The organism is Paraburkholderia lacunae, from assembly GCF_003353175.1.
Classification (GTDB): Bacteria; Pseudomonadota; Gammaproteobacteria; order Burkholderiales; family Burkholderiaceae; genus Paraburkholderia; species Paraburkholderia lacunae.
Window position 1 is genome coordinate 1 of the sequence record NZ_QHKS01000008.1, and the last position, 57,407, is coordinate 57,407.

The window sequence follows — 57,407 nt, forward strand, 5'->3', positions numbered from 1 at the left end:
CATTCGTCTGGCCGCGAGAGCCGAGCGCCAACGAATCAGCGCCTTGTGAATTAGCCTGGTAGCCAATCGCGACACCATTGTCGGCGTAGTTGGAAGTCGTCGCGCCGGATCCAATGACTGTCGCGTTCAAAGCCAGAGCTCCTGCTCTGGTGCCGACGGCAGTAGAGCCGGCACGCGCCGTAGCAGCACCGGCACCGACGGCCAGCGAGCCTTCGCCCAGTGCAGTCGTCGTAGGACCAATCGCCATCGCGTCTAGCGCGTTATCCGTAGACGTCGTAGTACCCACGGTGACATTTGAACTTACCGCGATGTAGCTGGTAACCGGCGTTGCTGCGCGAACCAGCAGCGACTTCACACCGGTCGACCGCTGCGCCACCTGCTGCGTGAGGGTATTCTGCAGTTCGGTCAGCTGAGCCAACGTCACAACGTCGCTGGGCGCGACGCCGTTAGCCACGTTCACGATGCGGCGTTCGGAGCCTTTCGATCCAACCGAAACCGTGTTCATCTGGGTAGTCGACGAGTTCGAGCCAATCGCCACCGAATTGGCGAACTGTGAGCGAGCGCCCGATCCCAAGGCCAACGAACCCGCCCCACTCGCATACGCTCCGCCACCGATCGCCACCGCTTCGCCGCTGGTCGCAAGCGCCGCGGCCGACGCCGACACCACCTTGATGTACTTGGTGGTATCGGTGATCGAGTTGTTGATCGTGCTGACCGAACTGTCTATGCCGGCAAGCGCCGCGCCGACATCGGCATACGTCCCGCTGCTTAGCTTGTAGCTCGGACGCGTCACCGTGCCGCTCGGGCTCACACTGGACCCACCACCCAGCGCGACCGCAACGCTGTTCGCTGTGCTGTAAAGTTGCGAACCGTTGACTGCGTCTGTGCTGTTCGAGGTGATCTGACCGGCTGCCACATTCGTCAAGCCAACTGCGGCCTTTGCGCCCGTGCCGCCGAGCGTCAAGTTATCGTGCGCCGACGTGTCATAGATAACTGCGTCCGGCGAACCGCCGCCCGGGATTTTGGCAAGCGCGGCATTCATTTGACCGAGGTTGACGGCGTCAGTGTCCTGCGTGCCTCTGAGAACGTTGGTGATCTGACGTTCCGAGCCGGCTGCACCGACCGACACGGTGTTCGGACGATCGGCCATGGAATTCGAACCTAGCGACACCGAGTTGTTTGCCTTCGCGATGGAAAAGCCGCCGATCGCTACCGAATCCGTACCGACTGCCGACGAATCGGCAAGCGTCGAATTGGTGTGGAAATACTTGACGCCGCGGTTGTAAATGCTCACCCCAATTTCGCCCACGTTGTTTGCCAACGCGTTCAGGTTCCGGTTCGTCGTGTACAACTGGCCACCGTTGACGGCGTCGGTACTCGAGGCCGACGAGATATCGCCAGGTGCCACATTTGTCAGCTTGACCGCATTCGCGTGGTTCGCACCGCCGAGCGTCACCGTGTCGCGCGCCGAGGTATCGTATGTCACCACGAGCTCTGATCCCGCGATACCGTTGCTCACGATGTTGTTGACGACGTTCGTCACGTTGGCAAGGTTGCTTGACAGGTTGGCGACGTTATTGGCAACGTTCGTCACGTTCTGGTTCGTCTGGTATAGCTGCGAACCGTTCACCGCATCCGTACTCCATCCGGATGAGATATCGCCGGCCGTCAAATTCGTGATCTTTGTGCCGGTTGCGCCCTTGAGCGTAATCAGGCTGGACGCGGAGCTGTCATACGTAACGGCATTCTCGGCAACGCCACCGCCGCCACCGCCGACGCTTGCGATCGCGGCATTCAGCTGATCGACGTTGACAGCATCGGTGCCCGCGGCGCCGGCTGTCACGTTGGTAATCTGTCTCGTGTACTGCGATTTGCCATCCGCTGACAGATAGCCGATCGACACCGTATCGCTACGGCTGGCAACCGAGCCCGCGCCCAGTGCAACCGCGTTGTCCGCAATCGCAACAGCGTTTGCTCCGTAAGCACTTGACCGGTTGCCGATCGCCATTGATGACGGTCCGGAAGCAACCGAGCTAGCTCCCTTGGCCTGGGCGTCGGTAGACCGATCGCTCGAAGGAGAGTTAGCCTGGAAATAACGCGTTCGCTGATACAGCTGATCTCCGTTCACCGCGTCCATGCTCGCCGACGACACGTTGCCTGCCGCCAACCCGGTGATCTTATGGCCGCTCAAGTTGACTTCATTGAGCATCGTGATGCCGCCCATACCCTTGAGCTCGAGGCGGCCATCGTCAAAACCGGTTACGCGGGCAGTTATGTTGTCGCTGTTGTAGCCATTTGCGCCGCTGTCGTCTGCCGAGTTATTCAACGAGAACGACATCCCGCTACTGCCATTGGCGCCGTGGCAGTCCATGAAACCGATGTTGCTTGACAGTGGCCCCCACGAAGACCCGACCCCACCGACCCCGCCAGGACATAACTCAAGACCGCCCTTCCCAGTGGTAGCCTGGGCCGCTGCCGTGCCCGGCAACATAGCCACGCCGAATGCCATGGCAATCGGCATAAATGCGGCCTTCAGCGGGGTGCCCGGACGGGCCGCCGCATCCCTGCCGGACGAGATCGCAGAGGAAGACGCTGTTCGCCCGCCGCAGCGCGCCTTTGCAGTTTCGGGCGCAGCCACCCACGTTCCGGATGCGTCGTTCCAGACGCTGATATACGACTTGTTCATAAATTCCCTAAAATCGGGCGAGCCCCGCTTGCAATTAGATTTATAAAACCGTGCCCTACTGGTTTCCGCAAAATTCCGCAAAAAATCGATCGAATACCTTAAGGTATCGACCTGGAGATTTCGCGCGTATTAAATCTAACTGGACGCCCTATCCCTAAAAATCAGGAAAATAGAAATTCGTGTCAGAATAATCCGAATCGATCTGAGATAATTCGCGAGCAGGCAATCCCCCGCGCCAGGCTTGAGTTCGCCATTTATTTACCCCAGCCGGGATCAAACGGCTCGCGAAGCTAATGTCGCGCCGTCGCAACAGGGATGCACCAAGACAAGAAATACAGTACATGCATGCGCCCGCCCTACGGCAAGCTGCACCACGTAGCTATGTCCCCAGGCGCCACCAGGCTGTAGCTCGCACCGGCACATTCATGCCAGGACGCTTGTCAGGCGATCGCCAATTTCTCGCCTGCCAAACAGACTATTTACGCTTTCGATCTCATGCGCATTTACACCAAAATCTTCAGAAATTTCCCACCAATATCTGCCGAGCCTACTTCTATACTTCGCACCGGCATTGTTTCCAGTGCGTTTTGAACAGAAAGTCTTCTAATTTATGTTTCCGTTAAAAGCGATAAGTCCGGCAAGGCCTCGCTCGGACAATATTCAATCCTTTTATAAATCAATTTTAAATAGGTACCATGAAAATTTCACATATTCGCCGTAAAAATAAGCAGCACGGTCAGGGCATGACCGAATACATCATCATCGTCGCGCTGATCGCCGTCTCGGCAATCGGTGTGTATTCGCTTTTCGGCAAAACCCTGCGTAATCAGACCGCCGGTCTCGCAATTGAAATGTCCGGCCAGGACGCTCAAGGCAACATCAAGCAGTCGCAAACCAACGCGGGCACGGCGACCACCAACGCCAACAAGACGAAGAACATGGGTTCGTATAACGACAGCAACAACAACTAATCTCGTCTGGTTAGCGAAATCAATCATGAACAGCTCTGCCCGCAAGGGCAGGGCCAGGGTCGCCGGCGCTAGCGGGCAGGCGCTGGTCCCTGCACTGATTTTTCTTCTGGTCGGCTGTATCGGCCTGTATGTGGCGTTCAACTCGTTCCAGATGACGAGCGCCAAGATCAAACTCCAGAACACCGCCGACGCAGCTGCGTACAGCGCCGCCGTGCTGCAGGCGCGCGACTACAATTTTTCGGCCTATACGAACCGGGCAATGGTCGCCAACCAGGTCACTGCCGCGCAAGTGGTCGCGTTGAAATCCTGGATCGACGAACTCGATGCGACGTACACCCCGTCACAGCTCGACCAGGCCATCAATAGATTGGCGGACCACCCGGCTCGATGGAGCACGCCTAAAAACGTTGGCAAAAATGATATTGCGCCCGTGCGCGCGGCGCTGGACGCGTTGCTGCCTACCGTGGCCACGGGCATCGGCACCCTCAACCGCGCGCTAAGCGCCGCGCAGGCTAACTACCACGCGGCGATCTTCAGCGCCGTGCCCGACGCCGCTGACGCCATCGCCCAGCAAAACCAGCCCGACACGCACGTCACCAGCGGATACTTCGTCAGCCCGCGCAACGCGGCACAGCTTGCAGCCTGGAGGTCCTACACGGCCACGATCACGCCTGCCGGCACAATCGGGACGGACGCTTTCGCCGATGTGGCGACGGATCCGAACACCCTCGACGGTTTCGTCAAGAATCGCGACTCCGTGCGCAGCGTCGCGCCCAATTTTCAGCAATTGGACGACACGGCCAACAATTTATGTGGCGCCAACAGCTCGCTCACCGTCTACGTCACGCATGACGGAGGTACCCAGCTACGGAGCGACAAATCGGGCTGGCAGTCCATCGATGCGAGCACTGCGCATCTGCGGATCAGTTGCATTGGCGCCCTTGAAGCCGAAGCCGGTTTCGGGGGTAGCGCGAACGGAAATATAACCAGTTTCATGACCCATCCGCCGTTCGCCGCGTGGCAAGACTGGCAAGGCTATGGCGGTTACTTCAACTTTGGGTATCAAGGGAGTTCCAGTCCTGGATGGCAGGTGCCCGATGCGATGGCGGAACAGTTCCGCCGAGGGCCCGGCCATTCACTCGACGCGACTAACGGCGGCCTGTTGCCCTACCAGAACCTGACCGGCACGCCGATGCTCAACGCCGCTCCGCGCATCACCATCGAAGTCACGCGCAACAGCAACACGTTGGTCAAGACAGTGGACCTGCGCGGCGGCGGACGGATGGCCGTTGACGACAACGCTGCCGGCGGTGCAATGCGGGCGCTGTCGAGCGCCAATGCCTATTTCGTGCGTCCCGACGAGACGTCGTCCGGCTCTTCGATCATCGGCGGTCTGATGAACGCCGGCCAATGGGCGCGCGCCGATCGCAAAACCGAATACCCGAGTCTGTTCAGTCCTTACTGGCAAGCCACGCTTGCACCGGTCAGCGACAGCGAACGCGCGGCGGCTCAGGCAAACCAGATTTCGACAGCCACTCAGGCTCGCAAGCCATGAAGCGATTCGACACGAGAAAGCCCTCACAGGCTGGCCAGGCGATGGTGGAATTCCTCGTCTCCATGACACTGGTCATGAGCGCGCTGTTGCTCGGCATCGTGATGCTTGGCAAGTTCAACGACATCCGCAACCGGACGCTGATGGGCTCACGCTACGTCGCGTGGGAACGCACCGTGTGGTCGAACACCGATCCCAAAAAGAATCTCGTCAGCGATCCGACTACCGCCGAGGGCTGGTCGAGTACCTACGGTAGTGGGGCATTGACTGCGAGCAAGGTGGATTCCGAGCTCGACAGCGAGGTGACGCAACGCGTCCTGGCACGCGACAATTCGCCGATTTCCAGTACCGACCGGAAGCAAACCAGATTGGCTGCCACCCAGCCGGCCATGTGGAACGATTACGGCGGCAAACCTCTGCTGGCAACGGCAGGCGACGTTGTGGTCAGCACCAGCGCGGGCGCCGATCCTGCGAGCAGTCAGACGCGCTACGCCGTTAATCCGTTTGGCACCATGGCAACCGGAACCGGTGGCCAATACCAGTCGCAACTCAGCCTGCCGACGCGCACGCTGCAATCCGGCACGCTCAGTATTTCGATCGCGCAGGACAGCGACGTACTTAAGCGTCTGTGGCCTAAAGATAACTTGTTGCCGGCATTCAGCGGCCTGACCTTCTCCGACACGAACGTGCTGATGGCAAATACCTGGGTTCCTGACGGTACGGACAGCAACAAAGCCGTATTCAGCCAGGCGGTGCCCGCTGCCAACGTCGTGCTGGTCCAACCATCCGGATATCTGGGTCTACGAAAGTACGCGCCCGAGATTTCGTCGCTCGAGTTCGGCCGTGTTCGACAAGACGTCGTACCGCCCAACCGCCTAAGTCCATGAAGCGTTTCAATGCTCTCGCCCGAGGCGGTCGTCTGGTTGTCACGCTGTTCGCCACCCTGGCTTCCGGCACGGCCCTGGCCGGCACCGCGTGCAACAAACAACCCGTACAACCACAAAGCATCCAGGCTTTCGGTCGGGACATGATCGTGAACGGCGTGCCCACATCGGTTGTCGGCATGCAGTTCAGTGGTGCGCCGAGCGATGTCGCGGAGGCGTTTCGCGAATACTGGAAAGCCGAAGATGTGCCGTCGAAAAACCGGAGCAGCGCCTCCGGGATTCTGCTCAGCGCGCTCGACGATCAGTGCCTCTATGTACTCACTATCCCGCCTCAACCAGACGGTGCGCACACGCGAGCAATGATGAGCGTCATCAAACTCAGCAGCAATCAGGCAATCCATCGAATCCCGGATTCGGCCGTCCCGCTGCCCGAGAGTAGCAAGATCGTGTCGGACGTCGAGAGCCGCGATCCCGGGCAAACCGGGCGCACGTGGCTGCTCGATGTGCCGGGAGAAGCACGCTGGAACGCGCAGCGCTATCGCAACAGGCTTGCAGCGCAGGGATGGTCGAGCCTCGGCCGTCAGCCGGACTATCAGTCTGCCGGCGCTCCGTCCGCGCACGGCACGGCATTCGCTATGCAACGCGGCAGCGACAGCGTGGACGTGAGCTTTTCAGATCGCGATGGAAGAACCGTCGCAGTCGTCAACGCAACAAGGAACCGTTGAGATGCAACACGCAGGAATCTTCAGGCGCCTTGTGGCGCGGCGCGGTCGGCAGCATGGCCAGGCCTACGCTGAGTACCTCGTCGTCGCAACCGCTCTCGTCTGCATTCTGCTGATAGCAGCAGGCGACACCATCGCGCCGTTTACAGCCCTCGTCCTGAGCTTCAAGTCGGTTTTTAGCGCTTATAGCTTCACCCTCTCGCTTCCCTGATCCGCAAGGATCAAATCGTTATGCTTAAAAAAATCAAACTTCGCTCGCTCCTTGGAAATTCCTGGATATTGCTCTTCCTTGCTGTATTGGTCGCCGGTGGTCTGACGTTTCTCCTGTACAAGTACCTGACCGACCGTGAGAACAAACTCAAGGCCGAGATGGCCGCGCGTCGCGTACGCGCCAGCGTAGAGGTCGTCGTGCCGGCACAGGACGTTCCAGTCGGCACGCCGCTGTCGAGCAGCGATTTCGTCGCCCGCGAGATTGCGCCCGATCTGGTTTACGACGACATGATCCGCGTGGATAGCTTCCAGCAGTACCGCGCTTCGCACCTCGTCCGACCGGTACGTCGCGGCTTGCCTTTGCGCGCCGGCGACATTGACTCGCTAAGTGGCCGCGATTTTTCCGACATTGTTCCAGCCGGCCAGCGCGCGGTCACTGTGGACATCGATACCGTCAACTCGACAGCACTGATGCTCCGCCCAGGTAACCGAGTCGATGTGTACTGGGTCGGCAAAGTCTTCCACCAAAATCAGGCCTCGGACGAAAAGAAAGCGGCCCAACTGATCATGCCGAATGTACTGGTTCTCGCGACCGGCCAGGACATGCGCCCGCGCGACGCAGGCGAGGCGGAGCTGCAAGACCAGCCGAACGCCAACAGCAGCGCCATGAGCCGGCAGCAAGGGATGGGCTACACCACCGTGACATTGCAGGTTCCGGTGGATGATGTCCCGCGCATTGCCCTTGCACAAAAAATCGGTGGCTTGCGCATCATTTTGCGCAATTCAGACGACAAAGGTGCGGACGGGCCGCTGCTGGTGAAAGAAAGCGACGTGTTCATGGACCCGGATCGAGGAACGACTACTGGCACCGATCCCGTAGGTCAGGTCGTGGAAGTCATTTCGGGTGGCGGCGCGAGCAACAGCGTGCTCGTTCCCCAAAGCGCGCCGTCCGCTTCCGCGAAGGAAACGCCGGCCGCTGCGCCTGGGCCCGCTGACCCGGCTCAACCCACGCCGGCATTACCCGCGCGTCAGCCGAGCCTCCACGAGCAGGCCAACGCCATTGCCCAACAACTGCAGAAAGCCGTAGCGCCCCGCACGTCGAAGCAGAACTAAAGTATCGAGACCAGGTTTCACACCATGAAAGTCAAACGCTATGCGACCCAATTGCGTCGCCGGGTCCCGCCGTCCCTTCTCATCGGCATGTTGTTATGCGAGGCCGCTCCCGCTGCGCTCGCTCAAGCCGCGTATCCGTCCACCAGGGACGATGCTTCGGCCAGCACCGGTGTGCTCGAAATGTTTCGTGGCGAAGTCCGCATCCTGCGTCTGCCCGGCACGATCAAGCGCATCGCGATCGGCAACGGCAAGCTGATTACCGCGAATGTGGTCGACGGCAGCCTGATGCTGCTCGGCGAGCAGGACGGCATTACGTCGCTCGTGGTGTGGAACGAAAAGGGTATCGCTCTCCAAACCACTGTGCGAATCGCCAAGTCCGAGGTGAACGTTTCGCTGCAACAGCTGCGTGCCGTGTTGAAATCGGTGACTGGATTGCGTATCGAGGCGATCGGCTCGAACATCGTATTGTCCGGTGTCGTGCACCGCGACATGGCGGGGATCGTCAAGTCCGCCACGCAGGACATGAAGAACGTGATCGACACCACCACCATCGACGAGGGTGATGCGCTCAAGAAGACGATTCACTTCAAGGTACAGATCATGGAGGTCACACGCAATGCTCAGAAGAAACTCGGCATTGCCTGGGACAGCAGTTTCAAGGGACCGCAGATCGCCGGTTCAACGAGCATCGCCACGGGTGCCGCAAAAGCCGTCACCGCGGGAACGGACTTCTTCTTCGCAGGCCTTGCCTCTAACATCGCCTCACAGATCAACTTCGCTATCGGCAACGGCGACGCGTACATTCTCGCGGCGCCAGAACTGAATACGAAGAGTGGGGGCACCGCAAGCTTCCTCGCGGGCGGCGAAGTACCGGTCCCGCAATCCGGCGCACTGGGCACGACCAATGTCGAGTATAAGAAATACGGCATCAAGCTCAACATCATTCCCGTTGTTGATGCGAACAACATCATCTCCGCGCATCTGACAACCGAGATCAGTCAGATCGATCCCACCGTCACGTATGCCGGGTTGCCGGGTTTCCTGACTCGCAGCACGAGTTCGGATATTTCGATGCGCCCGGGCGAAACACTCGCTATCTCAGGACTGGTGAGCGCAGACGCGGTCAACTACAGCAACGGTATGCCGTTCCTCGCCCAATTGCCCATCCTGGGTCATCTGTTCCGTTCAGACAGCTTCCGCGCCAAGAAGAGCGACCTCGTGATCTTCGTGACGCCTGTCATCTCCGATCCAGAGCTTTCACCCAACACCGAGTTGCTGGCGCGCGCCGACAAGATGGATCAGCGATATCGTCAGGAGTACGGTCACCCGAACCCGCTTGATTCCGATGAAGAGAAGGCCGCGGAAATGCCTGCCCCGCGTCAGCCGATCGCGCCGACACCCGCCCTGCCCCCCGCGCCGATCCGTAGCACGCCGCTGCGGATGCCCACAGAGCCGCAAGCGCCCATGTCCGCTCCGGTTCCGCAGCAGCCGCTGCCACAGGCCGCGCCGGAGCGCGACCGGAACGCGTCGGAGCAATCCTCCGCGCCACAGCCGCCCGTCAGCGAGCCGCCGGCTGGGGTCGCCGAAGCCCTGCGCATGCTGAACGCCGCCCAGCAGCCGCCCGCGGCGCCGCCTTCGCCGACAGCCCCGGCGCAGCCAGCCGGCAACGGCAAGCTGCCGCCGCAGGTCGGCGTTCTCGGCAACGCGGGCAACTGAGTGGATAGGGGGAAAATCAAATGCTCAATTTGCAAGTCCACACTCGCCATGCGCCCATGCGCGCTTTCGAAATCGACCAGGGCTGCACGATCGGCAAGGGTGCCAGTTGCGACATCACGGTCAAAGGCCTGCTGATCGGCAAGCTGCAAGCTCGCATCGTGCGTGAAAACAACGCCTACTACATCGAAGATCAAGGCGGGATCGCAGCGACACTCGTCAACGGTTCGCCAATCACGCGCTACGGTCCACTCGCCGAAGTGGACCAGATAGAAATCGGCACGACAACGATAAAAATCGTTCGCGCAACGACCGCGGCCCAAGCCGCGCAAACGGCAGCGACAGCGGCGCGTCCGGTCGATCATCCAGCGTCGCACGCTGCGCAGCCGGAGACGAAGCCGCCGACGTACGCTCAGTCATCCTACGCACACGGAGCGGCCCTCCCGGATGCCGGCTCGTCGTACTCATCGAACCCTGCGTCGCCATTGCCTGCCGTATCGCATCCCGATCACACCGTTCAGCTCCTGCCGGCTGGCGAGACGCGCAACGACCTCCGATCGTCCACGCCACACTCGAGTGTTCACACGGCTGACGCCTCGACTATTCAGGTTGCGCCGGGCACACAAGCCGTGCGTGCAATCAAGGCAGCGGCGTCTGGACTGCCGGTTGCGCCGATCAACAGTCCACTCGGCATCGAACTGCGCAAGCAGGCACACATGAGGGTCATTGCGGCGCTCGACTTGCGGCGTCTGAACGTCGCCCGCATGGAAGACGACGAACTGCGTAAAACCGTCAGCACGGCGCTCGACGAAATTCTTAACCATGACACCAGCTTCCGTACCGCGGACATCCCGCTCGAAATCCTGAAGAAAAGCGTCTTCGATGAAATTATCGGTCTCGGTCCGCTCGAAGAGCTGATCGCGGATCCGAGCGTGTCGGAAATCATGGTCAACTGCCATGACGAAATCTTCATTGAGCAGGCGGGACGGTTGACCCGTTCGCCGGTGATATTCACCGACGACCGCGCAGTGCTTGGCGCGATTGAACGCATTGTTGCGCCGGTTGGCCGCCGCATCGACGAAAGCTCGCCAATGGTAGACGCGCGTCTCTCTGACGGTTCACGCGTGAACGCAGTGATTCCTCCGCTGGCATTGAAAGGGCCCAGCCTGACCATCCGGAAGTTTTCCAGGCGCAAGCTCGTCGGCGAGGATCTGATCAGCTTTGGTTCGATGTCACCTGAAATGCTCGAGTTTCTGCATACGGCCGTCAAGCAGGGCGCGAACATCATCATCTCCGGCGGCACTGGCTCCGGCAAGACCACGCTGCTGAACGTACTGTCGAGCTACATCCCGGACGACGAGCGAATCGTCACTGTCGAGGACGCTGCGGAGCTGCAACTGTCACAACCGAATCTTGTTTCGCTGGAAGCGCGCCCTGCGAATATGGAAGGCAAGGGTGCGGTGCCCATCCGCGATCTCGTGAAGAACTGCCTGCGGATGCGTCCGGACCGGATCGTCATCGGCGAATGCCGGGGTGGTGAAGCGTTGGACATGCTGCAAGCAATGAACACCGGTCACGACGGCTCACTCACCACCGCACACGCGAACACCCCGCGCGACTGTATCGCGCGTCTCGAGGTGATGACACTGATGGCCGGTCTCGACTTGCCGGCACAGGCGATTCGTGAACAGATCTGTTCGGCGGTCGACATTATCGTGCAGCAGTCGCGCTTCTCTTGTGGTTCGCGTCGCGTGACGCACATCACCGAAGTCAGCGGCATTGAGTCGGGCACGATCACGCTTCAAGACGTATTCCTCTTCAAAGAGGAAGGGTTCGGCGAAGACGGCAAGATTCAAGGCAAGTTTATTCCCACCGCCTACATCCCCGACTTCTATCAGGAACTGATCCGCAGGCGCATTGATGTGAATACCGAAATATTCACGCGAACGGAGTGAGAGAGAAGCCATGAGTCTTCCCATCATCCTCGGACTGGCGTTCTTCGGCAGCGTCATCCTGATCTGGCTAATCACCCGGCTCGGCTCGTCATACCTTGCAGCCGGTTCACGGCAAATGGCAGGCGAAATCGAATCGTCACTCGCCGACGCCTTCGTGTTCGTCAACCGGCAGAAGATGGCCGCATGGAGCATGCTCGTCATCGTCGGTTTGCCGGTCATGGGTTTCCTGTTGAGCAGCAACATCCTGATCGCTTTCGCAACCGTGCCGGTCGCCGTGATGTTGCCCAGGAAGTACCTTGCGAGCATGCGCAAAAAGCGTATTGATACAGTCGAAAAACAATTGCCCGATGCGTTGCTGATGATGTCCGGCGCATTGCGAGCCGGCGCCAGCTTTCCCGCCGCGCTGGAAGCCGTCGTGAGTGAATCCGCCGCACCGATCTCGCAGGAGTTCGACCTCCTGATGCGGGAAATTCGTCTCGGCATCGATCTCGACATTGCGATGCGCAACATTGAAAAACGCATTCCGATTCCTGACTTGATGATGGCCACGGCCGCTGTCACCATCGCGCGTGAAGTGGGCGGGAACCTCGCTGAAACGCTTGAATCCGTCGCGCGCACATTGCGCGAGAAACTGCAGATGGAAGGCAAGATCAAGGCGCTGACATCACAAGGACGCATGCAAGGGATCGTGATGACCTGTCTGCCGCTGTTCCTGATGCTGGTCCTGCACTTTATGGAACCCAAGGCCATGGCGCCGCTTTTCAGTGAGCCAGTCGGCTGGGTTACCCTGGCTGTGATCGGCGTAATGGAAGTTCTCGGCTACGTGTCAATTTCCAGAATCACCAACATCGACGTGTAACTTATGCTGCTATTTATCGCTTTCGCCGTCAGTATCGGCGTACTTATCGTCGGCGTCGTCATGTTCAAGTCGGTCAATGGTCTGACTCGCGACATTCCTGTGGAGGATCGGCTCTATCTTGATCCACTGCCCAGGTCGCTGCGGATTCTGTGGCCGCTCGTCAATTTTGTCGTATTTCACTTCGGCAACAAATTCAGTCCCAAGCTCGTCGCAAAGACGGAATTGCAATTACGGCTGACGTCACTCACGTTCCTGATGAACGCGCAGCAGTTTCTGGCATTGTCCATTATCGGCGCGCTGGTGGCCTCGCTCGTCAGCTCGCTGCTGATGCTCGCGCTCGGCACGTTTTCGTTTTTTGTGCCGATCGGTGCGGCCCTGCTTGGTTACTTCTACCCGCGCATCTGGACACGGGGCGTCCGTCGGCGCCGTGTCGCGCAAATTCTCAAACAGTTGCCGATCTACCTGGACTTTCTGACACTTGCCGTCGAAGCAGGCCTGAATATCAACGGTGCACTGAAAAAGGCGGTCGAAAAAGGCCCTGAGGGTCCGTTGCGCCGGGAGCTCGAGCACGTGCTCCGAGACCTGAAATCCGGTCTGAACCGTACCGAAGCGCTCCGCCGTCTGGAAGACCGGTTGCGCATCAAGGAAGTGACGAACCTCGTCGGCGCGGTTGTGCAGGCCGAGCGCATGGGCTCCGGACTGGCGAAGTCATTGCGTTTCCAGTCCGAACAGCGCCGCTCGGAACGCTTCCAGCGAGCCGAAAAGCAGGCCATGGAAGCACCGGTCAAATTGGTGTTTCCGCTGCTCGTGTTCATTTTCCCGATCACCTTTATCGTGCTCGGTTTCCCGATCGCGATGAAATTCGTGCAGGAAGGTCTGCTGTGAAATTGACCCGCCTTCACGTTCGCGGACAGAATCTCGGCGTCAAGGTCTCAATCACGGAGACCGCGCGTGAGCGCATGCGCGGCCTGCTTGGCCATGATGATCTGCCGCACGACGAAGCATTGCTTCTGAAACGCTGCGGTTCAGTCCACACGTTCGGCATGCGCTTTCCGATCGACGTGCTGTTCCTCGACCGGCAGCAGCGCATCGTAGCGATCCATCACAGCGTGCCCAGACGGCGCATGCTGCTTGACCTTCGCGCAAGTCAAACCCTGGAAATGCCGGCAGGCATGGCCCTGCAGTTCCAGATCCTGCCTGGCGACACGCTTGATTTCGAGGACATCCAGTGATTGACCCATGTTTCATGTCGCGAAGCCTTACATCGCCTCGTGCAGGATCGATTCGAAGCGCACGCAGGCTCCGGCAGTCCGGTCAGTCGATGGCCGAGTTCATCGTCATCGCGCCCGTGCTGCTGTTCGTGTGCTTTGGCGTCATCCAGTTCGTGCTGCTCTATCAGGCTAAGTCGACGCTGGACGTCGCCGTGCTGGAGGCTGTTCGCGAAGGCGCGGTCAACAACGGCTCGATGAAGGCAATGCGGGCGGGATTGGCGCGCGGGCTTGCGCCTATCTACGCGCGTAATGCCAGTGCCGAGGGCGTCGCTGCTGCACTGACCCGTGCGCAATCGGATGCGGTCAACCTGAGCGCCATCACCATATTGAATCCCAATCCAGCAGCCGTGCGGGATTTCTCACAGCCGCGCGTGTATCAGGACCCAGCCAATCCGATGATGGAGATTCCCAACGATACCTTGATGTATCGCGATTCGCAGACGCCTGGACCGAACTCTCGCATGAACATTCAGGACGCAAACCTGCTGAAAATTCACGTGCACTACTGCTACGAGATGTACGTACCGTTGGTCAACAAGGTCATCTACTACGCGGCCAACATCATCGGCGGTATCGGTACGGGGGGCATTCTGACGCGCGAACCCGCCAATCTGGACAAGGATCCCTACGGTGCGCCAAAGAACGGTGACTATCTGTGCAAAACCAAACTTGTGGACGGAATCGAAACGAATCGCTGGTTGCTGTCGCTGGATTCGGAGGCAATGGTGCGCATGCAGTCGCCGTTCAGAGATTCAGCGGCGAACGACTCTCCGAATCCCACAGGTAACTAACGGTGCGCCGTCTGCACAAATGGCCGCCGGCCTCGCCCGAGGCCGCGCCCAGGCTGATTCGTCATGCCGCGGACAAGACGTTGCCGAAGGCACGACCCCATGCGTTGCTGCTTGCTGGTCTAATCATGGGATCGGCGTGCCTGTTAGACTGCGCGCGCGCCGCAGACGTCACAGCCGCGCGTGCTCGTCATATGTCCGGCGCGGTCATGATGATGGTCGGCGGGATGGCCAACTCGGACGACGCGGTCGAACCGGCCACGCCATCCATGTCGGCACAATCCGTCGTTTCGCCTGACGACTCCAGGCCGCTGTCCGTTGTCTTCCAGCCGGGTGCGGTTTCTTCAACGGCATCGACGCCGCGAGGTTCCGCCTCAGTCGCCTCTCGAGTTATGGCGCTCTTGCCGTTGATCAATGAAGCCGCTCGCGCAGCCAATGTGGACAGTGCGCTGCTGATGGCTGTAATCGACGTCGAGTCAGGCGGCGATCCACAGGCTGTCTCGCCCAAAGGCGCAACGGGACTCATGCAGTTAATGCCGGGCACAGGCGCACGGCATGGCGCGTCCGACCTGTTCGATCCTCTGCAGAATGTCAATGCGGGAGCGCGTTACCTGAAGCAACTGATGCGGCAATTCGGCGATCTGCAAGCCGCGCTTGCGGCTTACAACGCCGGCGAAGGCGCAGTGCAGAAGCATGGCGGGCAAATTCCGCCGTATCGGGAAACGGTGAATTACGTTCCCAAAGTTATCGATCGCTATTTCCGCTATCGGGATGCGATTTCATCGACGGCCACCATGCAGGAAAAGCCTTTATCAGGCAGCGTGATCGGGCGCCTCCTGCAGCTCCGTCAAACGGGTGGGGACTGACCCATACCAGCCCACCGGTTTGAGGGAATCGCGATTACCGGACCACCCCAAGCGATGTCTGAATCGACATATCGAGGCTTTCAAGCGTGGCGGCCGTCAGCGGTACGAGCGCTTTGATCAGTTCGACCTGCCGGTCCCGTGCCGCGGTTTCCAGACGCTTCAGTAACGCTGTCAAGCCGCCGCAGTCGAGCATGCGTGCCGATCCCGCGATTCGATGCGCCGCGCTGCGCACCTCATCCCACGCTTCGCGGCGATAGCTCTCGCACAATGTAGCGAGTCCAGCTCGATTGGTATCGATGATCAGGCGAAGCAAATGGGCGCCGGTGGCTTCGTCGCCGCAAGCGAGTTCGTCAACCTTGCCGCGCAGCGACCGGCGTTCAGTCGCGGTGAGCGCGATGTAGCGTTGCACGGCGAGCGCCTTGCATAAGGCGAGCTCATCGACCGGCGCAGTCAGAATGCCTTGGAATAGCGTCCCCAGTTCGGCGCGTGTTGCCTCAGAGATCTCGGCCGGCACGACGACAAATTTAATGCGGTCGGCCGGCATCGTGTCCCAATCCGTCGCCAACGCAGCGCCCTTGTCGTCCGCGGACCACTGCACAATGATCAGTTGAGGCGAGACAGAAACCATCGTTGTCGATATGTCAGAGCGTGGTATGAAGCCGAGACGTTCGAGCACGCCATTCAGTCCACTCGCCTGGCCCCAAGCTGCCTCTGCGCCAATCAAACTCACGTAATGCATGCTGTCTATCCGAACGGTTGGGTTTCACTGCGCCGACGCGATACGGCAGCGGCGCGCCAGATCGATCAGTTCGACGAGCGACCTGACACTCAGCTTTTGCATGATCCGCGTCTTATGGCTACTGACGGTCTTGTTGCTGACAAACAGCGCGTCGCCGATCGTCTTGTTCGACATGCCTCTGGAAAGCATTTGAAGAATGACGAGCTCCTTGTCCGACAGCAGCGCGAGCTTGTCTTCTTCACTTGCCGGACCATTATTCGGCGTCACGCCTGAGCCACTGCGCGTAACGGGGAATACCGTGTAGCCAGCCAGTACGGCTTCCACACCACGCAGGATCTCTTTCATTTCCTGCGACTTCCCCACAAAACCGTGGGCGCCGGAACGCATCGCCCGTGGGGCAAATGTCACGGAATCCTGGCCTGACAGCACCAGCACTCGGATCGAAGGATGCGCAAGCTTGAGACGCGGAATGACATCCAGTCCGCTGATACGTGGAATATCGAGGTCGAGTATCGCGAGGTCCGGTGCATGTTGCCGGGCCATTTCTACAGCGGCCTGTCCGTTGTCAGCCTCGAATACGTTTTCGACACCAAGCAGCTGCATGAGCTGCAGTCTAATAACCAGCCGAAATGCGGGATGGTCGTCGACAATCAGAATAGTGGACATGTATTTGTGTTCCTGATGAAAGCGCCCCTTGCGCGCGAAGGAGATGCCACGGCGTAGTCCCCTCCCGTTGCGCGCATACGCGTGCCGGGGTCTAGATAAAGGACAGGGAATCGGCGCTCAGCGTGATCTTTTGCGGCAGCTGCGCCGCAGTGGTCGGTTGAGGCTTTGCCTGGGCGCATTGCAATGCGGTCTCCGCCGATTTGCGCAAATTATCTTTAATCGCTGGCAAGCGCTTTTCGGCGGAAGTGAAATTGCGAACCCATGCGTCGTGCCCTGCTTGCATCAGTTCGACTTCTCCACACGCAAGGGGTCGTTGCGCGTCCGGACATTGCGCGATCTCAGCATCAGCCTTAATGGTATTGATGACTTGCCACAAATCGGGGCGCACCGTAGAGACGGTTCGCAAAGCCGGATTGGCCGCTGATAACGGTGTGCCGTTCTCAAGACCCATCGTGATCAATGCGGCCTGGCCGATTGCTTCTTCGACGAAGCCCCAATGGTCGTGAGCCTGCGACGTCTGCCGGCCCGCATCGATCCAGCATTGCGCCTTTGCGTGAAAATAGCTGTTTTTGTCGCCGGGCAGGTGATTGAGCCGCCGCTGCAGCGACAGCAGCGCCGCCTGGCTACCGGTGATAGGGGCGTAGGTGCTTAGCCACTGCCAGCTAGCCGCACCCGCAGCGCTGTCTTGCGAGGCGCCAAGGCCCGTTTTCAGCACCGTGACGTCTTCAATGCCGAGACGATCACGCGCGGCGTGATCCGCGCAGCCGGAAAGGAGCAGCGCGAACGCCAGCATCGTTAGCTGAAGGTTCATGGAATATCTGCGTCGAGCGCATCTTTATAAGAAGTCTCGGAGTATGAATAGACGCAGACTGAGGTGGAATCGGAAAAATCCTAGAATGACAACGGAAGTTTTCAGCACGACAGCTCATGCTCATGCCTATGCCGGACGGCATTTCCGCCGACCGACACTCAGGCTTTCACCGCGCGCGCCGCGTTCCTCCCGCGCAACCACTCCAACGCTAGCAACAGGCAGGTGGAAAACACGATCAGAATCGTCGCCAAAGCCGCAATGGTTGGGCTGATGTTCTCGCGAATGCCGGTGAACATCTGCCGCGGCAGCGTGGTTTGGTTCGCGCCCGCCAGAAACAGCGTCACAACCACTTCATCGAACGAAGTCGCGAACGCGAACAGCGCGCCCGAAATCACGCCCGGCGCGATCACCGGCAAGGTAATGCGAAAAAACGTCTTCACCGGATTCGCGCCCAGCGACAAACTGGCGCGCACGAGGTTGTAGTTAAAGCCCTGCAACGTCGCCGCCACCGTCGTCACGACGAACGGCACGCCGAGCGACGCGTGCGCGAGAATCAGTCCGATATACGTATTCGCGAGCCCAAGCGGCGCAAAGAACAGATACATGCCGACGCCGACCACCACCACCGGCACGATCATCGGCGAAATCAGAATGGCCATCAACAGCGCCTTGCCGCGGAAGTTCGCCTTGGTCAGGCCGATTGCGGCCAGCGTGCCGAGCACGGTCGCCACCACCGTCGCCGACGGCGCGACGATAAAGCTGTTCTTCGCCGCCATGCGCCATTCATCGGATGCGATCAGGTTCTGATACCAGCGTAGCGACCAGCCCGGAATCGGATACACCAGAAACGTACTGGACGAAAACGACAGCGGCACGATCGCCAGCACCGGCAGGATCAGATACAGCAGCGTGAGCACGGCAAGCGCGCGCAACGCGAAATACCACACGCGTTCAATCAATGACGTATGGGGCGCAAACAAGGGCTTGGCAAGTTTCATCGCGAGTAAGCTCCGTTCAGGCGATCAGCCGAGGCTCAGTGACGAGCGCGTAAAGCGCCCATAGATGACGTACAACACGAGCGTCGCGGCAAGCAGTAAACCGCCGAGCGCACACGCCATGCCCCAGTTGATCGTCACGTTCGTAAAGTACGCGACGTAGTAGCTGACCATCTGATCGTTCGGTCCGCCGAGCAGGGCCGGCGTGATGTAGTAGCCGATCGCCAGGATGAACACCAGCAACGCGCCCGCGCCGATGCCCGGATACGTTTGCGGCACGTACACGCGCCAGAACGCGGCGAACGGATGGCTGCCGAGCGACACAGCCGCGCGCTGGTAGGTCGGCGGGATCGACTTCATCACGCTGTACAGCGGCAGGATCATGAACGGCAGGAGGATGTGCGTCATCGAAATGTAGACGCCGGTGCGGTTGAACAGCAGCGCGAGCGGATCATGCAGCAGTCCGCTGCCGATCAGCGCCTTGTTCACCAGCCCTTCGCTTTGCAGAATCACGATCCACGCCGCGACGCGCACGAGAATCGACGTCCAGAACGGAATCAGCACCAGAATCATGACCAGATTCGCGCGACGGTCGGAGAGCGTCGAGATCCAGTAAGCGAGCGGATAGCCAAGCAGCAGCGCGAAGATCGTCACGACCACGCCAATCACGAAGGTGCGGCTGAATACGGTGAGATAAATCTGTTGGTCAGGATCGGTCGGGATGATGTGGCCGAACGCATCCTGCTTGTGATCGAGCGAAGCTAGCAGATAGAACGGCGAATACGTGCTGGAATTCTTCGCAATCGCCTGCCAGTAAGTAATGTTGTTCCAGCGTTCGTCGAGTTCAACGAACTTCGCATGGACCTGGGCAGGCGTGAGCGTCAACGGTTTGCTGTTGTCGTCGGCGAACGGCATGGCGTGTGCCGACTTCGCGATCAGCGAGCGATAGCCTGGAATCTCCACGTTCAGCCGTCGCGCCAGCGCACCCATGCCTTCGCTGTCCGCAATCGCGGTGAGGTCGACCGCCAACGCGGCATAAACCGCGTCAGGAGGAGGCGTCTTGCGGTCCCACCCGCTCAGTGTACTCAGCGTATGCGGCAATGCGCCGACCACTTCCGGATTCTGCGCGGCGCGTGTCAACAGCGCACCGATCGGCACCACGAAAATCAGCAGCAGAAAAATGGCGAGCGGCGCGATCAGCAGCAGCGCCATGGCGCGCTTCCTGGCTTCGGCGGCCTTCAGTTCGCGTTTGAGCCGAGCGCTCGACTCGGGCGTCGAATCCGCGGCAATCGTCATACTAGTCACACCCGTCTCCTGTCGATCGGAGTTAGCGTGTCGACCAGAGTTGGCGCTTTAGCGCCTACTCTGGTCCCATAGCGCTTACTCCGATCCCATGCAAAGCTGTCGACCAGAGTTGGCGCTTTAGCGCTTACTCTGGTCCCATGCTGAGGCTGCCTGGAGTTAGTGCTTCAGCACTTACTCCAGGCCCGCAGCGGTCGATCGGAGTTAGCGCTTTGGCTGTCGACCGGAGTTCACGCTTTAGCGTGTTACTCCAGTCCCATGCAAAGCGCTTACTCCGATCCCTGCATCAAGCCGTGCGCGCACATCGTTCAGATAGGCGCGCGTTGTGCTGCACCGATACGGCACGGCTTCACCAACAAAGAAACCGTGCCGCCTCATACGAGCCTGATTACTTCGAAGCCCACGACGAAAAACGCTGCTCCAGCTCATCGCCATGATCGGTCCAGAACGAGAGGTTCTGCAGCACGGCGTTCTTGCCGTTGGCCGGTGAATTCGGCAGATCGGCAAGCGTCTTCGCATCGAGCGACTTGATCGCCGCCACATTCACCGGACCGTAGGCGATGTGATGCGCGTATTCCGCCTGGGGCTTGGGCGAAATCGAATAGGCGATGTACTTCTCGGCCAGCGCCTTGTTCGGTGAACCCTTCGGAATACCCCAGTAGTCGAGGTCGTAAATGCTGCCGTTCCAGACCACCTTCAGGTTCTTGCCTTCCCGCTGCGCGGCGTCGATACGGCCGTTGTACGCGGTGGACATCACCACGTCACCCGCGACGAGGAACTGCGGCGGCTGTGCGCCCGCTTCCCACCACTGGATATTCGGCTTCAGTTCGTCGAGCTTCTTGAACGCGCGGTCCTGACCTTCCTTGGTGGCGAGCACCTTGTAGACGTCCTTCGGCGGCACGCCGTCGGCCATCAGCGCGAACTCCAGGTTGTAGCGCGCGCCCTTGCGCATCGCGCGCTTGCCCGGGAATTTCTTCACATCCCAGAAGTCGGCCCAGCCGGTCGGCGCGGTTTTCAGCTTGTCGGCGTTATAGGCGAGTGCCGTCGACCACACGAAGAAACCCACGCCGCAAGTTTGCGGCGCTTCCGGAATCAGATCCGACTTCTTGCCGATCTTCGACCAGTCGAGCTTCTCGTACAGCCCTTCGTCGCAGCCGCGGCCGATGTCGCCGGATTCGACTTCCACCACGTCCCAGTTCACATGCTTCGCTTCGACCATCGCCTTCACTTTGGCCTGCTCACCGTTGTATTCGACGGCGGTCACCTTGTTGCTGGTTTGCGCTTCGAACGGCTGATTGAATGCAGCCTTTTGCGCGTCGCCATTCGCGCCGCCGAAATTGACGACGGTCAGTTCGGCTGCATTGACCTGCGCGGCGCCCAGCGCGAGCGCCATGGCGCCGACAGCGATGGCGCAGCGCGATTTCCCGATCTTGCTCATGGTGTGTTGCTCTCCTTTGGTGGTTTGCTTCCAGCTAAGTACGATGCGACTTTTTTATGTGCTGCCTGCGTTGAACTACCCGTGCATCAAACGCGCTCACGCCCCTGCAAACACCCGCAGATGCTCGGGTGCGAACTCCAGCGCGACCGGCGCGCCGGGGGCGAAGCCCTCGAGTGCGTCGGTGCCGAGCGGCACCTTGACGAAGCACTCGTCCTGCTCCGGCAGGCCACAGCGCATGCGCACGTGGTCGCCGAAATAAATCAGTCCGCGCGCCTCGCCAGCCAGCGCGTTGGCGCCAGGGCGCGAGACCCCTGTGGCAAGCTTCATCCGCTCGGGCCGGATGCACGCCACCGCCGGCGTACCCGCCCGCGCGCCACCGATATTGCGGCCGGTAAGCCGCGTGCCGTCAATCAGATGAAACTCGCAGTACTCGCCGTCGACGTTCGCGATCGTACCGCGCAGCTTGTTGCTGTCGCCGATGAAGTTCGCCACGAACTCGTTGCAGGGCGATTCGTACAGCCGGTCGACGGTATCGAGTTGCTGCACGATGCCTTTGTCGAACACGGCGACGCGGTCCGACATGGTCAGTGCCTCGCCCTGGTCGTGCGTGACGTACACGAAGGTGACGCCGAGTTTCTCGTGCAATGATTTAAGTTCGTACTGCATGTGTTCGCGCAACTGCTTGTCCAGCGCGCCGAGCGGCTCGTCCATCAGCACGAGCTTCGGCTCGAACACCAGCGCCCGCGCCAACGCGATACGCTGCTGCTGGCCACCGGAGAGCTGCGCCGGATAACGTTTTGCGAAGCTCTCCATGCGCACCATCTTCAGCGCGTTATTCACGCGATGCGCGCGCTCTTCTGCCGAAAGCTTGCGTACAGTGAGCGGATACGCGACGTTCTGTTCGACCGTCAGATGCGGAAACAGCGCGTAGTTCTGAAACACCATGCCGATGTTGCGCTTATGCGGCGGCACGGTATTGAGCAGCGTGCCGTCCAGCCAGATCTCGCCGCCGGTGGGGAATTCGAATCCCGCCAGCATCATCAGACAAGTGGTTTTCCCCGAACCCGAAGGTCCGAGCAGCGTCAGGAATTCGCCCTGATAGATATCCAGATCGAGCTGTTTGACGACCAGCGTTTCGCCGTCGTACGTCTTGCGCACACCCCGAAAGCTGACGATCACGTCATCGGTTTTCATCGCCTAGTCTCCTCTGTCTGGCTGCTACGGTCCGGCTGGCTCCCTCGTCGAAACAAAGGGATCGCAACAATTGCGTGGCTCACTATAGTCCCTTACGGTTCTACAATATGGAACCATTTCATTATTCCGGATAGAACCACTTGGACACCGTGATCTTGTCGGATTGGCTCGCCGCGCGGCTCGACCGCGCGGCTGCCGAACCGGTCTACAGGCAGACATTGCGACTGATGCAGCAGGCCATCCTGACCGGTCAGTTGCCGCCCGGCACCAAACTGCCCAGTTCGCGCACACTCGCGGGCGACCTCGGGATCGCGCGCAACACGGTGCTGCACGTCTACGACCAGCTGACCGCCGAAGGCTATGTGATCTCGACCACCGGCAGCGGCACGTATGTCGCCGACACGCGGCCGGACAGCGTTGCCGTGAATGCGCGCAAGAAGCCGGTGGCGAGCGTCGATACGCAAGGCAATCCGGCCGCCCCGGCGGCGAAACCGCCGAAACGCGATCTCGACGACCTCTCCAGCCGCGGACGAAGGCTGATCGATCAGGCCGGCGTATCGGCCAAACAATGGGGCGCGTTCATGCCGGGCGTACCCGACGTCTCCGAATTTCCGGCGCGCATATGGAGCCGCTTGCAGGCAAGGTTGTGGAAAGAAGCCAATCCCGATCTTCTGACTTACGCGCCCGGCGGCGGCTATCGGCCGCTGCGGCGCGCGCTGTCCGATTACCTGCGCGTCGCGCGCTCGGTGAACTGCACACCGGACCAGATCATCATCACGACGGGTATTCATCAGTCGATCGATCTCGCGGTGCGTTTGCTGACCGACGTCGGCGATCGCGCGTGGGTCGAAGAACCGTGCTATTGGGGCGCGCGCAGCGTGCTGCAATCGTCGGGGATTACGCTGGTGCCGGTGCCGGTCGACGACGAAGGGCTCAACCCGCGCGAGCAGGATCTGCAGCAACCGCCGCGCCTCGCGCTCGTCACGCCGTCGCATCAGTATCCGCTCGGGATGGTGATGAGTCTTGCGCGCCGCCGCACGCTGCTCGAATACGCGCGCCAGCACAACGTGTGGATCATCGAGGACGATTACGACAGCGAGTTCCGTTACGGCAGCCGTCCGCTTGCATCGCTGCAAGGACTCGACGACGCCGGCCAGGTGATCTACGTCGGCAGTTTGGGCAAGATGCTGTTTCCGGGTTTGCGGATCGGCTACATGATCGCGCCGGAGCATCTGGTGGATACGTTTCGCACGGGCGTTGCCGAACTGTACCGTGAGGGGCAGTTGATGCAGCAGGCGGTGATGACCGATTTCATCATGGACGGCCACCTGACGTCGCACGTGCGGCGTATGCGGGCGCTGTACGGCGAGCGCCGGCAGATTCTGATCGACGCGATCACCGCCCGTTTCGGCGACGCATTGCCGGTGATGGGCGACGAGGCCGGCTTGCATCTGGTGCTCGGCCTGCCCGATCACGCGAACGATCGCGCGGTAACGGCCGCCGCTTTCGATGCCGGCGTGATCGTGCGGCCGCTCGCCAGTTACTACAGCAGCGAGACGCCCGCGCGGCGAGGGCTGTTGCTGGGTTACGCGTGCGTCGCAAACGACAAGATCGGCCCGGCATTCGACACGCTTGCTCGCGTGATCGAGCAGACGGCGTTGAAAGCGCCGACGCGCGCCGCTTGACCGCACGCCTTTGCAATAGCCTAGGCGTGCCGTCCACTAAGCATCACTTCAAGCCAAAGTCCACGCGCGTCGTCGCGCCCTTGTCCTTGATGCCTTCCGCGTTCAGTTTCGGCGCGACGACAAACACGCGGCTGCTGTCGATCTTGCCTTCGAGATACTGCTGGACGCTTTGCGCCCGTTCTTGCGCAAGATTACGCAAGCTAGCGTCGTCGATCGGTGCGTTGGCGGCCAGCGCGCTCTTCATTTCGTCGTCCGGCAGGCTCTTGGTCAGGCCGACAAAATTGCGCGGCTTCTTGAAGTCGGCCGCCTTGTAGGCCTTGGTCAGGTACTTGTCGTATTCCTTCGGATCGACGGTGACGGTCGACAGATCCACGCTCTCGCCATTACCCACCACGTCCTTGATCTTCTGCTGCTTGACCACCCGCTCGACATAACGGTCACGCAACCCTGGTTCGTCGACAGCAGGATCGACGCGGCCGATCAGGTCGATACGAATCGACGTCTTGTCGGCCAAGGCCTTCACGATCGTATCGAGCTTTTTTTCACCTGCGTCCGAGAGTGTCGCCGAACCCGGATCGAACTCGACGTAGCCCATTTCCTCGCCGCCACCGCCGCCGAATGCGTGGGCGATCAGCGAGAACGGCGCGGTCACGGCCTTCTGCAACAGATTCAGCACCGCGTGCCAGATCAGCCCGCCGATGCTGAACTCCGGATTCGACAACGAGCCCGACACCGGCAGATTCACATCGATTTCGCCGCGCGAGTTTTTCAGCAGCGAGATCGCGAGGCGCACCGGCAGCTTGGTCGCCGTATCGTTCTCGACGTGATCGCCGAAGGTGAGCTGATCGATGAACAGGTGGTTGTCCGCGTTCAACTGGTCGTTGTCGAGCTTGTAGTGCAGATCGACGTTCAGCTTGCCTTTGGTGATCGGATACCCGGCGTATTTCGCCGAATACGGCGTGAGGTTGGTCAGCTCGATATCGTGCGCGCTGGCAGTCAGATCGAGCGACGGTTTGGCGATCAGCGGATTGACCGTGCCGCGAATCGACAGCGGGCCGTTGGCGGCCAGTTTTGCGGCGATGTCGACGGGCGCCGGCGTGGTCGATTGCGTGCCGAACGCGCCGACCGTGCCTTGAATGCCGACGAGGTTCGCGGAAAAGTTCGGTTTGACGAAGTTGTCGGTGTAGGTCACGCGGCCCTGTTGCAGCACCAGCTGGCCGAAATGCAGCTTGACCGGGCTTTGCGGCGGCGTGGCGGCGGTCACGGTGGCCGGTGTTGCCGACGATGCCGGCACCGGCGCCGACGCCACCTCGGGCGCCGATGCCGCTTGCGGCGTCAACGGCACCGGCTCGGCGCCGCTCTTTTCGCGCGTCAGCGACTGCGCCGCGCCACTTTCGTGCGCGACCACGTCGCTGAGATTCAGCTTGCCTTGCGCGTTGAGCAGCACACGGCCATAGAACTTCGTGAACGTCACGCGCCCCGCGTCGACAACGGTGCCGCGCTCGTCGTAGTCGGCCTTCAGGTTGGTCAGCGCGAGCGAACCCCAGCCGGCGAACGGGTCCGACGTGGCCTTGTCGAGCATCCGCACGTCGACCAGCGCCATATCGCCGCGGTAGCTCGCTTTCAGCGCCTTCGCCTGGGTCAGCGCGAGTTCGCCGTTCGCGTTGAGCAACGCGCTCGCGATCACCGCATTCAGCGCGCTGCCGAAGTACGGTTCGAAGGCCGCCGCGTCGAGCCGGTTCGCGTTCACCTTCAACGCGAGTTTGAGCGGCGTCGCCGTGACATTGCCGGTCACGCCGAGCGTGCCTTTCTTGTTCAGCGTCGCCTGCAGATCGATCGGCAGCGGGCGGCTCAGGTCATCGCTGATCTGCTGCACTTTGAGTTGCAGCGGTGTGACGCTCAGCTTGACCGGTTGCGGCGTGGTGTTGTCGGTGAAATTGGCGGTCGCGTCTTTCAGGTTGAGCTCGCCGATCTTGTAGTGCCACGCTGGCCCCTGCTCTTCTGCCTTCTTCACCGCATGAGTCACCGTGCGTTGCTGCTCGGCCTGATGCAGGCCGGCGAGCGCGGCGAGGTCGATGCTGCCGTCCTTCAGACGCTGCGCATTGACGACCAGTCCGGTCGTGTCGACACCGGCAAGATCGGCAGTGCGGCCCGCCACGTCGACCTGCTTGACCGTCACGCGGCCTTGCGCGAGCGAGACGGCCGGCTCCTTGCTGCCGCGCGCCGCGATTTTCAGCGACTGCAGATCCAGTTGCGTGTCGGTGACCATCACGGCCGCCGGCGACTTCGACCAGTTCGCGCCGACGTTCGCCGTCGCGGAAAGCGCGCCGTCGACAACTTGCGCCGCGGTCGCGGTGTCGAGATACGGTTGCAGCATCGGCAACGGCAGTGACTTCAAATCGAGCTTCGCGCTGGCGGTCCTGGTGACGAGGCCGAATGCGCCCGCCGCGCCGAGCGAGCCGGCGGCGTCCTTGAAGCCGGTGTTCACCGTGTAATGCGCGGGCGCGTTGGCGAGCGTCGAAAAGTCCGTCAACGTGACGTCCAGTTTTTGCAAGCCGAGGTCGACAGGTCGCGAGGCCGCTTCGTCGTGAACATTCACCGTGCCGTCATTGAGCGCGAAGCGCTTGATCGACAGGTCCAAAGGTGGTGCGGCTTTTTCCATGGCGGCGGCGCCGGACGCCGCAACCGGCGCGCTGGCCGGATTCTTCGCCGTGGCGGTGGCCGATGCCGATGAGGATGCAGCCGCAGGTGCGGAAGCCGCACCTGCCGGCTCAGTTGCGAACAGCCGCTCGACACTCAGCACCCCCGCTTTATCACGCGCAAGATTGGCGGTCGGCGCGTCGATGCGGATATCGTCGAAGTGATACGCGCTCTTTAACGGCTCCAGCGTCGCGGCGGCCACATGCAGCGCACGCGCCGCGAAAAACGGCGCCTTGCTTTGATCGCGCACGTCCACATCGTTCATATCGACAGTGCCCGCCACGCGCAGCGACGGCGTGTCGTTGGAGACCACGAAGTTGAGCTTGAGATCGGTGGACAGCTTGCCGCTCTGCACGATCACCGGCAGTTTGGTCGGCACGTAGGACATGAGACGCGGTACGTCGAGCCCGTCAAAGCGCAGCGACACTTCCGACTCACGCGACGCCGCAAACGGCTTGGTCTTGCCGTCAATGGCGAGCGGACTGCCGTCGATCCGCGCACGCAACAACGGCTCGACAAAGATATTGGTTTTCGAAGGCAGCGTCGCGATGAACGGAATGCCGAGCTTCCATTGATCGATCACGTGCGTGGCGCCGAGCAATTTATCGTCGAACGTGATCTGGCCGTTTTCGAGGCGGATGTTCGACACGGAGAAGAGCGTCGGTTTGCTGGAGGGCTGGGACGGCTGCTTCGCGAACTTCTCGATCAGATCGGTGAAATTGAAGCGCTGCGCATCGTAGCGAACAATGTGAAAGCGCGGCGAATCGAGCTGTATTTCGTCGACGATCGGCGCGGCGCGAAACAGCGAACTCCACGAAGGCTGCACAATGAGCCGCGAAATATCGACGAAATCGCCTGCGTCGCCGCGCTCGCCGATATGCACGCGATCGGCTTCGAGCTTGAGCGTGTATGGATTGAGGGCGATGCGCCCGATCGTGGCGGGCCGGTCGAGTTGCTTGCTGAGCTGCCGCTCGGCGATGTGGCGAATCAGCGGCGGGGCCGCGAAAAAGCCGAGTAGGCCGAATAGGACGAGGAAGATCAGCAGACCGGTGATGACACGCCGGGTACGGCGTGACTGCGCGACCTCGCGCACGGTCTGTATGGAAGATGCCAGTGTTGCTTTATTGAGGCTTGCCATGCTCGGTCTTGGGTAGTGCGGCGGCAAGCCCGCCGCGAAAACGAAAATCCCGCAAGCGGCAGTATAAGACGTGTACCTTGCATGGAACAGAAATGTAAGCCGTGGCTTACACATTGATCCGCGGGACAGCATAGCGTGTCCGTTGCGCGAGGCAACGGACACGCGCTTACCTGGACGTCACGCCCCGATCGTTGTCATGTCACTGACGCACGACAGCCGGCGGTTGCCAGCTGCTGTCGGTGGCTTGCGGCTTCGGTGCATACAGACGCAGCACCAGTTGCAGATCGGCGCGCGGCGCCGGCAGCCAGTTGCCGCTCTTGCTGCGCGCCGACGACACCGTCACGTCGAGTGAGCCGTCGCGATTGCGGCGCGCGCCATTGCGATCGCCGACCGCCAGACGCGCCGGCGCGCTTTCGCCGAGCGCGCCATCCCTGGTATAGGCGGTGATCGACCAGAAGCCGCGCGCCGGCGGCAACTGGTTCGGTTCGAAATGGATCACGTAGCGGTTCGCACCGTTGAGCGCGTGACCGTCGCTGTCCTGCGCGATGACCGCGCGCACTTCGTCGTCCTTCGTGCCGATGCCCGGTTGTGCATAGGCAGCGTATGCGCGCATCGCGTAGTCCGGACCGTAGTTGCCCACGCCGTCGCCGAACCAGCTCCAGCCATTGGCGGCCAGCAGATTGGACGGCGCCGTGACGATGCGCTCGTGACCGTCGGCGAGTCCCGCGCCAACCGCCTCGGCCGCGTCCGGCAGCTTCACCGGGTCGCCGGGCGTGACACCAAGGTCGGAGAGGACTTTCAGCGCGTGCGGATCGGCCGGAGTCGGCGGATTGTCCTGCAACGCCTGCGCAAGCCGGCTGAAGAAGCCTTTCGCGTCGAGTCCGGCGATCTGCGCGGCCGGTGTGCCGGATGCGGCCGCCGCGGCGGCATCGGCGGCATTGCTGCGCGGCGGCGTCACCGACGCGGAGCGCGTGTCGCCTGCATACACGCTTAGCGGCGCCACGCGGATCGCGCGTTGCAGCTTGCGCACCGCCATCAGGTCGCGCGGGCCGTTCGACTGGATGCGCACGCTGACCCATGCGTTGCGGGTCGGCACGTCGACACGCGCGACACCCTTGGGCAGCTCGCCCTGCCAGCCGGGACCGACGAACGCAATCGTTTGCGCCTTGATGCCCGCTGCGCGCGTGGCGTACTGAGTGCCGGTCGACCAGACCACATTGGTCCACATGTCGAGCACGCGGGCGTCGAGGTAGCGGCCATGCGAATCGGGCAATGAGACGATCACCGGTTCGGCGCCGACGTCCAGCCAGCCGGTCGAATCGAGCGTGTCGAGGCTGGGCTGCGGCGGATTGGCGGTGCCGACCGGCGGCAAGGCTTGCGCATGATGCAGCGTATTGATCGGCGCCTGGCCCGGATCGGTACCGACCGCCGCGTCGCGCGCGACGCCCATCAGCACGAGCGGATAGCCGAACACATACGAATCGGCGACTTCGTCCTTGATCCAGCCGGCCGTCTTTTGCGTGGCGGACGGTGTCGACGCGCAACCGGCCAGAAATGCGAGGCCCGCGAGCGATGCGCAGGTCCAGTGAAGCGAAAACAGTTCTCGGCGATTTTTTATCATTCGTTCAGGTGGCGGAACGTACGGTCCAGGGAATTCCTCGGTCTGAGGCGAAGCCTGCCTGCGCGGGCAGTCTGGGGGCGTCATGCCAGCAACATCGGGTTGTATCGTATCCTTACTCACGAGGCAAGCGCAAAGACAACAGTGGAGCTTCGTCATAAGCGCACAGGATTCACTTGCGGGACGGTTGACGGTTCTTACGACACACCGCTTGCGTTCTCCCTTAGTACACCTCGAGCCCCGCCACCGCTCTCAATTACCGTTCTCAACCGTTCGCCGTTCTTTTTCGCATCTGGAGCGCTACATGTATATGCCCCGCCATTTTGAAGAGAATCGTCCAGAGGTTCTCCACCGTCTGATCGCCGATCATCCGTTCGGCACGCTGATTACAAATGGGCCGAACGGTCTCGATGCGAACCATCTGCCTTTCGAAGCACAGCTGGACCCCGCAGGGGGCATGCTGGAAGCAGCACCCGCCGGCGCCGAAGAAGGCACACGCTCCCACGGCATCCTCCGCGCTCACGTCGCCCGCGCCAACCCGGTCTGGCAGGAAGCCGCCACTCACCCGGAAGCGCTCGTGATCTTCCAGGGACCGACCGCCTATATTTCGCCAAACTGGTATCCGAGCAAGCAGGAAGCGCATCGGCAGGTGCCGACTTACAACTATATGGTGGTGCACGCGCACGGCCGGATTGTCGTGCGCGATGACGAAGCTTTCGTGCGCGGTCTCGTCGCACGGCTCACCCGCAAGATGGAAGCCGGAGAGCCGGTGCCGTGGAAGATGGGCGACGCGCCGGCCGATTATTTGTCCCAGATGCTGGGCGCGATTGTCGGTATCGAGATCGAGGTCACGCGGCTGGTCGGCAAATGGAAGCTCAGCCAGAACAAGGAGGCCGCCGACCGGCGCGGCGCCGCTGAAACCTTGCTGGCGCGCGCGAGCGATGAACAGCAGGCAGTCGGCCAGGCGATGCTGGACGCGCCGCCGGCGTTCTGAGCAGGAGGCTTCCGGACGCCGCTTTCGCGCGCTTTCGGCAGCATTCCCGAGCGATACCAAAACGCCCTTGACCTTCCTATCATGGGAAGGTCGATACTCGGTTCTCGACGCGGCCCGATGCCGCCACGAGCCTTGCCTGCCATGACCGAACTTGTCACTCCCCAGCGTCCCGCGGACGCGCCCGCTAAAACCGCCGAACTCGACATCGGTGGGATGACCTGTGCGTCCTGCGCGATGCGCGTCGAAAAGGCGCTGGCCAAAGTGCCGGGCGTCACGCGTGCGTCAGTGAATCTCGCGACCGAAAAAGCCAGCATCGACAGCGACGCGACCGTCGCGGCGGAAACGCTCGTCGACGCCGTGCGCAAGGCGGGGTATGAAGCCACGCCAGCCGCAAGCGCGCCCGCCGGCCTCGCGACACAAGCGCCGCAAGCCACGGAACTGGCGATCGGCGGCATGACCTGCGCGTCTTGCGCGATGCGGGTGGAGAAAGCGCTGGCGAAGGTGCCGGGCGTCGCGGGGGTGTCGGTGAATCTGGCGACCGAAACGGCAACCGTCCATTTCGCCGACGCGGCCTCGAGCCCGCCGGATACGCTGATCGAAGCCGTCAGGAAAGCGGGCTACGAGGCAACGTTGCTTGCGCCGCCAGACGCACCGCCTGCCGACAGCGGCGCCGCAACAGCCGACGCCAGGCGCGACAAGACACGTCGCGAGTTTCATGCCGTACTCGCCTCCGCCGTGCTGACGCTGCCGCTCGTCCTGCCGATGGCCGGCGAGTGGTTCGGGCTGCACGTGATGCTTTCGCCGTGGCTGCAACTCGGCCTCGCGTCGATCGTGCAATTCGTCTTCGGCGCGCGCTTCTATCGGGCGGCGTATCGCGCCGTGCGAGCCGGCGCCGGGAATATGGATCTGCTGGTGGCGCTCGGCACCTCGGCGGCGTATGGGATCAGCGTCTATCAACTGGCGAGCCATCCGGGCGACGTGATGCATCTGTATTTCGAAGCGTCGGCGGTGGTGATCACGCTGGTGCGCTTCGGCAAGTGGCTCGAAGCGCGCGCCAAGCGTCAAACCACCGACGCGATCCGCGCGCTGAACGCGCTGCGTCCCGACCGCGCACGGATTCGCATCGGTGCGGACGAACGCGAGGTGCCGCTCGCGCAAGTGCGGGTCGGCACGGTGGTGATCGTGCGGCCGGGCGAACGGGTGCCGGTCGACGGGGCGGTGCTCGAAGGCCGCAGCCATATCGACGAATCGCTGATTACCGGCGAAAGCCTGCCGGTGCCGAAGCAGGTAGCCGATCCCGTCACCGCCGGCTCGATCAACCGCGAAGGCGCGATTGCAGTGACGACCACCGCGATCGGCGCCGAAACGACGCTGGCGCGGATCATCCGCCTCGTGGAAAGCGCGCAGGCCGAGAAGGCGCCGATTCAGCGGCTGGTCGACCAGGTCAGTGAGATCTTCGTGCCGGCCATTGTTGTCATTGCCGTGCTGACGCTCGCGGGCTGGCTGATCGCCGGCGCAAGCGGCGAAACCGCGATTCTGAACGCGGTCGCCGTGCTGGTGATCGCCTGCCCGTGCGCGCTCGGATTGGCGACGCCGGCGGCGATCATGGCCGGTACGGGCGTCGCCGCGCGGCATGGCGTGCTGATCAAAGACGCCGAAGCGCTGGAAACGGCGCATCGGGTAACGGTCGTCGCGTTCGATAAAACCGGCACGCTGACGGTCGGACAACCCTCCGTGACGGCGTTCGAGCCGATCGGCGTCATTAGCCGCGGCGAAGCGCTGGCGCTCGCCGCGGAGGTACAGCGGCATAGCGATCATCCGTTGGCGCGGGCAGTGGTGAAGGCTTACGAAGCAACGCAGGCCCACGTTTTGCCGGATAGCGTAGTTGAGGCGGCGTCGGCGAACGGCGCTGCCGCGGCGCGCGGAGACGATCCGCTCGGCGTTTCCGGGTTCGCCGCGACAACCGCATCCCCGGTGGAGTCGATGGCGGCTGCGGCGCCTGCAACAGCCGCCCGCGCCGTGCCGGGCCGGGGCGTGGAAGCCGACATTCAAGGCCATGTCCTGGCGATCGGCAGCACGCGCTGGCTCACCGAACTGGGCATCGCGTTACCGCGACAACACGTCGAGCGAGCGCGCGAACTCGAAGCCGCAGGCAACACCGTCTCCTGGCTGATGCGGCGCGACCCGCAGGCACCCGCCGCGCTCGCGCTGATCGCCTTCGGCGACACTGTCAAACCGACCGCGTGCGCCGCCATCGAACGGCTCGCGCAGATGGGCGTCAAAAGCGTGCTCGTCACCGGCGACAACCAGGGCAGCGCGGCGAGCGTCGCCAAAGCGCTCGGCATCGACGAATTCCACGCGGAAGTGCTGCCGGGGGACAAGGCCCGCTTGATCCGCGACCTGAAATTTCGCAGCGCCGGTATTGTCGCGATGGCGGGCGACGGCATCAACGACGCCCCCGCGCTCGCCGCCGCCGACATCGGCATTGCGATGGCGACCGGCACCGACGTCGCGATGCACGCAGCCGGCATTACGTTGATGCGCGGCGATCCGGCGCTGGTGGCCGACGCTATCGACATCTCGCGCAAGACCTGGCGCAAGATCCAGCAGAACCTGTTCTGGGCGTTCGTCTATAACCTGATCGGCATCCCGCTCGCCGCTTTCGGCCTGCTGAATCCGATGCTGGCTGGCGCGGCGATGGCATTTTCGAGCGTCAGCGTCGTCACCAATGCGCTGCTGCTGCGCACCTGGCGCGGCGCGCCGGGCCGCTGAGCGCCGCCGCATGGGCCGCGTTGCGAGTCGCGTGGTGAGTCGCGTTGTGGCCCGCGTCGTGAGTCGCCTTACGGTCTGTTACGCGATGCTTTCAATAAACTAAAGGAAACCGAGGCACCGGCCGTAAACAGGATATCGATGCCGGCCATGCCTACGTGTGGCCAACGCATCACCCCTCCTCCTTTACTCCGCACTCGCCGATGGAACATCTCTCTTTGCGCCGCGCCAGCGTGGGCGCCAGATTGGCCATGCTTTCCTGCGCGCTCGTGGCGCTGATTTTCGCCGCCTTCACGTGGGCGCTCACCCGCTCCGCGGGCACGCAGATCAGCGATCAGGTGCTCGAACGCATCGCCGATAAAGACCGCTCGATCGGCGCGATGATCACGCTGTTCGACAAAGCGTTATCGGCGGACGTCGATCGTTCGATGTCGTTGTTCGCGAGCTTCCTGCCCACTGGCTACACGCTCGACGAAACCCAGAAGGTCGATATCAACGGCCTCGCCACGCCGACCATCAAGGCCGGCGACAAAGTCCTGAACATGGACTTCTCGATCCCCGACCAGTTTCTCGAACGCAGCGGCGCGGTCGCCACCGTGTTCGCGCGCAACGGCGACGACTTCGTACGCGTGACGACTTCGTTGAAAAAACAGGACGGCTCGCGCGCAATCGGCACGCTGCTCGACCGCAAGGCGCCGGCGTACGCGCTGATCCTCGCGAACAAATCCTATACCGGGCTTGCCACGCTCTTCGGCAAGCGTTTGATCACGCAATACCGGCCGATTACCGACGCGAGCGGTCGCGTGATCGGTGCGCTGTTTGTCGGCGTGAACGTGGACAGCGAAATCCAGTCGGTCGAAGACGGCATCCGCAAACTGAAGATCGGCGACAGCGGCTACTACTTCGTCGTCAACGCCTCAAATGGCCCGGAGCGCGGCAAGCTGATCGTGCATCCGGCCGCCGCCGGCCAGAGCGCCGACAACACGAACGCGCCGTATCAGCAGATGCTCGAGATGCAACAAGGGCAGCTCGAATACAGTTCGGCGGATGCGACGCTCGGCGAACACGACGCGCGCAACAAATACGTGTCGTTCATCACCGTGCCGGAGTGGCACTGGCTGGTGGGCGGCGTCGCGCCACGCGACGAGGTGATGGCCGACGTCACCGCGACCCGTAACGAATTTCTGCTGATCGGTTTCGTGCTGGTCGGGGTTTTCGCGGCGGTGTTCCTGATCGCGGTGCGCCGCCTCGTGAGCCGCCCGCTCGATGAAGCCGCCAAAGCATCCGAGCGCTTCGCCGCAGGCGACCTGAGCGTGCGCGTGGCGCAGGGAGCGCATACCCGCACCGACGAAATCGGCCGTCTGATGCAATCGATCGACGGCATCGGCGAAGGCCTCGCGCGCATCGTCTCGCAAGTGCGCAATGCGTCGGCCGATATGTCCTCCGGCACCGAAAAGATCGCGACCGGCAGCGGCGACATCGCCGCGCGCATTGCCACGCAAGCGAGCAGCCTCGAAGAAACCGCGGCCAGCATGGAGCAGATCACGTCGACCGTGCAACAGAACGCCGACCACGCCGCGCAGGCCAACTCGCTCGTCACGAATGCTGCCGACGCCGCGCTGGAAGGCGGCCGCGCTGTCGAACGGGTGGTCTCGACGATGGGTGAAATCAGCCGCTCGTCGCAGAAGATCGCCGAAATCACCAGCGTGATCGAAGGCATCGCCTTCCAGACCAACATCCTCGCGCTGAATGCGGCCGTCGAAGCGGCGCGCGCAGGCGAACACGGCAAGGGCTTCGCGGTGGTGGCCTCGGAAGTGCGCGCGCTCGCGCAACGCAGCGCGGCTTCGGTGAAAGAAATCGAGGGCTTGATCGCCGAATCGACGGCGACTGTCAAAAACGGGTTCCGGATCGCCGAAGAAGCCAGCTCGACGATGCAAGGCATCGTCCATCAGGTCGGCCAGGTGCGCGCGATCATGGCCGAGATCAGCGTGGCGTCGCGCGAGCAATCGGGCGGCATCGAACAGGTCAACCTCGCCGTCACCCAGATCGGCGAGGTGACCCAGCAGAATGCGACGATCGTCGGCGAGGCCGAACTCGCAGCGGCCGAATTGCGCGATCAGGCGGCACGTCTCGCGCAGGTGGTCAGCGTGTTCCAGCTGAACGCCGGGCGCGGTTAAGCGGCGGGCACGCGTTGTCCCTTCGTCTCGTCACGGCGCGCAGCGACGCGCCGTGATCAGAACTCGACGTCCAGTTCGTCGATCTCTTCCACTTCTTTCTGGGCATCGGCAATCCACTGCTGCATCTCGGGCAGCGCCATGATGCGCTGTCCGTATTCGACGATCTCCGGATCGAGCTTCACGTCGTAGGTGACGAAACGCGTCACCACCGGCGCGTACATCGCATCGGCCGCAGTACGCTCGCCGAACAGAAACGGGCCGCCGTACTGCTTCAGGCACTCGCTCCAGATCGTCACGATGCGGTCGATATCCGATTGCGCACGCGCCCAGACCTTGAAGCCGGGAAAATGCGCCTTGAGGTTCATCGGCAACGCCGAGCGCAGCGAACTGAAACCCGAATGCATTTCGCCGCAAATCGAGCGGCAATGTGCTCGCGCGCGCAGGTCCCTGGGCAACAATGCCGCCTCCGGCTTCAGTTCGTTCAGGTATTCGGCAATCGCCAGCGTGTCCCAGATCTTGATGCCGTCGTGAACGAGGCACGGCACCAGAATCGACGGCGACAGCAGCAGTAATTCGGCGCGCGCGGCGGGATCGTCGATCGGCATCACGATCTCTTCGAACGGCAGGCCGCTGAACCTGGTCAGCAGCCAGCCGCGCAGCGACCACGACGAATAATTCTTACTGCTGATGGTGAGCGTGGTATTCGTCATACGTTCCTCCTCCTGATGAGGCGTTCGCGCGACACCTGACGATGCGCATGCACGCTGCCGTGCATCGGCGCACCAAAGCGCGGCAGTTCCGGCCCGCTTCAGCGACTGCCGCAAATGCTATGCCAACGTACACTTAGCATGAGGCAGTGCCTGTGCATGATTGGCACATGACTTGCCTCTAGTTGGGCTCCTTCCTTTCTAGCATTCGTGCGAAGGTTATGAACCTGTTCGCATATCCTGCATACCAGACGTTTGCCGACATGATGCTGCCAATTCGGCACGGCGCGGCTCTGGTCAATCATTCGCTCGACGCCTGGCCCGCGTTCGGCGAAACGTCGCACGGGCGCTCGGTACGCGCGGCCTGCGATCTTTTGACACTCGCCGGGCTCACGCCCGTTAGACCGCCGTTCGGCATCGAAAGTGTTGTGACGGAAGGCAAACCGGTGGCGATCGTCGAGGAAGTCGTCGCGCACACGCCGTTCTGTTCGCTGGTGCATTTCCGTAAGGACACCACGCTTTCGACTCCGCAGCCGCGTGTGCTGGTGATCGCGCCGATGTCCGGCCACTTCGCGACGCTGCTGCGCGGCACCGTGCGCACGATGCTGGCCGAACACGACGTCTACGTCACCGATTGGCACAACCCGCGCGACGTGCCGCTCAGCCAGGGCCACTTCGGTTTCGACGAATTCGTACGGCACGTGATCGACTTCACCGAAACGATCGGGCAAGGCGCGCACCTGCTGGCGGTCTGTCAGCCGACAGTCGCCGCGCTCGCCGCCGTCGCCCTGATGGCTGCCGACGATCATCCCGCGCAACCCGCCAGCATGACGCTGATGGCCGGCCCGATCGACACGCGCATCAATCCGACGCGCGTCAACGAACTGGCTAAGAGCAAGCCGATCGAATGGTTCGAGCAGAACCTGATCAGCGCGGTGCCGTTCGGTTTTGCGGGCGCGCACCGGCGCGTGTATCCGGGCTTCGTGCAACTCACGGCCTTCATGTCGATGAATCTCAGCCGCCATCTCGAGTCGTTCGAGACCATGTATTACGAGTGTGCCAAAGGCGATCCGGCCAAGGCCGACACGATTCGCACCTTCTATGAAGAATACTTCGCGACGATGGATCTGACCGCCGACTTCTATCTGGAAACCGTGGATACGGTCTTTCAGCGGCACGCGCTGCCGTTGCATGAGCTCGAAGTGGATGGGCGCAAAGTCGAGCCGTCGAAAATCAGGCGCACTGCGCTTCTGACCGTGGAAGGCGAGAAAGACGATATCTGCGCGGTGGGACAGACGCTCGCCGCGCAGGATATGTGCGACAAGTTGCGGCCGTATCTGAAAACGCATCACGTGCAAACCGGCGTGGGGCACTATGGCGTGTTCAACGGACATCGCTGGGAGCGGCAGATTTATCCGCGCGTGCGCGCCGTCATTTACGACAACGAGCCTCGTGCGGTGATGGTCGGCGAGCGAGCACGCACGATCCAGCCGGTGCCCGCGGCGGCAGCCGCAGAGATCACCCCGGCAGCGCCGGCTGCAACCGCAGTCGTAGATGCCGAGGTGGGCACCGAGGTCGCCGCCACGCCGAATGGCGCGGGTGTCGCGTCCCCCTCCAAACCGCAGCCGGCTGCACGGTCGCCGCGGCGGCGGCCGCCGGCAGCGCAATGAGATGATGCTTCCGGGTGGCCGCGTTGTCGCGCGCAAGCGCTGCAGGTGCGGCGGCGGCGCTCGTCAGGCAGTGACGCTCTTCCACGGCGTTACCGCCGGAACGTCGCACGGACCTTCGACTTCGATCGATTTGAAGTCGGCCGGCGAAACGATCTCGAGGTACTCCATATCTTCCGAGTAATCGAACAGATAATGGACGATGCCCGGCGCCTGATGCACGCAATCGCCGGCGGCGACGAGTGTTTCCTTGTCGCCGTACATGAAGCGCGCCCAGCCCTTCAGCATGATCACAATGTGGAAATCGGCTTCATGGCGGTGCCAGCCGGTGCCTTGCTCTGGTGCGTGATTCGCCTTGACGAGTTGTGCGAGCACCTTGCCGCCGGTTGCCTGCGCAATGCCTAAATCGCGATAGAGAAAAAAATCGCGTAAGCCGTGATCCACGTAGGACGTGTCTTGCGGACGGACATGCGAGAACTGCGTAGCGAATTCGGTAGACATGATCGCGCTCCTGGAGAATGAGCCGGTACTTGAAAACGACGCGTTGGAGTGCTGATTGCAAGCATCAAGCGAGCCAGTCTCCTGACGAGAGTTTTCCGCGAAGGCGATGTGGCTGATGCCGCGCCGCCGTGAGCGGCGCGGTTTAAACATTTGATGCCTGGTTCGACGATTATGCGCTGGGGCGGAACATCTGAAACATCTCACCGATTTCCGCGTAGTCGGCACGGTAGCCGGCACGCATGACCGGCTGCGCGGCATGCGTGTCGAACAAACCGTCCTTCAGATAGGCTTCGTTGATGTGCACGCCGACCACCTGGCCGAGCGACAGATAGTTGTCCATCGGTTTACCGTCGAGCGTATGCAGACGCACTACTTGCAGCAGCTTGCATTCGAGCGCGGCCGGCGATTCCGCGACATGCGGCACGTTGACGTTGCGCCCCGGGGCCGGCGTGAGACCGGCGAGTTCAAATTCGTCGACGTGGGGCGCGACCGGCGCCGACGAGCGGTTCATCTGCTCGGCGAGCGGTTTGCTCGAGAGATTCCATACGAACTCGCCGGTGGCTTCGATGTTGGCGACGCTATCCTTACGGCCCTCGCTGCAAAAACCGATGATCGGCGGAAACGACGCAAACGCGCCGAAGAAGCTGTACGGCGCGAGATTCAGCGTGCCTTCGGTATCGCGTGACGAAATCCAGCCGATCAGCCGCGGTGCGACGATTGCCTTGAATGGGTCGTGCGGGAGACCGTGGCCGGCGGCGGGGTCGTAGAAGTAGTGGGACATGGTTAATGCAGTTTGGCGTTGTGGGGCGGGAATGGTGGTTATACCGCAGTCGCGTGGGGGCCGCTGAAGGCTTGGCGAGCGGCCACGTTGTGAGTGACCCGCTCCCGCCGTACTTCGTCCTCGGCCGATCACCCGCTTGCGCCCTTCCTTTGCGCCGCGATGCCGACGCCCATCAGTCCCGTGCCCACTACGCCTATCACTGCCCTGTCCACGCCACTCTCCCGCTGCCTTCGATGAAGCGCTCAAAGATAGCGCAGCGCGCCCATTTCCCATGCCGAACGCGGCAAAGCCGGTCTTCCGTGAGGAAAGACCGGCTTTGCGAGACTTCACGCCGCGTCATGCGGCGATGTCATGCGCGCATCAGTCACGCGGGGGCGGCGGGCGATGGTCGTCGCGGTCATGGTGATGCGGATCGTAGTCGTGCGGATGATGGCGCATCCACTCGTCATGCGCCCAGTAGCGATGACCGTCGTAGTAACGATCGCCATGCCAGCCGATATTGATCGACACGTCCACTGGCGTCATATGCGGCTGACCGTAAACCGCGGGTCCCGGACCGGTCTCGACAACCCCACGCTCCTGGGCGAAGGCGCTGCCGGCGGCGAGCAAAGCGCCACCTGCCAGCAAGGTTGCGAGAATCGAACGCGATGCCTTGTTCAAGGTTTTCATAGTGATCTCCCATGCAAAGTTTTGTATCAAGCCGACGTCTGTGTTCGATCGCCCTCGGACTGCAATTTCGGGTTCGGACCAGATGCCGTGCGCTTGAGACCAACTTTAGCGGCGCAAGCCGCGTGAAGACGTGAGCTCTTGTAAGCGCACATTTCATACATGGGGCGCGATGAGCAGCCGGCTTTTTTGCCTTCACGGCCCGTCCGCAGCGCCATGCGCGATGGATTGGCGGCGTGGCCGCCGCGCGACGCCACGTCAGGCGTCGTTACATTCATTTCGGCGGGGAAATATTCGGACAGGTCAGGTATTCGGCGGGAGCCCGGCGGAAAAACAAAAGCCACCGTACGCGTTTCGCGGGCGGTGGCTTCAATGAGGCGAGGCGCACTCGATGTGCGCGGGGCCATGCGCGGGTGCTCCGCGCTCAGGCCATACGACTTGGCTGTTTAGTCGGTCAGCTTGATGCCGAACAACGTGGACTGCGCCTGGCGAATGCGTTGCGCTTCGCGGCTACGCGCTTCGTACGAGTAGTCCGAATCCAGCGGCAGATGGGGCGACGCAAAGAGGTCGCTGACCTTTTGGAACAGTGCAAAGATGAAGCTCATGGCGACTCCCGGTTGGTTACTGCAATTAGCTAGGGTTTTCCCTTAAGAAGAATTATAGGGTTTTCCCTAGGCAAAAGCTAGTGCAGTGCAGCAATTTTTTGGGTGTGGCGCGTTGCTTCAGGCTTTACGGTCATGGTGCATTGCATCATGACAACAGCCCCGTTTCTTTCATTTTCAGGGTCAAAACCGGCTGCCTTATTGGAGCGTGCTGGACTGAGGCTTCCTGATTCGCGTCGGTTTCGCGCTCGCCGTGTCTTTGCGCGGGTTGACCACGGCGGCGTCGACGGCCCCGGCTGCCGCGCTCTCCGCCTGTACCAGCGTCGCGCTATTGACGGAGACGATCAGGCCCGGCAGGGTTCGCCCGGAATTGTCCTGCGGCTTGACGGACGCTCCCGACGCCGAAAACTCGACGTTCAGCGCCCAGTGCCCCTCGTGAATGCGCTGATCGCGTAGAAGCGCGCCGATCAGTTCTTCGATGGAATATTTGTGCTCGCTAGTCGGCATGGTGGCTCCCGCCAAAAGTTGCGCTGGCGTATCCGGTCCGGCTTCGCAACAGCAACGAGAGTGTAAAACGCGGTATTTGACTTGCGAGACGCTGGCCGCATGCGGCGCCTTACGGCGCCTATCCGGCGGAACAACGCGGGAAGCGGGGAAGCCCCGCGGCCGCGGCCAGGCGGGCGGCAAAGCGAGCCGCCGCGGCCGTCTGACGCCGGCGCGGCGATCACTGAAGATCAGTTCGAATTGGCTGCTTTCGGCTTGTGCGCGTGCTGAGCGCGTGCGCTGCGTTTGCCGTGCGACGGACCAGCGGCTTGCTGAACTGCAGCCGGCGAAGACGCGGCAGCGGCTGGAGCAGCGGCATTGGCTACCGCCGCGCTGGCCATCGCCATATGGGTGTCGAGCAGGCTGGCCATGGCGGCCTGCTGGTTCTGCATCATCTGTTCGATCCGACGCTGCTGGGCCGTGGTTTCACGCGTCAGACGCATCAGCAGGATCGTCTGCGTGATACCGATTGCAACCGTGACCAGCAGCGCGCCGACCACGATCGACAGCAGCCATTTCATGCGGCGTGAATGGTCCGTCGCAGCGCGGCGTTGGTCGGCGATCACGCCATACAGTGCATCGACGGTATCGGCGAAGGCCGTGGCGCGCGCGCGGTCGAGTTCAGGCGCGGCGCGCAATGCGGCAGCAGCCGCCTCGGCGCGTTGGGCTTCCCTGAATTGCGCGCCAAACGCAACATTCGCCGGCGTCGGCGCAGGGCGTGCCGGCTGGCCGCCGGGCTGCGGCTTGGCCGCCGCAGCGCCGCTTTCAGCGGCGGTGCGCTCCGGTGTGGCTTTCGTTGCGGCTGCAGCGGTTTCGGCGTTGGATGTCCTGGCGTTGGCGGCTACGGCGTTGGTGGTTTCGCCGTTGGTGGCTCCGGCGTTGGTGGCTCCGGCGTTGGTGGCTCCGGCGTTGGTGGCTCCGGCGTTGGTGGTTCCGGCGCTGGCGGCTCCAGCTGCGGCAGCTCCGGCTCCTGCAGCGGCGGCTTCGCGCGAAGCCGTCGCCGCTGTGGCGAAAGTCGTCTCAAAGCGCTGCTGCAGCACGGGCGGCTCGCCGCCGGCCGCCTTCGATGAAGCAGTTTCCGCCGACGCCCCCGGCTCGCCCGCTTGACGCAACGCGGTCACACTGCGCGCCACGGTCGCCGCCGCCATCGAGGGCGTGAGCGGCGCTGCCGCCGGCTTTTCATCGACCGCGGCGGCGCCTTGTGGCTCTGCCTCGGCAAAAGCCAACTCGCCCGTCGGCGATGCCGCACCAGCCTCGGGTTGCACCTCCAGTCCGCTCAACTGCGCGCTGACCGGCGCCGCTTCATCGGACTTCGCCGCACGGGGCGCGCGGCGCGCCGCCTTCGCATCGGTGTGCACGCTATCCACGAGATCGAACGCACCGACCGCCGCCAGCACCACGTCGGGCAATTCAAAGCCATGCAGCGTGCCTTGCCGCACGTCGATATTCATTGCTTCGAGCGTGGCGCGGGTGGGATCGTCAGGGAACAGGTCGAGCGTGCTGCCGTCGCGCGAGGCGTCGCTCAGTTGCGCGAGGCGTTGTGCCGAGCGCGCGGCACGCGCCAGCTTGTTTTCGGTTTCGGTCGAGACGGTGGCCTGACGCCGCTTCTTCGAAGCGGCGCGCGAAGGCCGGGACTGCGTGGATGCTGCGGAATCTGCCATAGAGAAAAAAGCGGTCGTCGCCGAAAAGCGGGCGCCGGGCACCGCTCGTCAATACCATTGGAATTTTTCGAGACCGCATTGTCGCATGGCCGCCCGCCCCAGCCGAAGCCATTCACCGACGATTTTCCGATTTTGAGAGGGCGTCTCGTCTTGCAGGAACGGCTTGACACCGGGCAGTCGACGCAAGCGCCCGCAGAGCGCCCCGCATTCGATGCCCAGCGCCCCCGGAGCGGCCACGCGCAACAGATCGAGCACGACATGTTAGCCGGACAACACGTCGGCAAACCCGTATGCCGACACAATCACGGTGAGCGCAGAGCCGACGCCTACTAGCGTATGCGTACGGCGCCACCCAGCGGCCCAGGAAAGCCGTTCGCGCTCAAAGCCGGTGACGGCGCCGGGTCACCGGTAACGGTGCCGGGTAACGGTGCCGGGTGCCGGGTGCGGGGTGCGGGGTGCGGGGTGCGGGGTGCGGGGTGCGGGGTGCGGGGTGCGGGGTGCGGGCAGCCGGCATCGGCCGAATACGGATTCGAGGTTCCCCAACATTGTTTGTCCTCCTTATCCGTAATCGTTTGAAGCGGATTGCGCACCTGCGCCGACGTGCCAGCGGCAACCGTTTGCTTTATCCTTGGCCGCACGCCGAACGGCCCGAACCTCTGGGCGCTTCGGATTACCGCGTTTGACGAACTGAACTATGCAAAGCATGAACCCTTCCGCCGCTTCGACGATCGCCCTCGCTGCCACGCTGCGCGATCACTTCACTCGCGTGGTGCTGCCGCTGTGGCGCGGGCCCGGTTTCAACACTGAGTTAAAGCTGCCGTACGAGGCGCTCAGCGCCGAGAATCATCAGCCGCTGCCTGCTGTGCGCTACCGTGCAATGGCGTGCGCACGGCAATTGTTCGTGTTCTCGCAGGCCGGCGATACGGCGCATGCACAGGTACTGTTCGACGCGCTGGTGCACACGTTTCAGGATCCGCGCCACGGCGGCTGGGTCTACAGCGTGGATGCGCAAGGCGCGCCGCTCGACACCACCAAAGACCTGTACACCCACGCATTCGTCGTGTTCGCGTGCGCGGAATATGGCCGCCGTTCCGGTAACCGCGACGCGCTGGAAGTCGTGCATCGCACGTCGGCGTTGATTCAGTCGCACTTTGCCGCCGACGGCGATCTTTTCAACGCTGCACTCGACGCGGACTTCGCCACCGTGACCGGCACGCCGGTCCAGAATCCGCTGATGCATCTGACGGAGGCCTGGCTGGCCGCCCGCGAAGCGACGCGCGATTCCGCTTTCGACGCCGCGTTGAGCCGCCTGGCCGGCGCCGTCGCGCGTCATTTCGTGCACGCGCCGACCGGCTGCGTCGCCGAATTGCCGCTGGGCGCCGACGACAACCGTCTGGAGCCGGGTCATCAGTTCGAATGGTTCTGGCTGGTGAAACGGGCGGGCCCGCTGTTCGAGGGCTCGGGTCTCGACGCGGCGCTGACGCGCGCTTTCAGCTTCGCGCAGCGGTACGGCGTAGACCGAGACACTGGCGGTGTGTGTGCGTCGCTCGACGATACCGGCCGGATCAAGGACGCCACCCAGCGGATCTGGGCGCAAACCGAATATCTGCGCGCGCTGGCGAGCCATGACGATCCGGCTGCGCTAGCCGCCCTGCCGGGCCAGATCGAACGTTTCCAGCAGCGCTTTCTGCGTCCGCAAGGCTGGTTCGAATGCAAAACGCCGGCGAACGTTGTGGCGCGGGCCGACATGCCGTCGACCACGCCCTACCACCTCGCGACCGCCTATGAGGCGCTGCCGGGCTGAACCCGATCTGCGCGCCGCCACTGAGCCGGACGGCGCCGATCTGGCCGACCGGCCGGTGTCGATCAGTATTCCTCGCGCTGCCAGGGTCCCCAATCTGCGTCGGCAGTTTTAAATCGCGTGTAGGTTGCGCTTTTTCCGGTGGGGGTGTCCGACGCCTCGCCGTGCGGCTTCCGGTCGGTGGTGTGAAGGGCGAAAGCCTGGTGACCTTCGGTGTCGACGGTAATTCGGCCGACCGGATCCAAGGCGCCCTCTTGAGGTGATTTAGACTCCAATATCGCGAGATAGGGGGTCAATCGACTCCAGAACGACGTAAGTTCTTCTTGCAGATAACGTGTCAATGGTTTTCCTGGAAGTGTAATACAGCCAGTTTACCCTACCGGCGGCGGCATCCTTTCAAAATGCCCCACAGGCCTCGAAATGGGGCCATCAGGGGAATACCCGAATACGGGTTGATTGGCGTCCATCATAAAGACGTGATACAACTCGTACTTCGCGCTCCGATCTCGTGTTGAGAAATAGCGGTCGCGAATGCAACACACAACATTTACTGGATTAAAAATGGCAACAGGTACTGTGAAGTGGTTTAACGATGCAAAGGGCTTTGGCTTCATCACCCCGGACGACGGCGGCGAAGACCTGTTCGCGCACTTTTCGGAAGTTCAAGGTAGCGGCTTCAAGTCGCTGCAAGAAAACCAGAAGGTGACGTTCGAAGTTAAGCAAGGCCCGAAGGGCAAGCAGGCTGCGAACATCCAGCCGGCCTAAGTACCTTGGGTACGCTCTGGCACCTTTAGGCGCATGCGTCTAAAAAGCAAAATGGCCCGCTCGCGCGGGCCATTTTCATTGGTGAACGCCCTTTTTTGGGGCGTTCACACGATTTAGATCGCCCGCGCTGCCGACAACGAAAACTCAGCTGCATGGCCGCGAATTTCATCAAAGTGTTGCGTGCGCAACACAGCCTCCGAAATTTCGAACACGGAAACGGCCTGCTTCAACTGCTGCGTCTGCTGATGCAGCGAGGCCGCCGCTGCCGCCGCCTCTTCGACGAGCGCTGCATTCTGCTGCGTCATCTCGTCCATCTGCACCACCGCCTGATTGACCTGCTCGATGCCCGTGCTCTGTTCGAGCGACGATGCGCTGATGTCGGCCATCATCTTCGTGACGCGTGAAATCGACGCCGACACGTTGCTCATCGCCTCGCCGGCATGCTCGACCAGCGTCGAGCCGCCCTGAATCCCGGCGACCGATTCGTTGATCAAGGTCTTGATTTCCTTGGCCGATTGCGCGCTGCGCTGGGCCAGACCCCGCACTTCGCCCGCCACCACCGCGAAGCCGCGGCCCTGCTCGCCCGCGCGTGCCGCTTCGACGGCCGCGTTCAACGCGAGGATGTTGGTCTGGAACGCGATGCCGTCGATCACCGAAATGATCTCGGCGATCTTGTCCGAGCTCTGCGCAATGCCGCGCATCTTGTCGACCACCTCGTTGACCACTTCGCTGCCGCGCGCCGTCGCGTCGAGCGCGGTCTCGGCGAGCGCGTTGGCTTCGCGGGCGTGCTCGGCGTTCTGGCGCACCGTGGCCGTCAGCTCCTCCATGCTCGACGCGGTCTCCTCGAGCGAGGCGGCCTGGTTCTCCGTGCGCGCGGACAGGTCGGCGTTGCCGGTGGCGATTTCGTCGGCGCCGAGGTGGATCGAGTCGGCGGATTCGCGCACGGTCTGCACGGTACGCGCGACGCTCGCCTGCATTTTCGCGAGGCCGGAGAAGAGACGGCCGATTTCGTTGGTGCCGCGCGCCGCGATCGGCTGATCGAGACGGCCGAGCGCGATACGGTCGAAGTGCCGGCCGGCTTCTTCGAGCGGCGCCACCACGCCATGACGCAACGCCATGTGAACCGCGAACGTGCCCACCACCAGCAACAGCAGAATAGCGATGCTGACGCCGCGGAACATCGTCATACGGGCATCGATCGAATCGAGCGACGCACGGCTCGCAGCGTCGCCGAACTGCACGAAGCGGCGCGACTCGGCGAGGTAGGCGTCCTGGAACGACTGGGTGGGCTGGTCGAGAAACGCCTGAATATTGTTCGAGTCGAGGAACTGCACCAGTTCTGCGAGCGCGTCGTGCAGCTTTTTATAGCGATCAGCGAGCGCTGTGGCGCGGGCGCCGTTTTCGTCGCTGGTCTTCGGCGCGTTCATGAAAGCCGCGAACGACTGATCGGCAGCCGTCAGCTGTTCACGGGCGTGCTGCACGATGTCGGCCGGCTCGCCGCCACCGCGCACCATCCGCGTACCGGCGCGCGACAGGTTGATACGGGCATCCATCAGACGCTGCGTCGTTTCATTGACCGCATCGACCTGCTTCAACGCGATGTTCGACAGATCGCCTACGTCGTCATGGGTGCGCGTGAGCGACCAGAATCCCAGGCCTACCGTCACCAGCTGGAACACGCAGAACGCGGCCAGGACACATAACAGGCCGGATGCGACCTTGATCTTGCTGAACATCGTGAACACCTGAATAGCGAAAGAATGGCGGGAGCGACGTTCGGGTTAACGGCAACGCTGGACTTTGCTTGAGCCCAATTTCGCCAAAGATCGCCTTACGCCCTCTTTTCATCGGCCAACTTCGGGATTGCCGTTGTTTTGCACAACAATACATTGCGGATTTTTCCGAATCACCTTGACGCAGCGCGCACACGCTTCCTAGAGTGGGTAGGGGCTGCTCAACGCACGCCTGTGCGAATGCCACCACGGGCCATGCCCGAAGGAACCAAGATGACCGACCTTCTCGACCGGGCGCGCGGCGCATTGCATGCCCAGCCGTTCAGCATGCTGCTTGGCGCCGAACTGATGCATACGGGCACCAGCGAACTGACACTGTCGCTGCCGATCCGCGACGAACTGCGGCAGCAGCACGGCTTCGTGCACGGCGGCGTCATCAGCTATCTCGTCGACAATGCGCTCACATTCGCCGGCGCGTTGTCGCTGGGACCCAGGGTCGTGACGGGCGAGTATAAGATCAACTATCTGCGGCCGGCGATCAACGGCACGCTGATCGCGCGCGCCAAGGTCGTCTACGCGGGTCAAACTCAGGCGACCTGCCAGTGCAACGTCTACGTGATGGAAGGCAACCGCGAGAAGCTCGTTGCGGTGGCTCAAGGCACGATCAATCGCATCAGCGACAGCGGCGAGCACGAACTGCCGGGTTGAACGGACCCGCCGATAGCGACCGCGCGCCGCCGTAAAGGCGCTTGTTCACGTGCTTGTTCACGTATCGTCATTTAGCTAATATACGAAACGTTATCCACTCCGCGTCAGCCCGACAACCCAATGACGGACGACCTCACGCGTATCAACGCGCTTGCCAATGCCAGCCGGCTTGCCGTGATGCGCTGGCTGAAGGAGCCGACGCGACATTTCCCTTATCAGGACCACGCGGACATCGAAACGGTCGGCGTGTGCTGCACCTTCATCACCGACAAGCTCGGCATCGCGCCCGCCACCACCACGCGCCACATGCGCATCCTCGCCGACGCGGGGTTGGTCCGCGCTCAGCGAATCGGCAAATTCACCTACTACAAACGGATCGACGCCGAATTGGAGAAGCTCGGCCGCGACCTCGCCAATCTCTAGACCTGCTGGCCCCAAGACCTCAAGGACTCTCATGGACGAACTCGCTCTCGTCGCCGATGCGGACCGGCGCGCCCACGCATACCTCGCGGCCATCGGCAAGCGCCGGGTGTTTCCCGATGCCGCCGCGCTGGCGCAACTCGCTGCATTCGACGAAGCCTTCCCGCAGCACGGCCACCCGCCCGCCGACGTACTGCGTCTGCTCGACGAAAGCGGGTCGCCTGGCACCGTGGCGTCGAACGATCCGCGTTACTACGGCTTCGTGATCGGCGCCGTCTTGCCGGCGGCGGCCGCCGCCGAGCGTTTGATGGGCGCATGGGACCAATGCGCGTCGACCTTCGACAACTCGCCGGTGGCCGCCACCATCGAGAAGATCGCGACGCGCTGGGTGCTCGACGCACTCGATCTGCCGCGCGAGGCGGCGATCGGCTTCGGCACCAGCGCAACCGCCTGCACGCTGGTTTGCATCGCGGTGGCGCGGCGCGCGTTGCTGGAGCGCAAGGGCTGGGATTTCGACAACGACGGCTTGAATGGCGCGCCCGCCGTGCGGGTCGTGATCTCCGCCATGGCGCATATCACGGTGAAGAAGGCGCTGCGCGTGCTCGGCTTCGGCATGAAGCACGTGATCGTCGCGCCCGTCGATGCGGATGGCCGCATCGACCCGGACCAGCTGCCGCCGCTCGACGACATGACGATCTTCTGCGTACAGGCCGGCGAGGTGAACACCGGCGAGTTCGACCCGTTCGCCACGCTGATTCCGCGAGCGCGGAAAGCGGGCGCGTGGGTCCATGTCGACGGCGCGTTTGGCTTGTGGGCACGGGCGTCGTCGAAGCGGGCGCTGACCGACGGCATCGAAGGCGCGGATAGCTGGACCACAGACGGCCACAAGTGGCTCAACACGCCCTACGACGGCGCGATGGCGATCTGCCGCGACGCGGGCGCCATGTCGGCAGCGATGAACAGCGACGCGGCGTATTTGAGCGCGGCGCACGATGCGCAGAAGAATCTGAACCTCGAATTCTCGCGCCGGCCGCGGGGCATTCCGATCTGGGCGGCGTTGCGTTCTTTAGGGCGAAGCGGCGTGAGGGAAATGGTCGATCGCCATTGCGCGCAGGCTTCGCGCATCGCCGAAGGTTTGCGTGCCGCGGGTTTCGAGGTGTTGAATCGCGTCGTGTTGAATCAGGTGCTCGCGCGAGCCGCAACCGATGAGCAAACCGTCGCGATCCGCGAGGCGGCGCAGGCTTCGGGTGAAACGTGGTTCGGCGCGACGGTCTGGCAAGGCAGGCCGGCGTTTCGTATCAGCGTGTCGTCATGGCGCACCGAAGATCGGCACGTCGATCAACTGGTCGCGTTGCTGGCGCGTCTGCTCGATGCCCAGCGCGCGTAGACCCACTTGAGCCCACCTGAACGCTCGCGCCGAGGCTCATAAGAAAGACCGTTCCCGCATCGAGCAATCGAGCAGGAACGGCCTGTTCCATCATCCGCACCTTTCGACTACAGCCGCCGCTCACTCCGCGGCATAAGTCTTCTGCGTCTGCTCGCCGAGCCCTTCAATACCCAGACGGATGGTCTGCCCCGGCTTCAGGTACACAGGATTCGGTTTCACGCCCATGCCGACGCCCGGCGGCGTGCCGGTCGAAATCACGTCGCCCGGTTGCAGGCTCATGCACTGCGACACATACGACACCAGCTTCGCGACGCCGAACACCATCGTCTTCGTGTTGCCGTTCTGATAGCGATGGCCGTCCACTTCGAGCCACAAGCTCAGGTTCTGCGGATCCGCGACCTCGTCGCGCGTGACCATCCACGGACCGATCGGGCCGAATGTGTCAAAGCCCTTGCCCTTGTCCCACGTGCCGCCGCGCTCGATCTGCCATTCGCGTTCCGACACGTCGTTGATCACGCAGTAACCGGCGACGTAATCGAGCGCGTTGGCTTCGTCGACGTATTTCGCCGGCTTGCCGATCACCACGCCGAGTTCGACCTCCCAGTCGGTCTTCTTCGAGCCACGCGGAATTTCCACGCCGTCGTTCGGGCCGCTGATCGCGCTCGTCCACTTGTTGAAAATCACCGGCTCGGCCGGCACCGGCAGATTCGATTCCGCCGCATGATCCGCGTAGTTCAACCCGATGCAGATGAACTTGCCGATCTTGCCGACGCACGGGCCGATCCGCGGATTGCCTTCCACCAGCGGCAGCGATGCCGGATCGAGCGCGCGCAGTTTGGCGAGGCCCTCGTCGGTCAGCGCGGCGCCGTCGATATCGGCGAGCACGTTCGACAGATCGCGAAGCTTGCCTTGCGCGTCGAGCAAGCCCGGTTTTTCCTGACCTTTCGGCCCATAACGAAGCAGTTTCATCCTGACACTTCCTTTTCTAGTGGTATTGCCGTATGCATCAGTTCGACCAGCCGCCGTCGATCACATGTGCGTGACCGGTGGTAAACGACGATTCGTCGGACGCGAGATACAGCGCCAGCGCGGCGATCTCTTCGGGCTTGCCGATGCGGCCCATCGGCTGGCGCGCGACAAAGGCCGCCTGCACGACGTCGCGCGTCACGCCCTGCGCCTGAGCCTGCTCGGCGATCCGCTGTTCGAGCGACGGCGAAGCCACCGTGCCCGGGCAAATCGCGTTACAGCGTACACCACGCGCAATGAAGTCCGCAGCAACCGACTTGGTCAGCCCGATCACCGCGGCTTTCGACGCGCTATAAGCGAAGCGGTTCGGCACACCCTTCACGCTCGACGCCGCCGACGACATATTGATGATCGAGCCGCCGCCTTTGCCCAGCATCGCCGGCAGGAATGCGCGGATCGTGCGGTACATGGCCTTCACATTCAGGTCGAACGCGAAGTCCCAATCTTCTTCGGTGCATTCGAGAATCGTGCCGGCGTGCACGAAGCCCGCGCAATTGAACAGCACGTCGATCGCGCCGAGTTCGGCGGCCAGCGCCTTGATGGCCGCGTCGTCGCGCACGTCGAGCTTGCGCGCTTCGACGGGCTTGCCGGCGAGCCCGTCGATGCGGATATCGGTGGCGATCACGCGCGCGCCTTCGCGTGCGAACAGCTCCGCGGTCGCGAGGCCGATGCCTTGTCCCGCCGCGGTGATCAGGGCCGTCTTGCCGGCCAGTCTTTGTGTCATCTACGACTCCAGTTGAATGGAATGGGCTGCTCTTGTCTCGTCCGGGCTTGGTACCTTCAAAGCCGGTAAAACGCGGCGGCATTGCCGCCGAAAACCGCGTCGCGCTCGTTGTCGCTCAGGGACGCGAGCAAGGTGTTCGCCACCGAGTGCCACAGCAGATAGTCGCCGTTCAGATCAAGCACCGGCCAGTCGCTGCCCCACATCAAACGCGCCGGACCGAACGACGCCAGCAGATGCTCGACATACGGCTGCAAGGTTGCTTCGGTCCAGCCGGGCGCGGCCTCTGTGACGAGCCCCGACAGCTTGCAATGCACGTGCGGCAGCCGGGCGAGCCGCGTGATCGCATCGGCCCATGTTTGCCAATCCGCGCGGCCGTAGCGGATCGGCGGCTTCGCACCATGATCGACGACGATGCGCAGCGCCGGAAAACGCGTCGCGAACGTTTCGACGTGCTCCACGTGACGCGCGTAAATCAGCGCGTCGAACGCGAGGTCGTGCGCGATCAGCGCTTCGATCGCGGGCGCGAGCTCGGCGTTGGCGATCCACGTATCGTCCGGAATATCCTGCAGCATCGGCCGCACGCCCTTGAACTTCGGCTCGTGCGCGAAGGCGTCGATGACATCCGGCGCAGTCGGCAGCAGCAAGGGCACCCAACCCACCACGCCGGCAATCGACGGCTCATCGCGAGCCATGTCGAGCAAGTAACGCGTTTCATCAATGGTCGGCGCCGCCTGCACCACCACCGTACGCTCGATGCCGGCCCGTTCGCGCAACGGCGCGAGATCGGCGGGACCAAACGGCCGGTACAGGATTTTCAGTTCCGGCGTGAGCCACTCATAGTCGCCTCGAGCCGGGTCCCAATAGTGCTGGTGGGCGTCGATATGCATCGTCGGTCAATCCTCCGGCGCGGGCGCGCGGCTATCGAGCAAGCCGTTGTCGCGCAACGCGGACCACAATTTCGCGGGGATCGGCTGCTCGAACGACGCCACGTTCTCGCGCAATTCATCGGCACTGCGCGCGCCGGTCAACACGGTCGCGACCGCCGGATGCGCATACGGAAACTGCAAAGCGGCGGCGGCAAGCGGCACGCCATGATCGCGGCACACCGCCTCGAGCCGCGCGACGCGCTCGATCACTTCGCGCGGCGCGTCGCCGTAGTTGAATTTCAGATCGCCCTCGACGCCGCGCGCCAGAATGCCCGAATTGAACGCGCCGCCTAACAGGATGCTGACGCCGCGCTTTTCGCATGCCGGCAACAGGTCGTCGAGCGTGGTCTGTTCGAGCAGCGTATAACGGCCCGCGAGCAACGCGCAATCGATATCGAATTCGGCCATCGCGTCGAGAATCGCCGCGCCTTCGTTGACGCCCAGGCCGACCGCCTTGACCGCGCCCGACGCACGCAACTCGTCGAGCGCGCGAAAGCCGCCGCCTTCGGTCAGTTGCCGCCAGTAATGCGGGTTCTTTTCGCCGTGGGTGACACGGCCGATATCGTGCACCAGCAGGATGTCGATATCGACAATGCCCAGGCGCTGCTGGCTGTCTTCGAACGAACGCAGAATGCCGTCGTGCGTGTAGTCGTAGATCGCCTGAAACGGCAGCGGGTCTTGCCAGCCCTCGCTGCCGTCGTAGGGCGCGGTGCGCGGCACGAAGCGGCGCCCGACTTTCGTGGAGAGCACGTATTCGCTGCGCGGATAGCGGCGCAACGCGTCGCCCAGACGATGCTCGGCTTTCGTGTGGCCGTAATGCGGCGCGGTATCGAAGTAGCGCACCCCGGCGTCCCACGCGGCGGCGATGGTCGCGTGCGCTTCTTCGTCGGACAGGTCGCGGTAAAGGCCCCCCAAAGGCGCCGTGCCGAGCCCCAATCCGCTGACTTGCAGCGCGCGGCGGCCGATGCCGCGCCGTTGCCCGATCTTCGAACCGACCGTTGCCGTCATTGACCGCGTCTCCTTTGTCGACCGGAGTTAGCGCTTTAGCGCTTACTCCGGTCCCATGAAAGATGGTTGTTGAGGTTAACCCTGTTTTAGCACGCGCGAACGATGTTTGCCCGGCGCGCGCAAATCGGCACTCAGAGCCGTGCGATCGCGAGCGCCCGTTGCGGCGTCGCAGCACTCGACGGCAGGCACGCCGGCCCGACCGGCTCGAAAGTCTTGTAAGTGAGGATGAATTCCTGATGCCCGAGCGTCTCCGATTTCGACGCCTCGCCCGACGCGATAGCCACCGTCTGATCGAATATCTCGCGGCCGACTTCGTCGAGCGTGCCGCGGCCTTCGAGGATCCGCCCTGCGTCGACGTCCATATCGCCGGCGAGATTGCGATACGTCGCGGGGTTCGCGCAGACCTTGATGACCGGCGAAATCGCCGAGCCGACCACCGAGCCGCGTCCGGTGGTGAACAGAATCACATGCGCGCCGCAAGCGATCAGTTCGCCGATCTCCGCGTTGTCGCTAATGTTCGGAAAGCCGAAGCGCGGCTCGCCGTCCGGCACGACGTCGAGCAGATAGAGGCCGCCGGTCGGCGGAATATCGCCGGGTTTGATGATGCCGACAATCGGCGACGCGCCGCTCTTCGCATACGCACCCAGAGATTTCTCTTCCTGCGTGGTGAGGCCGCCGTCCGCGTTACCGACCGCGAAACTGCCGTGCCCGAGAATCGAGTAATAGCGCGCCGCCTTGCCGACACACGCGACGATTTCGTCGCCGAGTTCGGGCCGCGCCGCACGCGTTTTCATATGAAATTCGCAGCCCACCAGCTCGCCGGTTTCTTCGAAGATGCAGGCGGAGCCCGCGTCGATCAGATAATCGAACGCGCGGCCCACGGCCGGATTCGCGGTGATGCCGCTGGTACCGTCCGAGCCGCCGCAGATCGTGCCGATCACCAGTTCGCTCAGCGCCATCGGTACTTTCCGTTGCGCGGCGAGTTGCTTGCGCGCGTCGCGAACCCAGTCGACGCCATATTGAATCGTGCTGCGCGTGCCGCCCTTTTCCTGGATCGTCAGTACTTCGACGGGACGGCCGCTCGCGCGCACCACGTCCACCAGATAGTGCTTGTTCATGCTTTCGCAACCGAGCGATATGAACAGCACCGCGCCCACATTCGGATGCGTGGTGAGCCGTTCCAGCATCTTTTCCGCGTAGCCGTTCGGATAGCAGCCGGGAAACCCGATCAGATGCACCGGCGGTTCACGCTCGGCCGATGGCTCGTCGAATGCGTCGACCGGCTCGCGAAACCGCGTGACGATCTCGCGTGCGACGTGATGCGCGCACTCGACCAGATACGCGACCGCGACCACGTTGCGGATGCCTTTGCGGCCGTCGCTGCGCAGGTAGCCTTGCAGCGTCGGCTGGGTGATTTGAGGTGCCACGGAAATGTCGGTCATGATCGTTCCAGCGTGGCGCCAGGCCACTTCATTGTGCGCAAATCAGTGATGGATGAACTCGTGTCCCGCGTCGTGCGTATAGGTGGGCAGGTAATCGCTTGCGAGGTTGTGCGTATGCAGATGCGCGCCGCGCGCGACCGCTTCGGTCACGTGGCCGATCACCGCGCCGTAACGCAGCACCTTGTCGTCCTTCGCCAGTTCCTGGCGTGCCACTTTATGGCCGAGCTCGATGGTCTTGGTGAGCGTCACGCATTCGCCTTCGATCAGCATTTGCGTGCCTGCTTCGAGGCGCGCCGCCGCGATCAGGCAGTTATCGGCCGGGCTCAGCAGGATCAGGCGGACATCGGTATCCAATGGACGGCTCAAAGTAGGTCTCCGTGTTGCACGCGCATTAGTTCTGGCCCTCGCCGCTGGCGAGGCGCGCGACCATCAGCGAGCCGAGGATGATGGCGCCGTAGATCGCCTGAATCCAGAACGACGGCACTTGCGCGAGCGTCAGCAGGTTCTGCACGACGCCGAGCAGCAGCACGCCGGAGAGCGCGCCGAGCATCGTGCCTTTGCCGCCGTCGAGCGAAATGCCGCCGATCACCGCCGCCGCGAACACCGTGAAAATCATTCCGTTGCCCTGATTCGCGTTGATCGCGCCGACATAGCCCGTCACGATCAGACCGCCGACCGACGCGAGCACGCTGCCGAGCACGAAGACGCCCCACGTGATGCGCTCGACGCGAATCCCCGCGGCGCGCGCCGCTTCCGGATTGCCGCCGATCGCGTACAGCGCGCGGCCCAGACGGTGATAGCGCAACACGAACGCGGCGATCGCGAACGCCGCCGCCGCGAGCCACACGGACAACGGCAAGCCGAGCACGATGGTGGTGGCAAGCGAGAAGAACGACGGCGGCATATCGAACAGCGTGCCGCCTTTGGTCGCGCCGACCAGCATGCCGCGCAACACGATCAGCATGGCCAGCGTGACGATGAATGCGTTCAGCCGCAAACGCACCACCAGAAATCCGTTGATGAGCCCGATCACCGCGCCGACCGCCACGATGGCGAGCAGGCCCATCGCCGCAGGCCATTGCAGACCGAAGCCCGCGGACGCCGCCGGCATCACCAGCATCGCGCCGACCGCGGGCGCGATCCCCACCGTCGATTCGAGCGACAAATCGAACTTGCCGGTCAGCACGATCAGCGATTCGGCGAGCACGACGAGCGCCAATGCCGCCGACGCGCCCAGCACGCTGATCAGATTCGCCCGCGTCAGAAAGCTCGGGCTGACCAATGCGCCGATCACGATCAGCAATGCGAGTGCGGGCAACAACGCCAATTCGCGCAGGCGCGCGAATTCGATCCGCGCGCGCTTGCCGCGCGGGGCCGCCATGGGCGGCTGTGCGTGAGCTTGCGTCGTGCCGAATGCGGGGCTGGGCACACTATTCTTCATGGAGACTGACTCCTTCAACGGATGCGATCAGATCGTGGTCCTGCCAACCGGCGGGAAATTCGGCCGCGATACGGCCACGGAACATGACCAGCACGCGGTCACAGGTGCGCAGATCGTCGAGCTCGCCGGACACCACCAGCACGGCCTTGCCCTCTTCGCGCACGCGGTCCACGACCGACAGCAGCGCTTCTTTCGATTTCACGTCGACGCCGGCGGTCGGGTCGATCAGCACCAGCACGTTGGGATCGGTGGCGAGCGCGCGAGCCATCACGACTTTCTGCTGATTGCCGCCCGAGAGCCCCGAGACGACATGCTCGGGGCCTTGCGCGACGATGCCGAGCGCGTCGATCATCTTCTGGCCGAAGGCGTTTTTCCTCGCCGGCGGCGCGATGCCGAATTTGCCGAGCAGGTGCGCGATCGTCATCGAGGCGTTTTCGGCAACCGATTGCGTCAGCACCAGGCCTTCGTGATGGCGATCCTTCGGCACGCAGCCGATGCCGTGCGCCAATGCTGCGGGCACGTCGCCGCGCGGCAGCGTCGCGCCGTCCACGCGAATCTCGCCGCGTTGCGCCGCCCGCAAACCGGCGATCGCTTCGGCGACGCTGGTGCGGCCGCTGCTCGTCGCGCCGGTCAGGCCGACCACTTCGCCGCGCTTGACCGTGAACGACACGTCTTCGTAATCGGCGCCGGCCAGCGCTTCGACTTCCAGCGCGACCGCCGTATCCGCGGGCAACGCCTCGCGCGCCGCCGCATCGGCGACGGCGAGGCCGCCGCGCTCGCCCGTCATCGCTTCGATCAACTGCTCGCGCGGCAACGCGGACACCGGCGCGCTGACGATATGCCGCGCGTCGCGCAGCACCGTCACGGCCTGGCAAATCTCATAGACCTCCTGCAGGTGATGAGAAATGAACAGGAACGTCACGCCCTCGCGCTGCAACTCGCTGATGCGCCGGAACAGGCGCTTGATTTCGTCGCCGTCGAGTTGCGCGGTCGGTTCGTCGAGGATGATGAAACGCGCACCGTACGACAGCGCCCGCGCGATTTCGACCAGTTGGCGTGCTTCCACCGTCAGGTCGCCGGCG

General features: G+C 62.6%; 53 protein-coding genes and 1 pseudogene (1 of these 54 running past the window's edge). 23 read left to right on the forward strand and 31 right to left on the reverse strand.

The window, feature by feature from the left end; translation table 11 throughout:
* Positions 1–2,686 (reverse strand): ESPR-type extended signal peptide-containing protein (locus DLM46_RS13460; RefSeq protein ID WP_279635186.1); only part of this gene is annotated, 2,686 nt, incomplete at its 3' end.
* Positions 2,687–3,381: 695 nt separating this feature from the next.
* Between DLM46_RS13460 and DLM46_RS13465 the strand changes: the two genes are divergently transcribed.
* The 12 genes from DLM46_RS13465 to DLM46_RS13520 all read left to right on the forward strand — a co-directional run bounded on the left by DLM46_RS13465 (position 3,382) and on the right by DLM46_RS13520 (position 14,727).
* Positions 3,382–3,657 carry a Flp family type IVb pilin gene (locus DLM46_RS13465; RefSeq protein ID WP_115101265.1) on the forward strand — a complete coding sequence of 92 codons (276 nt, stop codon included), beginning with the start codon at positions 3,382–3,384 and terminating at the stop codon, positions 3,655–3,657.
* Between the two features lie 25 nt (positions 3,658–3,682).
* Positions 3,683–5,212: a pilus assembly protein TadG-related protein gene (locus DLM46_RS13470; RefSeq protein ID WP_115101266.1), complete on the forward strand. Its 1,530-nt coding sequence runs from the start codon at positions 3,683–3,685 to the stop codon at positions 5,210–5,212.
* On the forward strand, positions 5,209–6,096 hold the full coding sequence (locus DLM46_RS13475; protein WP_115101267.1) for a hypothetical protein: 888 nt from the start codon (positions 5,209–5,211) through the stop codon (positions 6,094–6,096). The genes DLM46_RS13470 and DLM46_RS13475 overlap by 4 nt, the downstream gene beginning before the upstream one ends.
* Complete coding sequence (locus DLM46_RS13480; RefSeq protein ID WP_115101268.1) at positions 6,093–6,818, forward strand: hypothetical protein; 726 nt, start codon at positions 6,093–6,095, stop codon at positions 6,816–6,818. Before DLM46_RS13475 ends, DLM46_RS13480 begins: the two co-directional genes overlap by 4 nt.
* Before the next feature lies 1 nt (position 6,819).
* Positions 6,820–7,026, forward strand: a complete 207-nt coding sequence (locus DLM46_RS13485; RefSeq protein WP_115101269.1) for a hypothetical protein — start codon at positions 6,820–6,822, stop codon at positions 7,024–7,026.
* 20 nt (positions 7,027–7,046) lie between these two features.
* Complete coding sequence (gene cpaB, locus DLM46_RS13490) at positions 7,047–8,138, forward strand: Flp pilus assembly protein CpaB (protein ID WP_115101270.1); 1,092 nt, start codon at positions 7,047–7,049, stop codon at positions 8,136–8,138.
* Positions 8,139–8,162: 24 nt separating this feature from the next.
* Entirely contained in the window at positions 8,163–9,854 is a 1,692-nt protein-coding gene (locus DLM46_RS13495; RefSeq protein WP_115101271.1) for a type II and III secretion system protein family protein, read from the forward strand.
* Positions 9,855–9,874: 20 nt separating this feature from the next.
* Positions 9,875–11,806, forward strand: coding sequence for an ATPase, T2SS/T4P/T4SS family (locus DLM46_RS13500; RefSeq protein ID WP_115101272.1), 1,932 nt, complete (start codon positions 9,875–9,877; stop codon positions 11,804–11,806).
* A 10-nt stretch (positions 11,807–11,816) separates the two neighbouring features.
* Positions 11,817–12,665, forward strand: a complete 849-nt coding sequence (locus DLM46_RS13505; RefSeq protein ID WP_115101273.1) for a type II secretion system F family protein — start codon at positions 11,817–11,819, stop codon at positions 12,663–12,665.
* A gap of 3 nt (positions 12,666–12,668) precedes the next feature.
* On the forward strand, positions 12,669–13,550 hold the full coding sequence (locus DLM46_RS13510) for a type II secretion system F family protein (protein ID WP_115101274.1): 882 nt from the start codon (positions 12,669–12,671) through the stop codon (positions 13,548–13,550).
* Entirely contained in the window at positions 13,547–13,897 is a 351-nt protein-coding gene (locus tag DLM46_RS13515) for a DUF192 domain-containing protein (RefSeq protein WP_115101275.1), read from the forward strand. The genes DLM46_RS13510 and DLM46_RS13515 overlap by 4 nt, the downstream gene beginning before the upstream one ends.
* An 89-nt stretch (positions 13,898–13,986) precedes the next feature.
* On the forward strand, positions 13,987–14,727 hold the full coding sequence (locus DLM46_RS13520; protein WP_115101276.1) for a TadE family protein: 741 nt from the start codon (positions 13,987–13,989) through the stop codon (positions 14,725–14,727).
* Between the two features lie 187 nt (positions 14,728–14,914).
* Here DLM46_RS13520 and DLM46_RS40250 read toward each other — a convergent pair whose 3' ends face one another.
* Positions 14,915–15,139 carry a hypothetical protein gene (locus DLM46_RS40250; RefSeq protein WP_244306181.1) on the reverse strand — a complete coding sequence of 75 codons (225 nt, stop codon included), beginning with the start codon at positions 15,137–15,139 and terminating at the stop codon, positions 14,915–14,917.
* Here DLM46_RS40250 and DLM46_RS40255 point away from each other — a divergent pair.
* Complete coding sequence (locus tag DLM46_RS40255) at positions 15,126–15,590, forward strand: lytic transglycosylase domain-containing protein (RefSeq protein ID WP_244306184.1); 465 nt, start codon at positions 15,126–15,128, stop codon at positions 15,588–15,590. The genes DLM46_RS40250 and DLM46_RS40255 overlap by 14 nt on opposite strands.
* Positions 15,591–15,624: 34 nt before the next feature.
* On the opposite strand, the gene DLM46_RS13530 is transcribed toward DLM46_RS40255, so the two are convergent.
* From DLM46_RS13530 to DLM46_RS13560, 7 genes are all read right to left on the reverse strand, one after another.
* A complete protein-coding gene (locus DLM46_RS13530) occupies positions 15,625–16,329 on the reverse strand; it encodes an Hpt domain-containing protein (protein WP_244306187.1) in 705 nt (234 codons plus the stop codon).
* Positions 16,330–16,353: 24 nt separating this feature from the next.
* Complete coding sequence (locus DLM46_RS13535) at positions 16,354–16,995, reverse strand: response regulator transcription factor (protein ID WP_115101277.1); 642 nt, start codon at positions 16,993–16,995, stop codon at positions 16,354–16,356.
* Between the two features lie 91 nt (positions 16,996–17,086).
* A complete protein-coding gene (locus DLM46_RS13540) occupies positions 17,087–17,788 on the reverse strand; it encodes a hypothetical protein (RefSeq protein ID WP_244306190.1) in 702 nt (233 codons plus the stop codon).
* Between the two features lie 176 nt (positions 17,789–17,964).
* Positions 17,965–18,804, reverse strand: a complete 840-nt coding sequence (locus tag DLM46_RS13545) for an ABC transporter permease (RefSeq protein ID WP_115101278.1) — start codon at positions 18,802–18,804, stop codon at positions 17,965–17,967.
* Positions 18,805–18,828: 24 nt separating this feature from the next.
* Positions 18,829–20,097 (reverse strand): ABC transporter permease, encoded by a 1,269-nt coding sequence (locus tag DLM46_RS13550; protein WP_208866278.1) that lies wholly within the window; start codon positions 20,095–20,097, stop codon positions 18,829–18,831.
* A 394-nt stretch (positions 20,098–20,491) separates the two neighbouring features.
* Positions 20,492–21,541: an ABC transporter substrate-binding protein gene (locus tag DLM46_RS13555; RefSeq protein ID WP_115101280.1), complete on the reverse strand. Its 1,050-nt coding sequence runs from the start codon at positions 21,539–21,541 to the stop codon at positions 20,492–20,494.
* A gap of 96 nt (positions 21,542–21,637) precedes the next feature.
* Positions 21,638–22,735, reverse strand: coding sequence for an ABC transporter ATP-binding protein (locus tag DLM46_RS13560; RefSeq protein ID WP_115101281.1), 1,098 nt, complete (start codon positions 22,733–22,735; stop codon positions 21,638–21,640).
* A 140-nt stretch (positions 22,736–22,875) separates the two neighbouring features.
* On the opposite strand from DLM46_RS13560, the gene pdxR reads away from it, so the two are divergent.
* Entirely contained in the window at positions 22,876–24,420 is a 1,545-nt protein-coding gene (pdxR, locus tag DLM46_RS13565) for a MocR-like pyridoxine biosynthesis transcription factor PdxR (RefSeq protein ID WP_115101282.1), read from the forward strand.
* 43 nt (positions 24,421–24,463) lie between these two features.
* Here the strand turns inward: pdxR and DLM46_RS13570 are convergent, their stop codons facing one another.
* The gene (locus DLM46_RS13570) at positions 24,464–28,258 is read right to left on the reverse strand and encodes a DUF748 domain-containing protein (RefSeq protein ID WP_115101283.1); all 3,795 of its coding nucleotides are present in this window, start codon (positions 28,256–28,258) and stop codon (positions 24,464–24,466) included.
* Positions 28,259–28,457: 199 nt separating this feature from the next.
* Complete coding sequence (locus tag DLM46_RS13575) at positions 28,458–29,879, reverse strand: DUF1254 domain-containing protein (protein WP_115101284.1); 1,422 nt, start codon at positions 29,877–29,879, stop codon at positions 28,458–28,460.
* 301 nt (positions 29,880–30,180) lie between these two features.
* Here DLM46_RS13575 and DLM46_RS13580 point away from each other — a divergent pair, with 301 nt between their 5' ends.
* The 3 genes from DLM46_RS13580 to DLM46_RS13590 all read left to right on the forward strand — a co-directional run bounded on the left by DLM46_RS13580 (position 30,181) and on the right by DLM46_RS13590 (position 35,816).
* Positions 30,181–30,870 (forward strand): FMN-binding negative transcriptional regulator, encoded by a 690-nt coding sequence (locus tag DLM46_RS13580; RefSeq protein ID WP_115101285.1) that lies wholly within the window; start codon positions 30,181–30,183, stop codon positions 30,868–30,870.
* Between the two features lie 141 nt (positions 30,871–31,011).
* Positions 31,012–33,642: a heavy metal translocating P-type ATPase gene (locus DLM46_RS13585; RefSeq protein ID WP_115101286.1), complete on the forward strand. Its 2,631-nt coding sequence runs from the start codon at positions 31,012–31,014 to the stop codon at positions 33,640–33,642.
* Positions 33,643–33,842: 200 nt separating this feature from the next.
* Entirely contained in the window at positions 33,843–35,816 is a 1,974-nt protein-coding gene (locus DLM46_RS13590) for a methyl-accepting chemotaxis protein (protein WP_115101287.1), read from the forward strand.
* Between the two features lie 56 nt (positions 35,817–35,872).
* Here DLM46_RS13590 and DLM46_RS13595 read toward each other — a convergent pair whose 3' ends face one another.
* Positions 35,873–36,526 (reverse strand): glutathione S-transferase family protein, encoded by a 654-nt coding sequence (locus tag DLM46_RS13595; RefSeq protein WP_115101288.1) that lies wholly within the window; start codon positions 36,524–36,526, stop codon positions 35,873–35,875.
* Between the two features lie 218 nt (positions 36,527–36,744).
* Between DLM46_RS13595 and DLM46_RS13600 the strand changes: the two genes are divergently transcribed.
* Positions 36,745–38,193: a polyhydroxyalkanoate depolymerase gene (locus DLM46_RS13600; protein ID WP_115101289.1), complete on the forward strand. Its 1,449-nt coding sequence runs from the start codon at positions 36,745–36,747 to the stop codon at positions 38,191–38,193.
* 63 nt (positions 38,194–38,256) lie between these two features.
* Here DLM46_RS13600 and DLM46_RS13605 read toward each other — a convergent pair whose 3' ends face one another.
* The 9 genes and pseudogenes from DLM46_RS13605 to DLM46_RS40260 all read right to left on the reverse strand — a co-directional run.
* Positions 38,257–38,691, reverse strand: a complete 435-nt coding sequence (locus DLM46_RS13605) for a cupin domain-containing protein (RefSeq protein WP_115101290.1) — start codon at positions 38,689–38,691, stop codon at positions 38,257–38,259.
* A 169-nt stretch (positions 38,692–38,860) separates the two neighbouring features.
* Positions 38,861–39,472 carry a flavin reductase family protein gene (locus DLM46_RS13610; RefSeq protein WP_115101291.1) on the reverse strand — a complete coding sequence of 204 codons (612 nt, stop codon included), beginning with the start codon at positions 39,470–39,472 and terminating at the stop codon, positions 38,861–38,863.
* 360 nt (positions 39,473–39,832) lie between these two features.
* Positions 39,833–40,141: a hypothetical protein gene (locus tag DLM46_RS13615; RefSeq protein ID WP_115101292.1), complete on the reverse strand. Its 309-nt coding sequence runs from the start codon at positions 40,139–40,141 to the stop codon at positions 39,833–39,835.
* A 26-nt stretch (positions 40,142–40,167) separates the two neighbouring features.
* Positions 40,168–40,545: a hypothetical protein gene (locus DLM46_RS39025; protein ID WP_133300331.1), complete on the reverse strand. Its 378-nt coding sequence runs from the start codon at positions 40,543–40,545 to the stop codon at positions 40,168–40,170.
* Between the two features lie 39 nt (positions 40,546–40,584).
* Positions 40,585–40,743: a hypothetical protein gene (locus tag DLM46_RS39400; RefSeq protein ID WP_165847972.1), complete on the reverse strand. Its 159-nt coding sequence runs from the start codon at positions 40,741–40,743 to the stop codon at positions 40,585–40,587.
* Between the two features lie 195 nt (positions 40,744–40,938).
* The gene (locus DLM46_RS13620; RefSeq protein ID WP_115101293.1) at positions 40,939–41,247 is read right to left on the reverse strand and encodes a hypothetical protein; all 309 of its coding nucleotides are present in this window, start codon (positions 41,245–41,247) and stop codon (positions 40,939–40,941) included.
* Between the two features lie 227 nt (positions 41,248–41,474).
* A complete protein-coding gene (locus DLM46_RS39405) occupies positions 41,475–42,944 on the reverse strand; it encodes a hypothetical protein (protein ID WP_115101294.1) in 1,470 nt (489 codons plus the stop codon).
* Between the two features lie 48 nt (positions 42,945–42,992).
* A complete protein-coding gene (locus DLM46_RS39410; RefSeq protein ID WP_165847973.1) occupies positions 42,993–43,199 on the reverse strand; it encodes a hypothetical protein in 207 nt (68 codons plus the stop codon).
* Positions 43,200–43,208: 9 nt separating this feature from the next.
* Positions 43,209–43,343 (reverse strand): annotated as a pseudogene (locus DLM46_RS40260) (MgtC/SapB family protein); the annotation flags it as partial.
* A gap of 295 nt (positions 43,344–43,638) precedes the next feature.
* On the opposite strand from DLM46_RS40260, the gene DLM46_RS13640 reads away from it, so the two are divergent.
* The gene (locus DLM46_RS13640; RefSeq protein ID WP_115101296.1) at positions 43,639–44,748 is read left to right on the forward strand and encodes an AGE family epimerase/isomerase; all 1,110 of its coding nucleotides are present in this window, start codon (positions 43,639–43,641) and stop codon (positions 44,746–44,748) included.
* A gap of 62 nt (positions 44,749–44,810) precedes the next feature.
* On the opposite strand, the gene DLM46_RS13645 is transcribed toward DLM46_RS13640, so the two are convergent.
* Positions 44,811–45,086, reverse strand: a complete 276-nt coding sequence (locus tag DLM46_RS13645) for a hypothetical protein (RefSeq protein WP_115101297.1) — start codon at positions 45,084–45,086, stop codon at positions 44,811–44,813.
* Positions 45,087–45,306: 220 nt separating this feature from the next.
* On the opposite strand from DLM46_RS13645, the gene DLM46_RS13650 reads away from it, so the two are divergent.
* The gene (locus DLM46_RS13650; protein ID WP_007178724.1) at positions 45,307–45,510 is read left to right on the forward strand and encodes a cold-shock protein; all 204 of its coding nucleotides are present in this window, start codon (positions 45,307–45,309) and stop codon (positions 45,508–45,510) included.
* A gap of 113 nt (positions 45,511–45,623) precedes the next feature.
* Here the strand turns inward: DLM46_RS13650 and DLM46_RS13655 are convergent, their stop codons facing one another.
* Positions 45,624–47,246: a methyl-accepting chemotaxis protein gene (locus tag DLM46_RS13655; protein ID WP_115101298.1), complete on the reverse strand. Its 1,623-nt coding sequence runs from the start codon at positions 47,244–47,246 to the stop codon at positions 45,624–45,626.
* A gap of 270 nt (positions 47,247–47,516) precedes the next feature.
* Between DLM46_RS13655 and DLM46_RS13660 the strand changes: the two genes are divergently transcribed.
* From DLM46_RS13660 to DLM46_RS13670, 3 genes are all read left to right on the forward strand, one after another.
* A complete protein-coding gene (locus DLM46_RS13660) occupies positions 47,517–47,951 on the forward strand; it encodes a PaaI family thioesterase (RefSeq protein ID WP_115101520.1) in 435 nt (144 codons plus the stop codon).
* A 120-nt stretch (positions 47,952–48,071) separates the two neighbouring features.
* Positions 48,072–48,374: an ArsR/SmtB family transcription factor gene (locus DLM46_RS13665; protein ID WP_115101299.1), complete on the forward strand. Its 303-nt coding sequence runs from the start codon at positions 48,072–48,074 to the stop codon at positions 48,372–48,374.
* Between the two features lie 31 nt (positions 48,375–48,405).
* Positions 48,406–49,758: a pyridoxal phosphate-dependent decarboxylase family protein gene (locus tag DLM46_RS13670; protein WP_115101300.1), complete on the forward strand. Its 1,353-nt coding sequence runs from the start codon at positions 48,406–48,408 to the stop codon at positions 49,756–49,758.
* Between the two features lie 120 nt (positions 49,759–49,878).
* On the opposite strand, the gene DLM46_RS13675 is transcribed toward DLM46_RS13670, so the two are convergent.
* The 8 genes from DLM46_RS13675 to DLM46_RS13710 form a co-directional block, all read right to left on the reverse strand.
* Positions 49,879–50,727, reverse strand: coding sequence for an ureidoglycolate lyase (locus DLM46_RS13675; RefSeq protein WP_115101301.1), 849 nt, complete (start codon positions 50,725–50,727; stop codon positions 49,879–49,881).
* A 37-nt stretch (positions 50,728–50,764) separates the two neighbouring features.
* Positions 50,765–51,508 carry an SDR family oxidoreductase gene (locus DLM46_RS13680; RefSeq protein ID WP_115101302.1) on the reverse strand — a complete coding sequence of 248 codons (744 nt, stop codon included), beginning with the start codon at positions 51,506–51,508 and terminating at the stop codon, positions 50,765–50,767.
* A 56-nt stretch (positions 51,509–51,564) separates the two neighbouring features.
* The gene (locus DLM46_RS13685; RefSeq protein ID WP_115101303.1) at positions 51,565–52,395 is read right to left on the reverse strand and encodes an amidohydrolase family protein; all 831 of its coding nucleotides are present in this window, start codon (positions 52,393–52,395) and stop codon (positions 51,565–51,567) included.
* A 6-nt stretch (positions 52,396–52,401) separates the two neighbouring features.
* Entirely contained in the window at positions 52,402–53,442 is a 1,041-nt protein-coding gene (locus tag DLM46_RS13690) for an aldo/keto reductase (RefSeq protein ID WP_115101304.1), read from the reverse strand.
* 131 nt (positions 53,443–53,573) lie between these two features.
* On the reverse strand, positions 53,574–54,884 hold the full coding sequence (locus DLM46_RS13695; protein ID WP_115101305.1) for a UxaA family hydrolase: 1,311 nt from the start codon (positions 54,882–54,884) through the stop codon (positions 53,574–53,576).
* 42 nt (positions 54,885–54,926) lie between these two features.
* Positions 54,927–55,250, reverse strand: coding sequence for a UxaA family hydrolase (locus DLM46_RS13700; protein ID WP_115101306.1), 324 nt, complete (start codon positions 55,248–55,250; stop codon positions 54,927–54,929).
* A gap of 25 nt (positions 55,251–55,275) precedes the next feature.
* Positions 55,276–56,325, reverse strand: a complete 1,050-nt coding sequence (locus DLM46_RS13705; protein ID WP_115101307.1) for an ABC transporter permease — start codon at positions 56,323–56,325, stop codon at positions 55,276–55,278.
* Positions 56,315–57,407 carry the 3' portion of a sugar ABC transporter ATP-binding protein gene (locus tag DLM46_RS13710; protein ID WP_115101308.1) on the reverse strand. 428 nt of this gene lie beyond the right edge of the window, so only the last 1,093 of its 1,521 coding nucleotides appear in the window; its start codon lies off the right edge, out of view; the stop codon is at positions 56,315–56,317. Before DLM46_RS13710 ends, DLM46_RS13705 begins: the two co-directional genes overlap by 11 nt.

What these genes read in the sequence shown, in the direction of transcription:
- DLM46_RS13610 (WP_115101291.1), bottom strand. Translation starts at nt 39,472, where the DNA reads ATGTCCCACTACTTCTACGACCCCGCCGCCGGCCACGGTCTCCCGCAC.
- DLM46_RS13470 (WP_115101266.1), top strand. Translation starts at nt 3,683, where the DNA reads ATGAACAGCTCTGCCCGCAAGGGCAGGGCCAGGGTCGCCGGCGCTAGC.
- DLM46_RS13640 (WP_115101296.1), top strand. Translation starts at nt 43,639, where the DNA reads ATGCAAAGCATGAACCCTTCCGCCGCTTCGACGATCGCCCTCGCTGCC.
- DLM46_RS13605 (WP_115101290.1), bottom strand. Translation starts at nt 38,691, where the DNA reads ATGTCTACCGAATTCGCTACGCAGTTCTCGCATGTCCGTCCGCAAGAC.
- DLM46_RS13660 (WP_115101520.1), top strand. Translation starts at nt 47,517, where the DNA reads ATGACCGACCTTCTCGACCGGGCGCGCGGCGCATTGCATGCCCAGCCG.
- DLM46_RS39025 (WP_133300331.1), bottom strand. Translation starts at nt 40,545, where the DNA reads ATGGCCCCGCGCACATCGAGTGCGCCTCGCCTCATTGAAGCCACCGCC.
- DLM46_RS13685 (WP_115101303.1), bottom strand. Translation starts at nt 52,395, where the DNA reads ATGCATATCGACGCCCACCAGCACTATTGGGACCCGGCTCGAGGCGAC.
- DLM46_RS13540 (WP_244306190.1), bottom strand. Translation starts at nt 17,788, where the DNA reads ATGCTGGCGTTCGCGCTGCTCCTTTCCGGCTGCGCGGATCACGCCGCG.
- DLM46_RS13545 (WP_115101278.1), bottom strand. Translation starts at nt 18,804, where the DNA reads ATGAAACTTGCCAAGCCCTTGTTTGCGCCCCATACGTCATTGATTGAA.
- DLM46_RS13500 (WP_115101272.1), top strand. Translation starts at nt 9,875, where the DNA reads ATGCTCAATTTGCAAGTCCACACTCGCCATGCGCCCATGCGCGCTTTC.
- DLM46_RS13550 (WP_208866278.1), bottom strand. Translation starts at nt 20,097, where the DNA reads ATGACGATTGCCGCGGATTCGACGCCCGAGTCGAGCGCTCGGCTCAAA.
- DLM46_RS13495 (WP_115101271.1), top strand. Translation starts at nt 8,163, where the DNA reads ATGAAAGTCAAACGCTATGCGACCCAATTGCGTCGCCGGGTCCCGCCG.
- DLM46_RS13590 (WP_115101287.1), top strand. Translation starts at nt 33,843, where the DNA reads ATGGAACATCTCTCTTTGCGCCGCGCCAGCGTGGGCGCCAGATTGGCC.
- DLM46_RS13620 (WP_115101293.1), bottom strand. Translation starts at nt 41,247, where the DNA reads ATGCCGACTAGCGAGCACAAATATTCCATCGAAGAACTGATCGGCGCG.
- cpaB (WP_115101270.1), top strand. Translation starts at nt 7,047, where the DNA reads ATGCTTAAAAAAATCAAACTTCGCTCGCTCCTTGGAAATTCCTGGATA.
- DLM46_RS13555 (WP_115101280.1), bottom strand. Translation starts at nt 21,541, where the DNA reads ATGAGCAAGATCGGGAAATCGCGCTGCGCCATCGCTGTCGGCGCCATG.
- DLM46_RS13505 (WP_115101273.1), top strand. Translation starts at nt 11,817, where the DNA reads ATGAGTCTTCCCATCATCCTCGGACTGGCGTTCTTCGGCAGCGTCATC.
- DLM46_RS13695 (WP_115101305.1), bottom strand. Translation starts at nt 54,884, where the DNA reads ATGACCGACATTTCCGTGGCACCTCAAATCACCCAGCCGACGCTGCAA.
- DLM46_RS13485 (WP_115101269.1), top strand. Translation starts at nt 6,820, where the DNA reads ATGCAACACGCAGGAATCTTCAGGCGCCTTGTGGCGCGGCGCGGTCGG.
- DLM46_RS13575 (WP_115101284.1), bottom strand. Translation starts at nt 29,879, where the DNA reads ATGATAAAAAATCGCCGAGAACTGTTTTCGCTTCACTGGACCTGCGCA.
- DLM46_RS13615 (WP_115101292.1), bottom strand. Translation starts at nt 40,141, where the DNA reads ATGAAAACCTTGAACAAGGCATCGCGTTCGATTCTCGCAACCTTGCTG.
- DLM46_RS13580 (WP_115101285.1), top strand. Translation starts at nt 30,181, where the DNA reads ATGTATATGCCCCGCCATTTTGAAGAGAATCGTCCAGAGGTTCTCCAC.
- DLM46_RS13650 (WP_007178724.1), top strand. Translation starts at nt 45,307, where the DNA reads ATGGCAACAGGTACTGTGAAGTGGTTTAACGATGCAAAGGGCTTTGGC.
- DLM46_RS13560 (WP_115101281.1), bottom strand. Translation starts at nt 22,735, where the DNA reads ATGAAAACCGATGACGTGATCGTCAGCTTTCGGGGTGTGCGCAAGACG.
- DLM46_RS13585 (WP_115101286.1), top strand. Translation starts at nt 31,012, where the DNA reads ATGACCGAACTTGTCACTCCCCAGCGTCCCGCGGACGCGCCCGCTAAA.
- DLM46_RS13670 (WP_115101300.1), top strand. Translation starts at nt 48,406, where the DNA reads ATGGACGAACTCGCTCTCGTCGCCGATGCGGACCGGCGCGCCCACGCA.
- DLM46_RS13680 (WP_115101302.1), bottom strand. Translation starts at nt 51,508, where the DNA reads ATGACACAAAGACTGGCCGGCAAGACGGCCCTGATCACCGCGGCGGGA.
- DLM46_RS13690 (WP_115101304.1), bottom strand. Translation starts at nt 53,442, where the DNA reads ATGACGGCAACGGTCGGTTCGAAGATCGGGCAACGGCGCGGCATCGGC.
- DLM46_RS13480 (WP_115101268.1), top strand. Translation starts at nt 6,093, where the DNA reads ATGAAGCGTTTCAATGCTCTCGCCCGAGGCGGTCGTCTGGTTGTCACG.
- DLM46_RS13570 (WP_115101283.1), bottom strand. Translation starts at nt 28,258, where the DNA reads ATGGCAAGCCTCAATAAAGCAACACTGGCATCTTCCATACAGACCGTG.
- DLM46_RS13465 (WP_115101265.1), top strand. Translation starts at nt 3,382, where the DNA reads ATGAAAATTTCACATATTCGCCGTAAAAATAAGCAGCACGGTCAGGGC.
- DLM46_RS13475 (WP_115101267.1), top strand. Translation starts at nt 5,209, where the DNA reads ATGAAGCGATTCGACACGAGAAAGCCCTCACAGGCTGGCCAGGCGATG.
- DLM46_RS39400 (WP_165847972.1), bottom strand. Translation starts at nt 40,743, where the DNA reads ATGAGCTTCATCTTTGCACTGTTCCAAAAGGTCAGCGACCTCTTTGCG.
- DLM46_RS13530 (WP_244306187.1), bottom strand. Translation starts at nt 16,329, where the DNA reads ATGCATTACGTGAGTTTGATTGGCGCAGAGGCAGCTTGGGGCCAGGCG.
- DLM46_RS13535 (WP_115101277.1), bottom strand. Translation starts at nt 16,995, where the DNA reads ATGTCCACTATTCTGATTGTCGACGACCATCCCGCATTTCGGCTGGTT.
- DLM46_RS13655 (WP_115101298.1), bottom strand. Translation starts at nt 47,246, where the DNA reads ATGTTCAGCAAGATCAAGGTCGCATCCGGCCTGTTATGTGTCCTGGCC.
- DLM46_RS13510 (WP_115101274.1), top strand. Translation starts at nt 12,669, where the DNA reads ATGCTGCTATTTATCGCTTTCGCCGTCAGTATCGGCGTACTTATCGTC.
- DLM46_RS39405 (WP_115101294.1), bottom strand. Translation starts at nt 42,944, where the DNA reads ATGGCAGATTCCGCAGCATCCACGCAGTCCCGGCCTTCGCGCGCCGCT.
- DLM46_RS13595 (WP_115101288.1), bottom strand. Translation starts at nt 36,526, where the DNA reads ATGACGAATACCACGCTCACCATCAGCAGTAAGAATTATTCGTCGTGG.
- DLM46_RS13675 (WP_115101301.1), bottom strand. Translation starts at nt 50,727, where the DNA reads ATGAAACTGCTTCGTTATGGGCCGAAAGGTCAGGAAAAACCGGGCTTG.
- DLM46_RS13705 (WP_115101307.1), bottom strand. Translation starts at nt 56,325, where the DNA reads ATGAAGAATAGTGTGCCCAGCCCCGCATTCGGCACGACGCAAGCTCAC.
- DLM46_RS13520 (WP_115101276.1), top strand. Translation starts at nt 13,987, where the DNA reads ATGGCCGAGTTCATCGTCATCGCGCCCGTGCTGCTGTTCGTGTGCTTT.
- DLM46_RS13665 (WP_115101299.1), top strand. Translation starts at nt 48,072, where the DNA reads ATGACGGACGACCTCACGCGTATCAACGCGCTTGCCAATGCCAGCCGG.
- DLM46_RS13600 (WP_115101289.1), top strand. Translation starts at nt 36,745, where the DNA reads ATGAACCTGTTCGCATATCCTGCATACCAGACGTTTGCCGACATGATG.